Source organism: Xanthocytophaga flava (assembly GCF_030068545.1).
Lineage (GTDB): Bacteria > Bacteroidota > Bacteroidia > Cytophagales > 172606-1 > Xanthocytophaga > Xanthocytophaga flava.
Genome location: NZ_JASJOR010000004.1, coordinates 115,343 through 173,013, shown reverse-complemented (window position 1 = coordinate 173,013; position 57,671 = coordinate 115,343). Strand labels below are relative to the sequence as shown.

At 38.9% G+C, this 57,671-nt stretch carries 38 protein-coding genes (2 of these 38 running past the window's edge); 27 read left to right on the top strand and 11 right to left on the bottom strand.

The genetic code is table 11. From position 1 onward, the window contains the following. The 7 genes from QNI15_RS07920 to QNI15_RS07890 all read left to right on the top strand — a co-directional run. Positions 1 to 348: the 3' portion of an RNA polymerase sigma-70 factor gene (locus tag QNI15_RS07920; RefSeq protein WP_314031272.1), read on the top strand. The gene continues 225 nt to the left of window position 1, outside the view; 348 of the gene's 573 nt are visible here — the last part of the coding sequence; the start codon falls outside the window, past its left edge; it ends in the stop codon at positions 346 to 348. A 230-nt stretch (positions 349 to 578) separates the two neighbouring features. Continuing rightward, entirely contained in the window at positions 579 to 1,637 is a 1,059-nt protein-coding gene (locus QNI15_RS07915; RefSeq protein ID WP_314031271.1) for a FecR family protein, read from the top strand. Next, positions 1,597 to 3,210, top strand: a complete 1,614-nt coding sequence (locus tag QNI15_RS07910) for an STN domain-containing protein (RefSeq protein ID WP_314031270.1) — start codon at positions 1,597 to 1,599, stop codon at positions 3,208 to 3,210. The genes QNI15_RS07915 and QNI15_RS07910 overlap by 41 nt, the downstream gene beginning before the upstream one ends. A gap of 121 nt (positions 3,211 to 3,331) precedes the next feature. Beyond that, complete coding sequence (locus QNI15_RS07905; protein WP_314031268.1) at positions 3,332 to 4,222, top strand: hypothetical protein; 891 nt, start codon at positions 3,332 to 3,334, stop codon at positions 4,220 to 4,222. Between the two features lie 42 nt (positions 4,223 to 4,264). Beyond that, positions 4,265 to 4,462: a hypothetical protein gene (locus QNI15_RS07900; protein ID WP_313996489.1), complete on the top strand. Its 198-nt coding sequence runs from the start codon at positions 4,265 to 4,267 to the stop codon at positions 4,460 to 4,462. Positions 4,463 to 4,760: 298 nt separating this feature from the next. Further along, positions 4,761 to 6,233 (top strand): S41 family peptidase, encoded by a 1,473-nt coding sequence (locus tag QNI15_RS07895; RefSeq protein WP_314031267.1) that lies wholly within the window; start codon positions 4,761 to 4,763, stop codon positions 6,231 to 6,233. Positions 6,234 to 6,456: 223 nt separating this feature from the next. Beyond that, on the top strand, positions 6,457 to 8,514 hold the full coding sequence (locus QNI15_RS07890; protein WP_314031266.1) for a T9SS type B sorting domain-containing protein: 2,058 nt from the start codon (positions 6,457 to 6,459) through the stop codon (positions 8,512 to 8,514). Positions 8,515 to 8,563: 49 nt separating this feature from the next. Here QNI15_RS07890 and QNI15_RS07885 read toward each other — a convergent pair whose 3' ends face one another. The 7 genes from QNI15_RS07885 to QNI15_RS07855 form a co-directional block, all read right to left on the bottom strand. Next, complete coding sequence (locus QNI15_RS07885; RefSeq protein ID WP_313996483.1) at positions 8,564 to 9,046, bottom strand: lipocalin family protein; 483 nt, start codon at positions 9,044 to 9,046, stop codon at positions 8,564 to 8,566. A 243-nt stretch (positions 9,047 to 9,289) separates the two neighbouring features. Then, a complete protein-coding gene (locus tag QNI15_RS07880) occupies positions 9,290 to 10,276 on the bottom strand; it encodes an MlaD family protein (protein ID WP_313976199.1) in 987 nt (328 codons plus the stop codon). A 6-nt stretch (positions 10,277 to 10,282) separates the two neighbouring features. Continuing rightward, complete coding sequence (locus tag QNI15_RS07875; RefSeq protein WP_314031265.1) at positions 10,283 to 11,053, bottom strand: ABC transporter ATP-binding protein; 771 nt, start codon at positions 11,051 to 11,053, stop codon at positions 10,283 to 10,285. Between the two features lie 14 nt (positions 11,054 to 11,067). Then, on the bottom strand, positions 11,068 to 11,880 hold the full coding sequence (locus QNI15_RS07870) for an MlaE family ABC transporter permease (protein ID WP_313976203.1): 813 nt from the start codon (positions 11,878 to 11,880) through the stop codon (positions 11,068 to 11,070). Between the two features lie 358 nt (positions 11,881 to 12,238). Next, entirely contained in the window at positions 12,239 to 12,445 is a 207-nt protein-coding gene (locus QNI15_RS07865; protein ID WP_313976205.1) for a hypothetical protein, read from the bottom strand. Between the two features lie 56 nt (positions 12,446 to 12,501). Further along, positions 12,502 to 13,653 (bottom strand): FecR family protein, encoded by a 1,152-nt coding sequence (locus QNI15_RS07860; protein WP_314031263.1) that lies wholly within the window; start codon positions 13,651 to 13,653, stop codon positions 12,502 to 12,504. A 121-nt stretch (positions 13,654 to 13,774) separates the two neighbouring features. After that, the gene (locus tag QNI15_RS07855) at positions 13,775 to 14,344 is read right to left on the bottom strand and encodes an RNA polymerase sigma-70 factor (RefSeq protein ID WP_313996477.1); all 570 of its coding nucleotides are present in this window, start codon (positions 14,342 to 14,344) and stop codon (positions 13,775 to 13,777) included. A 449-nt stretch (positions 14,345 to 14,793) separates the two neighbouring features. Between QNI15_RS07855 and QNI15_RS07850 the strand changes: the two genes are divergently transcribed. Next, on the top strand, positions 14,794 to 17,184 hold the full coding sequence (locus tag QNI15_RS07850; protein WP_314031261.1) for an ATP-binding protein: 2,391 nt from the start codon (positions 14,794 to 14,796) through the stop codon (positions 17,182 to 17,184). A 44-nt stretch (positions 17,185 to 17,228) separates the two neighbouring features. Here QNI15_RS07850 and QNI15_RS07845 read toward each other — a convergent pair whose 3' ends face one another. After that, entirely contained in the window at positions 17,229 to 17,957 is a 729-nt protein-coding gene (locus tag QNI15_RS07845; protein ID WP_314031260.1) for a hypothetical protein, read from the bottom strand. 577 nt (positions 17,958 to 18,534) lie between these two features. Here QNI15_RS07845 and QNI15_RS07840 point away from each other — a divergent pair. Continuing rightward, positions 18,535 to 19,068 carry a hypothetical protein gene (locus QNI15_RS07840; protein ID WP_313976214.1) on the top strand — a complete coding sequence of 178 codons (534 nt, stop codon included), beginning with the start codon at positions 18,535 to 18,537 and terminating at the stop codon, positions 19,066 to 19,068. A gap of 102 nt (positions 19,069 to 19,170) precedes the next feature. Next, positions 19,171 to 20,115, top strand: a complete 945-nt coding sequence (locus QNI15_RS07835; RefSeq protein WP_314031258.1) for a hypothetical protein — start codon at positions 19,171 to 19,173, stop codon at positions 20,113 to 20,115. A 68-nt stretch (positions 20,116 to 20,183) separates the two neighbouring features. On the opposite strand, the gene QNI15_RS07830 is transcribed toward QNI15_RS07835, so the two are convergent. Both QNI15_RS07830 and QNI15_RS07825 read right to left on the bottom strand, forming a co-directional pair. Further along, a complete protein-coding gene (locus QNI15_RS07830) occupies positions 20,184 to 22,640 on the bottom strand; it encodes a PAS domain-containing protein (protein ID WP_314031257.1) in 2,457 nt (818 codons plus the stop codon). Between the two features lie 250 nt (positions 22,641 to 22,890). Continuing rightward, positions 22,891 to 24,894, bottom strand: a complete 2,004-nt coding sequence (locus QNI15_RS07825) for a GAF domain-containing protein (RefSeq protein ID WP_314031255.1) — start codon at positions 24,892 to 24,894, stop codon at positions 22,891 to 22,893. 508 nt (positions 24,895 to 25,402) lie between these two features. On the opposite strand from QNI15_RS07825, the gene QNI15_RS07820 reads away from it, so the two are divergent. Next, complete coding sequence (locus QNI15_RS07820) at positions 25,403 to 26,881, top strand: xylulokinase (protein ID WP_314031253.1); 1,479 nt, start codon at positions 25,403 to 25,405, stop codon at positions 26,879 to 26,881. 70 nt (positions 26,882 to 26,951) lie between these two features. Here QNI15_RS07820 and QNI15_RS07815 read toward each other — a convergent pair whose 3' ends face one another. Continuing rightward, the gene (locus QNI15_RS07815) at positions 26,952 to 29,915 is read right to left on the bottom strand and encodes a M16 family metallopeptidase (RefSeq protein WP_314031251.1); all 2,964 of its coding nucleotides are present in this window, start codon (positions 29,913 to 29,915) and stop codon (positions 26,952 to 26,954) included. Between the two features lie 793 nt (positions 29,916 to 30,708). Between QNI15_RS07815 and QNI15_RS07810 the strand changes: the two genes are divergently transcribed. From QNI15_RS07810 to QNI15_RS07735, 16 genes are all read left to right on the top strand, one after another. Continuing rightward, positions 30,709 to 31,641 (top strand): hypothetical protein, encoded by a 933-nt coding sequence (locus QNI15_RS07810; RefSeq protein WP_313996459.1) that lies wholly within the window; start codon positions 30,709 to 30,711, stop codon positions 31,639 to 31,641. 32 nt (positions 31,642 to 31,673) lie between these two features. Continuing rightward, entirely contained in the window at positions 31,674 to 34,718 is a 3,045-nt protein-coding gene (locus tag QNI15_RS07805) for a SusC/RagA family TonB-linked outer membrane protein (protein WP_314031249.1), read from the top strand. Positions 34,719 to 34,764: 46 nt separating this feature from the next. After that, complete coding sequence (locus QNI15_RS07800) at positions 34,765 to 36,333, top strand: RagB/SusD family nutrient uptake outer membrane protein (RefSeq protein WP_314031247.1); 1,569 nt, start codon at positions 34,765 to 34,767, stop codon at positions 36,331 to 36,333. Positions 36,334 to 36,525: 192 nt separating this feature from the next. Then, on the top strand, positions 36,526 to 38,856 hold the full coding sequence (locus QNI15_RS07795) for an arylsulfatase (RefSeq protein WP_314031245.1): 2,331 nt from the start codon (positions 36,526 to 36,528) through the stop codon (positions 38,854 to 38,856). 40 nt (positions 38,857 to 38,896) lie between these two features. Beyond that, complete coding sequence (locus tag QNI15_RS07790) at positions 38,897 to 41,197, top strand: arylsulfatase (protein WP_314031243.1); 2,301 nt, start codon at positions 38,897 to 38,899, stop codon at positions 41,195 to 41,197. A gap of 194 nt (positions 41,198 to 41,391) precedes the next feature. Then, entirely contained in the window at positions 41,392 to 42,486 is a 1,095-nt protein-coding gene (locus tag QNI15_RS07785) for a sterol desaturase family protein (RefSeq protein ID WP_314031242.1), read from the top strand. A 143-nt stretch (positions 42,487 to 42,629) separates the two neighbouring features. Further along, a complete protein-coding gene (locus QNI15_RS07780) occupies positions 42,630 to 43,121 on the top strand; it encodes a hypothetical protein (RefSeq protein WP_313976235.1) in 492 nt (163 codons plus the stop codon). Between the two features lie 20 nt (positions 43,122 to 43,141). Beyond that, positions 43,142 to 44,779, top strand: coding sequence for an arylsulfatase (locus QNI15_RS07775; RefSeq protein WP_314031241.1), 1,638 nt, complete (start codon positions 43,142 to 43,144; stop codon positions 44,777 to 44,779). An 80-nt stretch (positions 44,780 to 44,859) separates the two neighbouring features. Then, positions 44,860 to 46,428, top strand: coding sequence for a sulfatase-like hydrolase/transferase (locus tag QNI15_RS07770; RefSeq protein WP_314031240.1), 1,569 nt, complete (start codon positions 44,860 to 44,862; stop codon positions 46,426 to 46,428). Positions 46,429 to 46,455: 27 nt separating this feature from the next. Further along, on the top strand, positions 46,456 to 47,871 hold the full coding sequence (locus QNI15_RS07765; RefSeq protein ID WP_313996441.1) for a sulfatase: 1,416 nt from the start codon (positions 46,456 to 46,458) through the stop codon (positions 47,869 to 47,871). Between the two features lie 8 nt (positions 47,872 to 47,879). Further along, a complete protein-coding gene (locus QNI15_RS07760; RefSeq protein WP_314031238.1) occupies positions 47,880 to 49,322 on the top strand; it encodes a sulfatase in 1,443 nt (480 codons plus the stop codon). 7 nt (positions 49,323 to 49,329) lie between these two features. Next, a complete protein-coding gene (locus QNI15_RS07755; protein WP_314031236.1) occupies positions 49,330 to 50,616 on the top strand; it encodes a hypothetical protein in 1,287 nt (428 codons plus the stop codon). A gap of 1 nt (position 50,617) precedes the next feature. Further along, complete coding sequence (locus QNI15_RS07750; RefSeq protein WP_314031235.1) at positions 50,618 to 52,267, top strand: sulfatase-like hydrolase/transferase; 1,650 nt, start codon at positions 50,618 to 50,620, stop codon at positions 52,265 to 52,267. Between the two features lie 22 nt (positions 52,268 to 52,289). Next, positions 52,290 to 54,113, top strand: a complete 1,824-nt coding sequence (locus tag QNI15_RS07745) for a sulfatase-like hydrolase/transferase (RefSeq protein ID WP_313996433.1) — start codon at positions 52,290 to 52,292, stop codon at positions 54,111 to 54,113. Positions 54,114 to 54,487: 374 nt separating this feature from the next. Continuing rightward, positions 54,488 to 55,915: a sulfatase family protein gene (locus tag QNI15_RS07740; protein ID WP_314031234.1), complete on the top strand. Its 1,428-nt coding sequence runs from the start codon at positions 54,488 to 54,490 to the stop codon at positions 55,913 to 55,915. A 33-nt stretch (positions 55,916 to 55,948) separates the two neighbouring features. Further along, positions 55,949 to 57,671: the 5' portion of a TonB-dependent receptor domain-containing protein gene (locus tag QNI15_RS07735; RefSeq protein ID WP_314031233.1), read on the top strand. It continues 746 nt past the right edge of the window; the window shows 1,723 of its 2,469 coding nt (coding positions 1-1,723); its start codon is at positions 55,949 to 55,951; the stop codon falls past the right edge of the window.

Genomic DNA, 57,671 nt, shown 5'->3' with positions numbered 1-57,671 from the left:
ATTATTACACTTACATTAAAAGCCTATTTGTATAGAGCTGTCCACAACACATGCCTCAATCGTATCAAGCATGAATCTATTAAAACAAAATACATACGTCAAAGTATTGGTGATGGCCGTCAGGAAGTAAAACAACCAGAGGCATTTGCGAATGAGACAGAGAAAAAAGTGATGAAAGCCATTGATGACTTGCCTGAACAGTGCCGCATTATTTTTAAGCTAAGCCGCTTTGAGGAAATGAGTTATGCTGACATTGCACAAAAATTAAATATTTCTGTGCAAACAGTGGCTAATCAGGTCAGTAAAGCCTTGAAAGTGTTACGAACACAATTGACAGATACAGATTAATCTTTGTAGAAGCCATTCAAGCTTACTGTTCTACTAAACAAGATCAATTATAATCAAACAAGAGTATAAAATGAAGAATTTACAAGAGCATCAATCTATGTGTTGGATATATAACTAACGATTCTTATTTAAACATGGTATATACTCTCAAACAAACCTGTTGATATTTTTTATTTACCCATTTATAAGAGCCTATTGATTATACTTTACGCTTTAAAACGATAGTTGCAGTGGAAAATGAACCTAACATAGTTGTAACAGATGAGTTGATTGCCAGGTATTTAGCAGGAGAAGCAGATCCTATGGAAGCTATCGCAATTGATGACTGGCAAGAGAACTCACTTGAAAATCAGCTTTATTTTCAACAGATGAGGGCGGCATGGCAGGCTACCCGTCCTGAAAGAAATTTTGTAATGCCAGATATAGACCAAGACTGGAAGTTATTAGATACATTGCTGGATCAGCCTCATGATACTTCAGAAACAAGTAGTGAGAGAATACCTACACCTGGGGTACAAAAAACAGTAAACAGTAACTGGTTTTTAAGAGTTGCTGCTTCTATGCTTATTGTTTTGGGAATTGGGGCTATTTTTTATTGGATAGGAGGGAAACCTCGCACCAGAGAAATGGCTTCAGTATCTTCACACGATGCTAAGATACTGGAACAGCGATTACCTGACAACTCACACGTGGTTTTGAGTGCCCATAGTACTTTAACCTATGCCAAAAATTTTGAGGGAGATACACGAGAAGTTAAATTAACTGGCGAAGCGTATTTTCAGGTAACACCAAATAAACAAAAACCTTTTATTATTCATACAGATAAAGCAGAGGTCAAAGTAGTAGGTACGGCATTTAATGTAGATGCAACCGGCAATGCTGTTGTAATAAGTGTAACTTCCGGAAAAGTACAGTTTTCAGCTGCTGATACCAGTGTATACCTTGTTAAAGGGCAAACAGGTACATGGCAGAAAAATTCCCGGACCATTGAAGTGACATCTGTTGTGAACACAAATGCATTAGGATATGCTACCCATATGCTTGAGTTTAAAGAAACTCCTCTGAAAATGGTTATTTCTGATATTGAAAAAATGTATGCATGCAAAATCTCATTAAAAAATAATAATTTAGCGGACTGTAAGTTTTCCTCAATATTTGATAATAGTTCTCTTGATGAAGTACTTGGTACACTTAAAGAGTACTATAGCAATGATAATATTAATTTAGAAATTATTAAAGTTGGTCCGAATGAGTTTAGTCTGGAAGGAGGTAAGTGTCCTTATTATTAAAGCAGGGGTATTGGTATGTCTTATGGGATGTGTAAGCCTGTCTGCATATGCACAAAATCCTTCTTCTGGAAAGAGAATAACAATGACCTGTGAAAAAATTCCTGTAGAACAGGCTCTTCAACGCCTAGCCCAACAAGCTGGCGTTTTTTTTGTTTATAGTCTACACTTTGTAAACGCGAAACAGACTGTTTCTTTTTCAGTAAAAAATGAACCGGTAGATGATGTATTGACTCGGGTATGCGATCAGATAGGATTATTATATAAGAAGCAGGGGAAGCATGTCATTCTGAAGAAGAAAGCTGGTACTCCTATCACTGTCGCAAAAGCACAAACCAAAAAGACTGTAAGTTCACCTACTATTGCAAAGAAATCACCTACTGAGAAACTGAATCCTGATACTGCAAGGCCAGTCATAAAGGAGATTACACACATTGCTACAATACCTGTTGATACACAACTTATTTCAGTGTCAGATAGTATACTTTTATCAGATACTCTTCTTACTCTCTCTGATACTGTAACTACGGATACATTACTTGTATTGGAAATGCCAAATTCTTCCAGAGATTCTGGCCTGTCAACAGAAGATACAATCAAAGATGAGGCTGACTCTGTTCTGGCTCTCTTTCTTTTTAGAAATCATCAACCACTACGGCGTATCGTAACACCTTCCAGAATATATAACTATAAGCCACATACCTCTACTAAAAGATTTGCACATGGTGATGACATAGAGTTGTTCTTATTTGGAGGGCGCATGGGCATTGATTCTGTAACACAAGATTCTCTGCAAACAGATAGCCTGGCAAAATCTAATTCCATAAAAAGGAATGCAAATAAATCTACTACTGATAAAAAAGTATCTACTCGTGTTAAACGCTATAAAAGACCCTTTGAGTGGGGAATAGATGGTAGTGATTTTATAGTGGGTGTAGGGGTAACAGGACTCTATTTGAATGATGTAACCAACTTTGCTGCAGAACTACAGGTTGGTTTGCGTTCCATATTTGGGGTATTCAATGTGGGGTTTTTGAACAATGGGATGACACGTTATGGAATAGGCATAGGTGGATTATTTCCTTTAGGGAATACATCCAAATGGTCAGTAGGGGGAGAATGGACAAGTGCCAGATTACATAAAAGAGAAGAGTATGTAAAGATCAAAAATATTTATTCTTATACAAATCCCTATATCCCCCCTTACTACTATACAGATGTTGAGTTAACTAATTGGTATCACCGCTTGAACTTATCAGTTCGTAGACAAATAATACGAAATGCAGAGATAGAAGTAAGTACTGTATTTCATTGGTTAACAACACGATACAAAAAAGAAGGTCGTGAGGCTAGTAAGTATGCGGCTATAAATGAAATTGATCCCTTCTTTCCAAACGAACTTTCTCCCAATAGAGTGCTTTCAAAAAAAATAGGTGATGTACAATCGGTTTGGGTAGGAAATCCAAACGATTTTAGAGAAGGAGGAAGAGAAATGTTGCAAACCCGGAAGACAAAGCTGTGGCTTAGCCTTCAGATTAGTGCCTATTATACTTTTGACTTCTCCAGACGCAGATAATTCCATCTACATTTTTTTAGCTGTTACTGGTTTATTATACAAAGAAGAATAGTAGTTGATTTTTGATTGGATGTCTTATAGATGTTTAATGAAGTGAATGTATCATTAAGTGTCTAGAGATATGAAATCGGTTTGTGTTCGATTGTCGGCGATTTCAGGTTGTTTTGTATTAATCTGGATTCTGGCATGTAACAGACAACATACTATAACCTCACAGGAAATAGCAGATGCGCAAACAATTGCCATTGAAAATGTCCAGTTATTGGCTATTGTAAAAGATGTACTTGATATCACACAGAAAGGGTTGCTAACAGAGGGCTTGCTGAAATCGAATAACTCTACAAATCAACATACAACATATATAACAGAATGTAACCCTGTTATGACCAGCAACTATACCAATATTAGTCATAATGGTGATACACTTACCTATTCAGGAACTATCACAATGGACTATGGAGATGGTTCTGCCTGCGCAGATTCTCTAAAGACACCTAAAGGAAAGCTTATTGATACATTCTTTGTTACAATTATTGATAGTGACATAAACAAAAGATCTCCATCTGTTTCTTATTTAGCAACTATCTCATTCGAGAATTTTCAGAAGGACAATATAATTCTTAGCGGAACGATTACCTCTCAGTCTGTTGATCAAATAACTACTGTTACTTCAGAAGATGCCAGGCTAACTTACACAGATGGATCTTCGACTTTTTGGAATGGTGCATTGACTTATGTCTATCACCCCTCTGAGTATAAAGAAGATGATTGTTGGATAATCTCTGGCTCACTTACAGGTATTTCCCGTATAGGTACTGCTTTTATGACATCCATATCCAAAGATATTATCTATACAGGGCGCTGTCAGAATAGTGGCAGGCCTGTAAGTGGTAACATAGAAATAATCAGCAATGGTGTAACCTCTGTAACTGATTATGGCAATGGAATATGTGATACACTGTACACGGTAACAGTAAGGGAAGCCGCCAAAAAATACAAGTCTGACATATAGCAATTCTTACTCTAGCTATCCCATTTTCCAAATTTCTCTGATATGAAGCATACAGTACCCAAAAGTATAGGTGAAACTCTTCTTTTATTACTTTTTAGCCTGGTAAGCACAATGATTAGGTATGACCATTATGTATGTGATATGAAATTTGTACGAGAGCGTTCCAGTGTACCTCCACATCAGATAAAACCACTACATGAAACACTGGATAGCGTATTACGTAAAGAGAATTTTAAATAGAAAAGTAATTTTTGCTCGATTATTTTCAACAAAAATTTATTCATAGGTAGTAGTAATGCCAAGGTTCCTTGTCTCTAAGATAATACTATTGAATAAGTGTTCGATTTTGGAAGTGAGATAATTATAAAAACTTGTCAGTGACTCTTTGAGTAGTTTAGTTAAATACAAGCACCTGCAACAGTTCACCGGACTAAGGTTTCGCTTTTTTCGGTGATGCTGATTGTTGGGAATAAAAATTTTATGTGCCTCAGGATAAGTAAGTTTAATTAAAGACAGTACAGAACTCAATTTAAAATGTATGAAAAAACAATCTTTGAAAGTTCAATGTTTGTACACAATATTTTTTCTGTTACTTCTTTCCCTAGGATTTGTGTCTTGTAAGAAAGATAGTGAGGCAGTTACACCAGATACAGTTGATGTGAGAGATAGTGCTTATTATTATTCTCTGGTCTATTATTTATGGAATGAAAAGCTTCCTGACTATGCAAAATGGTCTGCTACCAACGGAGATTTGATCAGAAGTTCTGAGACTACATTCAAACCCCAATCTTTTGCGAATGTAGATAGTATCATGAGTGGTTCTGCTGGTATCCGTTCTTATAGTGATGTGGGAACCTCTGGTAAGCATCTTGATAGATATAGTTTTGCCTATACACAAACTGACTGGGAAAATACTTCTTCTGGAAGCAATGCTGGTTTTGGATTCAGAAGGGGATATCTTTCTTCTACTGATCAGAGAGTTGTATATGTGTATAAAAATTCTCCTATAGGATTGGCAGGTGTACAACGGGGTTGGCAGATTTTGAGTGTAAATGGAGTTGAAGCAACAGCAGCAAATAAAGAAGCATTTTATAACTCACTAAACAGCAATAGTACTTCCACATTTGTTTTTAAAACGAATGAGGGGATACAAAAAACACTAACATTAACCAAGGCATCATATAAAGCCAATTTTGTTCAAAAAGATACAGTAATTAGTGCTGGAGGATTGAAAATCGGATACATTGCTTTAAGTAGCTTTTTGGGAGACAATGATGGAGCAGATACAGAAGCTGAACTAGATGCTGCCATAACTGATCTGAAATCCACAGGAATTACAGATTTAGTTATTGATCTGAGATACAATGGTGGGGGATATACATCCGTATCTGAATACTTTGCTAATTTGGTAGCACCTGCTAGTGCGAAAGGAAAAGCTATGTATAGTTATAAATACAATGCATTACTGACTGCTGAGTTTAAAAAGGCTGGCTATACAACCGATATTAATTTTGATACAAAGTCTGCTAATTTTAATCTGACGCGTATTGTTTTCATTACATCAGAAGAAACGGCGTCTGCCAGCGAGTTGCTTATTAATAATTTGAAGCCTTATGTAAATGTAACATTAGTTGGTTCTACTACTTATGGTAAACCTGTAGGATTTCCTGGAATTCTGATAGAGATGAGTAAAACAGATGTAACACAGAATTACTATGTGTTCCCAATAGCTTTCAAAACAGTAAATGCAAACAATGAAAGTGATTATTTTGATGGGATGACTGTCAATATAAGTTCAACTGATGATTATTCTAAAGATTGGGGTAATCCGAATGAAGCATGTTTTAATGCAGCCATATCCTATCTCACTGGAGGCTCATCTACCCGGCAATCTGCCCGTATTTCTTCTGAAAAGTTGAAGCAATTGAATCTGAATACCAAAAATGAAAAGTTAGGTGGTATCAATGAAATGATTACCACTGATAAAATACCTGTGTTGCCTTTTAAATAACTCTAATTGCTTTGCTAACAGCACTTCATAGTGTATAAAGTGCTGTTAGCATTATTTGCCATTTTTTCATCTTTCTAAACTTTTTCTCATTCGCTGTTAGTCAATTCTGACAATTTCTGAGACAAAGCGCCACACCAATTTATAAACAGTACATATACGTTGCCTTTATCACCAGTAGATAAGGTAAGAGATCGCTTATCAACCTAAATACTAAGCATTGTATATGAGTAGTACTGTATGTGTGCGACCTGTTATGTCACAGGTAGTGCATTCTATAATCTTTAATCAATACCTAAGATGGTGTATTTTACTGTTTCTATGGGGATTTACTATTAGCCCCTCTTTTGCTTCTCATATTGTTGGAGGAGAGTTTTATCTGATTCATAAAACGGATACTAAATATGAACTCGGTCTGAATCTTTATTATGATGAGATTAGTGCTGCTAGTCCTGAATTAAAGCAGGATTATATTCGGGCTACTATATTTCGTAAAAGAGATAATCAGTTTATGCGGAATGTAGATCTGGGGTTATATAAAAGTCAGAGCCTTCTTACCTACAATAACCCTAGTTGTGAAAGGCGTGATAAGGTTAGGAATAGTCGCCTGTGGTATTACACAGAAATTACTCTTTCTGGTGATACATATAATGATTCTGAAGGGTATTATGTGGTTTGGGAACGTTGTTGCCGAAATGCCAATATAACCAATATTTATACTCCCAATGAGGTGGGAAATGCCTTCTATATGGAATTTCCTGCAGTGAGTCTGAATAAACAATCTTTTATCAATAACTCTCCTGAGTTTGGTGTGATTACGGGTGACTATGCCTGCATTAACTCTCCATTCTATTTTGACTTTAGTGCCACAGATGCAGATGGGGATTCACTGGTTTATACATTAGTTACTCCTTATAAAGGTTATTCAGATGCTTGTAGTGGTCGAAATTGTGTTTGCCCGGATAATTGTCCATACCCTGCTGACCCTGTACAACAAGATCAGTTTGGAAATCAATATATAGATCCTGATCCGCGCAATCATTCTGCACCATATCCACTCATCACCTGGGCACCAGGGTATAGTTTGACTAAAAGTACTCCGGGGCCTATACCTTTATCTGTTGGAAGCAGGACTGGTATTATAACCTTTACAGCCGATAAACAAGGCTTATATGCATTTGCCGTATTGTGTAAGGAGTATCGGAATGGACTTCAAATAGGTGCTGTTCAAAGAGACTTTCAAATTAGTGTAATAGAATGTCCTATAAATAATGCACCTATAGTAAGTTTAGAAGATAATAAATCAAATACATATGTTGCTAATCTGAGTACAGTAGAGGTGAGTACAACAGACAGCCTTTGTTTTAAAGTTGCTCTGACTGATAAAATATCAGGAACCCAATTTGGTAGTTCTACGCTGGCTTTAACGCTGGAGGCTGTTAACTTCTCTTCCAGTCTGGTTTCTTTATCTCCTACATCCGGAGTTATCTATCAGGATAGTGATACAGTATGGGTAAACCTGTGTTTTGAGAAATGCGCAGCAGCAGAAATAAATCAACCATTACAAGTGAAACTGGTAGTTAGAGATGATGGGTGTGGAGGAGGACTGTCTGATACTCTAATTGTAAATTTTAACTTTGAGCCTTTAGTACAAGACTCTCCTGTTATACTAACCACTTTGGCTGGTAATCAGGCAAGCATATTTGTACGCCAGTTGCTGCAATTTAATGTTATTGCTACCAATACAGGAGATGGTGCAATTACTGTTAATGCTGTTGGACGAGGATTTGATATGGGAGCAGTCGGGATGAAGTTTGAGAATGGGAAAACAGGTGTGGATAGTGTAACTGTGCCCTTTTCCTGGACGCCTGATTGTAGTGTGCTCGATGTAGTGAAAGACAATACATTCATTATTGATTTTTTTACACAGAATGAAAATTGTAAAAATAAGTATGATACCACAACCGTGACCATTGTTGTTCAGGATTCTGTAGTAGATCATTCTTACTTTCTACCTGCCAATGTATTTACTCCAAATGGTGACGAATGGAATCCTTACTTTGAGATGTCAAATAATGAAGATAGTACCAAGAATCTACCAAAAGACAACTGCAAAGAGAGATTTGATCGAATAGAGATGTACAACAGATGGGGACGATTGATATTTACCAGCCATGACCGGAATTTCAAATGGGAAGGTGCCCAATTTCCGACAGGCAGTTATTATTTCCTGATTTATTATACTACCCGAAGGTACAAAGGGTGGGTTTCTTTATTAAGATAAAGCAAATCTCCCTGAAAAGAAGTACTCTTCAGGGAGATTGTTTATTGTGTTATTGTGCCTTCCAAGTGAGTAATACCGTTATTTCCTGACCTTCATCCTCTGCTGTTGCTTTTACTGTCAATGTGCTTGATGATACTTCAACGACATCATATACGTCTACTTCAGAACCATCTTTAATAGTAAACTTTTTGGCATTTTGATCATACGTCCAGGTGCTGGTTGAGGAAGTAGGTTCTTCATCGGGACATACTTGACCTGCTTCACCACCTATAGTTCCATCTGATTTAAATATGGTAATATCATCTTTGGCGCATTCTGGCATAAATACTAGCCAATCAGGGTCTGCTGTGCCATCTCCATCGAGGTCAACCGCGGGACTTACAATCATAGATGACATTTTCCAGCGTTTCCCAACAAAAACAGGATCATTTTTTGAAGGATCTGGTTCAGAATCTTTCTTACAGGAGGCCAGGCTCCCTAATAGAGTCAAAACTAATAATGCCAGACGTACATTTGTTACTAATGTTTTCATAGTGCAGTTGTTTGTAGTTGAAAATGTTTGATTATTACTATGCTACAAAGGTATATTCTGGCAGAAGAACACTCAATTACAGACAGTATCAATTGGTGATTTTACGTATGGAGTGTCAGATTTGTACTACGTATTGTAAATACAGGTGTCTATTGCATAAAAAATATCCCCTGATAAGGCTGGAAAACAAGTCTTATCAGGGGATACACGTATTGATGATGTATTTTAAATCAGCCTAGAAGGCTATTGAGCTTGTTGCTTTGCGTCAGCTTTAGCTTTTTTCTTAAATGCTCCTTTCAAAAAGAAACTATACCGCAATGCATCCATGCTTTCATCTAGTTTCTTTGTACTGGTTTCTACGTTCTGAATAGTTCCTTTCAATTGTGTGGCAAACTGTTCGTCATTTAATAGCATCCCTAATGCATTGTTATTACGGTTAAGGTTATTGCTTGCCTTTTCAAGATTTCCACTTATTGCAGATGCTGAAGAGGCTGTAGTTTGAAGCTGGTTAACAGAACCTTTTAATTGATTAAAAACAACAGTATCTGTAAGAAGTTGGTTGACAAGGCCATCTTTGTTATTTAGTTTATGTGTAAACTGTGACAAAGAAGCAGATGCCTGACTGGTTGTAGCAGATACTTGTTGAAGGTTAGAAACAATGCTCTGAAATCGGTTAGCCAGGGTCGAATCTGATAACAATGCGCCTACAGTACCTTTACCGTTAGTAAGGTCATTACTTAATTTCTTAAAATCTGTGGTAATTGCCAACAGGTTTTTATTATTCTCCTGCAAGGTCTCCATTATGTCATCTGTACTGAGAGCTTGTTCAATCTGTAGTCTGTCTCCTTCTTCTACTACAGGAGCTTGCGGAGTTCCACCATAAACTTCAATAATTTTGTTTCCTATCAGACTTTCTGACCCAAGTCGTGCCTTTGAATCTTTATGGATGTACTTTTGTACATCTTCTTCTATTTTAAGTGTCACCTCAACCTGAGACGTACCATACAGTTGCAGTGATTTTACAGTACCAATTTTTACTCCTGAAAACCAGACGTTGTTTCCGGCTTTCAGCCCTGCAATATTATCGAATACTGCTTTTACTTCGAGGGTTTTTTCAAACCGTTTCTGTTTGCCTCCCAGAATAAAAATTCCTGCAACCAATATAATGATAGCCAAGAGTACGAACACTCCTACTACCACAGATCGTTTATTGTTTTCTGCTGTTCCCATAGTTAGTTAATCTGTAAAGTTATAGTCATAAAAAGCTTTCACTCGTTCATCTTCTGTTGTAAATACCTCATCAAATGTGCCTTGGCGCTGAAATTGCCCATCAAGCAGCATAACAATCCTGTCACCAGTGATTTTAGCACAGGTAAGATCATGTGTAATGATAATAGAAGATGAATGAAACTTTTGCTGAACCTCATTGATCAGGTTATTGATATCCATACTGGTAATGGGATCAAGGCCCGCTGTAGGTTCATCATATAGCATAATTTCAGGTTTCAAAATTAGTGTTCGCGCTATCCCTATGCGTTTACGCTGACCGCCTGATAGCTGGGATGGCATTTGATTGATTGTTTGAGATAGTCCTACATCTTCCAGGAGTTCTTCTACACGTTGGTTAATTTCGCTTTCACTCAACCCTTTTTCATGGCGTCTTAACGGAAATTCCAGGTTTTCACGAACCGTCATACTATCATACAAGGCACTATTCTGAAAGGAGAATCCGATCTTTAAGCGCAGTGCATCCATTTCTTTTTCTTTTATACCCGTAATTTCATGGTTCAACACATTTACAGAACCTTCATCAGGTTGTAGTAATCCTGCAATGATTTTAATTAAAACAGATTTTCCCGTTCCTGACCGTCCTAATACTACCAGATTTTCTCCCTGATATAAATCCATATCTACGCCTTTGAGAACGTCCAGTTCACCAAAGGATTTCTTCAAACCCTTGATCGTAATGACTTTATTCGTAGTATCTATTTTGATATTCTCTTTCATAGTTATTATATATCTTATCCACGTAAGGCATTCACTATCTGCAATATCAATAGTTCCTCAATGAACACCAGAAACATAGAGGTCACAACGGATGAATTGGCAGCTTTTCCTACACCTTCAGTTCCTTTTGAAGAATTGTATCCTTTGTAACAACCTACTATGCCTATTGTGAATCCGAATACAAATGCTTTTATGACTGATGAAAAAATGTCAAGAAATGTAATGGCATCAAATACCTGATTAATATAACTCTTAAAGCTGGTTAGTTCATTGGCATGTATGTTTACATATCCCCCCATGAGTGCTACAATCATAGTATACATGGTTAGAGTAGGAATCATGAATGTAGTAGCCAATACCCGTGATACAACCAGAAACTTAAAAGGATTGACGGCTGATACTTCCATAGCATCAATCTGTTCCGTTACCTTCATTGATCCAAGTTCCGCCCCAATATTTGAACCGACTCGTCCTGCTGCAATCAGGGCCGTAACCAGTGGTGCAAGTGCACGTACTATTGCTACTGCGATAAGAGCTGGAAGAAGCGCTGTTGCACCTAAGTCAGCAAGAGAAGGACGTGATTGATTGGTAAACACAATACCAATGATGAATCCGGTAAGAGAAATTAATGGCAGAGAACGGACTCCAACCTGGAAACATTGATTTATAACCTCTTGCCATTCATAAGGAGGAAGAAATACTTCTTGAAAAAAACGAACGACAAAACGATAAACTTCTGCCAGATTAACAAAGATCTGATCCAGTTTGCGGGAGAGTACATATTTGTTGGCTTTTTCCAAGCCTTCTTTAGGAGCATCTGTATGCATCTGTCTGGTTCTATAAGAATAAAAAAGTTACATATTACTAGTGTCCAATCATATTGACACTAGCATAGAAAAAATCGTACCTGTAGATTTTATAGATCAATTGTGGGTAAGAATGTACGGCCAATAATGCTTTCAGTTCTGTAAATATGCTTGTGATGATGCTATGCGGGGAAGAACTATTGACTTTATATCAGAGAACACAGCCAGAATCTTTTTACCACTAAAAAATTACTTATTTAGAGAAAAGATGGTAGCTAAAAAGAACTGACGGTGGACTATTAAAAAAAAATGCTGTTTGAATCAGAGAGTAGGTCTGAGTTCAAACAGCAGGAAATAAGTATATTTTTTGTCTTGGGAATTAGTGTTTTTTCTTTTGTTGGCCTGGAGCAAACGATTTTGCAGATTGGCTACCTGCGGCCTTCTTAGCTTGTCCCGGAGGCATTGGCTTGGCTGGAGCAGGTTTAGACTGTTGCACCACAGTAGTACGTTTTTCCACAACACAGGAAGTAAGTACAAGGGTTACAACTGTTAAAGTTAATAGGGTTCTGGTTAAATAAGTAAACATAGCTGGTTGTTTTTTCGTATTCAATCAATTATATATTTTTTCTTTATCAATGAGATTTAGTGTACAATCACTGCATTTTTAACATCTACTGTTACACGGGCAGTAGTACCAAACATATTACCGAGATTGTATTTATAATTAATGCTTTGACCTGGGATTAGGTGTTTAGGTATAGTAATAACTTTTGTTGGTTTTTCGGTTCCTTTCTTTGTATAAATTCTGTAGATAAGCTCTATGTCCTTGTAAGAAGCAATAGAAGCACGATTTGTTAAAGTTCCTTCTACAACTGTTTGGTTAAGACCATTTTTTTTCCAAGAGAATGTGTTTACAATAAACTGCTTTGGTGAACGGATCTCATGCAGATAAGTAGCATTGTTTGACTCTGTCCACTGTAAAAAGCTCATACTAGCTACCGTTGACTGATTTAGTATTCTTTCCTGTTTTTTGAAAGTGGCTTTCTGTTTAGGTAGCAAAATTGCCTTTTTTGAATTATTCTTTGTCTCACTGAATTCAACTTTACCCGTTACTACAGTAAGTTCGATAGTTTTATCATTCGTGTATGCTTTCAGATCAAAAGATGTTCCCAATACTTTCGTTTCGGTGCCTCCTGCCTGAATGATAAATGGTTTTGTCTTATCTTTTTCTATTACAAAGAACCCTTCACCAGATAATGTAACTCTTCGGTCACTTTTTCCAAAATCTGGCTTATAACTTATTGTGCTGTATTTATTTAACCATATTTGACTACCGTCAGGCAAACGAATCTCTTTGACAGAATCAGTAGATTGATACGTTTGAACATCAATCTGGTTAGCTGTCTGAACAGATTTATTTGTGTTAACATATCCTGTAGTTGATGAAATAGCAGTGCTTTTAGTTGACAAGCTATCTTTTAAACCATAACCAACAGCTAAAATAAGTACTATTGCCGCAGCTGTTTGCCAGTAATATTGTTTATACCAAGGCCTTAATTCAATAACTTTTGTTTCATTCTGTAGTTTTGATTGGAAAGTATTCCATTGATTATCTGTTTCCCAATCAATTTCTTCAGAGGAAGTTTCTGACAATTCCCATATAGTTTGAATGTCTTTTAACGTTTCCTGATGTTCAGGATTTCTCTCTCTTGTTTTATATGCTACCTTTTCCTGGTCTGTCAATGGCTCGTTGGTCAGGTACTTTGCGAGTATTTGCCAAATGGTATTTGCCATAGTCAGAATAAATGTTTTGCTGATTGTATGAGTAAAACAGTTGAGAAGAGATTTACCCCTAAAGAAAAGTGAAAAAAATATTTATTTTTTTTAGAAGGTTGATAGTCAATAGTATATGTCGTCATACTTTTTCTGTTATCCAACTGACAACTAAGAGAAGTATACTTATGAGAAATTCCTTGCTCAGATAAGGTTTGAGAGCAATTCGGAGTTTTTCCAGTGCTATACCCATTTGATTTTCAACGGTTTTGACTGAGAGGTCAAGTTGTTCGGCAATCTGCTGATACTTAAGACCTTCTTGTCGTGAGAGCAAATAAATGACTTTGCATTTAGGTGGAAGGTTATCTATTGCCTGCTGTACTTTTTCATGAAGTTCATTAAACAACACTCTGTCTGTAGTATCATTGCTCACAAAGTCGTTGCTTTGCTGGATATATTGATGAATAGTGCGTTTTTTTTGGATTCTTTCTAAATGATTTAAGGAAACATGTGTAGTTGATTTATAGAGATAACTTCTGAGTTGTTCTCCCCATTCCAACTCTTCACGGTTTTTCCATAACTTTAAGAACACTTCCTGTACAATATCCTGAGCCTGTTCTTTATCTCTTACAAATGTATAGGCCCAGCGACACAACTCCTTATGGTATTGTTTAAATAAAGTTTCTACGGCATCGGAATTTACTTTTTTCATCTCTGTCAACTTCAATATTCTACAAAGATGAAGAAAAAAAAGTATTGGAAATCTGCTGCTTATAATCCAGCTGTATTTACATAAATTAATCAGGTTATATTTTGAGTAGTATTGCAAACTTAGCCATATAATCTTTTAGTTTTTGGCTCATTCTATAAATGGTTAGCTTGTGGGGATTTATATCTACATATGGTGTTTGCAATGATAGACCTATAGATAGGATATAAAATATAATGAACCAATGTTCCAGGAAAAGCCGAGGAAGAATCTCTTGAAGTGGTATAGAATTTGTTCCGATTTTAAATTACACTTTTTACTTTTACAAGCTAACATTTTACACCCAGCCAGTACTCAATTTATTCATAGGGTGAGAATTTTCTTTATCAGTAATATAGTCTGAGATCTATTTTGTATTCTTCTGTCAAGGTAGAAGATTAACATTCATTATTATGAGCATCCCTTCAGATATAAATCCCTTAAATACTTCAGAGAAAAAGCCTATTGAGAAAACAAAGCCATTACTTACTGTTTCATCAGAGGTTGTAACCTCACTGACAAGCCAGACAGAGACATTATTTGGTTTCGGAAGCTGGCAGTGGATAGTAGAAACAGAGCAGATGGTTTGGTCTGACGGGTTGATGCATCTATTCGGATATGGACCAGAAACATTTGGCTCTAATTATAAAGATCTCTCATTTTTTACAGAACATTTGCACCCTCTGGATAAGGAAAGAGCAATTAGTTACTTGGTGGAAGTAAAACAATTATCTGCCTGGATACCGTTAGAGGTCAGAATTCTAACTTTTGACGGAAAGCAGAAATGGATTTCTATCAAAGGACAAATTAGTCATATATATAGTACTCCAACATGGATTTGTCTGATAGAAGATATCACCTCACAGGTGACAAGTAGACAACAGGAAGAAAAGGCAGTTAAAAGATTGCGTCAGCAAGAAAAGTTGTTTCAATGTGTAGAACATAATTTTCACTATGGAAGCCTGGAGTGGGATCTGGATACAAATGAGGTAGTTTGGTCTGAGGGGATGATGTCTTTGATGGGTTATACACCAGAAACATTCGGTAATAATCCTTGTACACCTGATTTGTATTTATCTCATTTGCCAGCAGAGGATGTTCAGAAAACGACAACAATGATAGAACATTATAAAACTACTCAAAACTTCAGTCCTTTTGAGCAACGGGTCATAACCAAAGATGGAAAAGAAAAAGTTCTGGCAGGAGAATGGAGCATTAGCTCTGAAGAAAGAAAAGTAATATGTCTGCTACATGACATTACTCAGGAAAAGCAGAAAGATATACAAATTGAGCAACAGGCTTGGGCACTGGAAAATATTTTTCGGAATACTCCCACCAGTATGTGTGTGCTGAAGGTAGTATATGATGAAGAAAAGCAGATATCCGATTTAGTATATGTGTATGTCAGTCAAACTTTACAGGAGCAAACCAGACTTGCTGAAAGTGAATTGATAGGAAAAAGCATGTTGCAGTTATTTCCTGAGGTCAAGAATTCACACTTCTGGCTGGCTTATCAGCGGGTGCTTATAACAAAGGAATCTGAACGTTTTGAAGATTTCTATGAATTTGACGGCTATCAAAACTGGCTGGAAGGACAGGTTGCTTATTTGGACGACCATCATTTGTTGTCATCTTTTACGATAATCAATGATTTGAAGCAGATCCAGCAAGCGTTGGAGCATCAATCTGCTTTGTTTGAAAGCGTAATTAATAATTCGCCAGTTTGTATCGTTTTATATAGAGCCATCCGAGATGCCTCTGGACAGATCATAGACTTTGTTCATGAATTATCAAATCCTGCCAATAGTCTGATAACTGGAAAAACAGAGGAAGAATTGATAGGTAAGTCATGGTTGACTCACTATCCGGAGAATAGGGTAAATGGCTTTTTTGATCTGTTTGTTTCTGTTGTAGAAACAGGCAGAACCGAACGAAAAACTTTTTTGTATGATGCACATAGCATAAAAGGTTGGTTTGATGGAAATATTGTTAAGCAGGGAGATGGTATACTGTTCACATACCAAGACATAACAGCTCTAACACAGCAGCAGCAACAAATCGAACAAACTAATCTGGAATTGACACGGTCAAATACTGAACTGGAAAACTTTGCCTATGTAGCTTCTCATGATTTACAGGAACCATTACGAAAGGTTAAATCGTTTAGTAGCCTCTTAGTAAAGGAATACAGTACATTATTGGAAGGAAATGGCCAACTGTATATACAACGTATGCAAATGGCTGTTGAACGCATGCAGACGCTGATCAATGATTTACTTGAATATTCCAGAGTTGGAAGATTGGAAGAGGGATACCAGCAAGTGAATCTGAATGAATTGATTACAAAAGTATGGATGCCTCTGAAGGAGGAAAAAGAGAATACTGGAAAGCTGATAGAGTTTACTATAGATGAACTGCCAGAAGTGCATGCTATTCCTTCCCAGATAAATCAGTTATTTGCTAATCTGTTGGGAAATGCTGTAAAATTTTCGAAGCCGGATGAACCGCTGACTATTCAAATTAGAAGGATGCCACTGACAGAGGAAGATAGAGGCAATCTACGGTTTGTCGAACAAACAGAGTATATCAAAATTGTTGTAGAAGATAATGGTATTGGGTTCGAACCTGAACACAAAGAGAGGATATTTGGTCTTTTTCAACGATTGCATGGCCGGAGTGAATATGAAGGTTCAGGCATTGGATTGGCTATCTGCAAAAGGATTGTAGAAAATCACAAAGGATTTATGTATGCAGACAGTGAACCTGGAAAAGGGGCACAATTTATTGTATTACTTCCGGCTTGAAACATCACTATATGCTTTAGAGAAAAGCGTATAGTGATGTCTTATTAGGCATACTGTCTTTGTATTTTTCTGCGGGCAGGTATTAATGTTTGTGCAATTGAAACCATATGCATAAATGCTGCAGAAGGAATAAATACAGAAAGTAAAAGTAAATAGGGCATTGTGCCAAACTGTGGTGCAAATGTATGCTCAAGGCCACAAAGCTCAGGACAAATTAATGTAGTCATGAAGACAAATGTCTCTACTGCCAGCAATCCTAAACCCAATATATTCCATCCAACCAATGTTTGGGTAGACATAGTCTTTGAAATATATGCCATACATCCAACAACAGGAGCAGTGATACCTATAAGAATGCTCAGATTATATCCTTCAAAAGTAGCGTGTGCAGGTATTACTCCCTGAACATAACTTCCATAAATTAATAATTCAACAGCAATTCGTAATGTCTGTCCATATACAGTCATTGGTTTGGGAAAATACATTACGAATACTTTAAATTTATTAGACAGGAAAAAGTAAGTAAGAAATCCTGTTATAGGCAACAGTATCAATACAGGAATGCGCAAAGGTGATTCCATGTCTGTCAAAATATTACTTGTAGACAACAAAGTAATATAACCTAACCAGCCAAGCACAGCCAGTATAGTATTGCGTTTCCATCTGCGAACTCTCTGGGAGTTTTCATTTCTTTTACGGAACGTAGCTTCCATCCCGTGTTGCCAGAATGCCAGCGTGGCAATCAATAAGGCAACAAATCCAACCGTAATCATAATTTTCAAAGTGTAGTTGTAGTATTAGAAAAATCTAGTATTCTATTAGTATCTATTTTCAACGTGAGGGAAATATCTACTATGCAAAAATACTTGCAATCTCCTTGCCATAATTTGCATTGTATTGATAATCAGTGCTGTGTATGTTTTTTGTGTTTTTTGTATGTCCGGTTCCGGACATATTTATACGATACTGAACGTATCTGACAAAAAATAGCATGGGAGAGTTTCTAAGAACAGTGCAAAAATACGAAAAAATTGGATTAGATGCTAACAGCAATGATAGGATTGATCAGAATTTGATCTTAAATGCACGAAAAAGGCTTTCAATTGACATTTACAAATAGTAGCAGAATCAGCCTTCATGTGTACCTCCTGTAGTATAAATGCCATAAATGCTATCATTGAGCCGGAGTATTACAATTGATGTGCATTTTTATTCAATTCATAAAGCTATCCAAACATTTGAAGATAGACAGGATTGAATACCTCTTGATGATCGTGTTGTTTTGTATCACTTATCGAAAACAACACGATTCAAACTAGTTACATTCTAATCTTTTATCTAAAAACAACTATGAAAACACGTTTCTTCTACCTGACTCTTTTCCTATTAGTAGCAGGAATTTTTACATCTAAAGTTCAGGCCCAAGAGGTCGCAGGTACCAAATATCTGAATGCTGGCGTTGGGATAGGCAGTTTTAATGCAGGCGGAATTCCTTTGGGCGTATCATTTGAATACGGCTTGAAAAATAATATTAGTGTAGGGGCATTTTTTGATTATGCCCGTTACGGAGAGAATTATGCCGGATATAAATGGCATTATACATTTTTATACTTTGGAGGGAGAGCATCTTATCATGCTAACGAATTGTTCGGAATTTCAAACGAAAAGTTAGATGTCTATGGAGGATTATCACTTGGATTCAGGAGTGTATCCTATAAAGACAATTCCGGATACTACAATGATTATTATAATCCATATACTAATAGCCTCATCTTAGGCCTTCATGCTGGTGCACGGTATATGTTATCTGAAAAAGTAGGAGGATTTGCAGAGGTTGGGTATGGAGTTGCTGCCTTACGTCTGGGTGTGACAGCTAAGTTTTAATCTATACTGAACAAAAATGATTCACATATCTGATATTTTATGACAGAGGTATCACGTATGTGAATTTTTTAAGTGCTAAAAAGTGGTTATAAAAATACAACTATGAAAACAATAATAGGAGTTTGTGGGCTTATCCTCTTAGCAGGATGGCTTACAGCTGCTCGTCCTGGAGATGCACTGAGTGACCTGGGCATGAAGATGTATGATGTTGAAACTGGTGTACTGGAAAATATAAAGAATGAAAGTGCCTGGTATTTTTCGTCGTCTTCAACCATGCGCAAGATAGCACGCCAAATACCGGAGAGTGCCAGAGCAGAAGCTGTAAAGGCTTTAGGAAAGGTTGTCAGATCCTATGTAGAGTCGCCAGAATTTAAGAAGCAATATGTAGAGTGGCTAAAGAACAAATATCCTGTTGATGCACCTACTGCTGCTGAAAGAGAACTTGAAAGCGGTGCAAGTTCAGAAGCAACAAAAGCTGCAATGAATGAGCAAGTGGCTACAGCTCAGCAGATGTTTGCACAAATGCCTGCCTCATCACTGGCTATGGGACTTCAGGCTCAGATCCAACAGGCAGAGGGTGAAATAGCCTCTCTGGAAGGAGAAGAAAAAACTGCCAGGACAAAAGAAGTAGCAGCACAGAAAAAGATGCTGGCTATATCTAAATCTAATCCGGAAGAGTTTAAAAAGCAGTATGTTGCTTATATGAACAAGTATATGGCAGGGGAAGTTACAAATAGGCTCACTGAAGATGAAGAACGAATGAAAGAAGCTCGTATCCATATGGAGAAACGGAAAAAGCAACAGGCCGTTTTGGACGCCCATTCTGATATAAAGCCTACACTTCGTAAACGCTTGCAAGACTTTATTGTATTATGCAACTCTGTAGACTTTACTGCCAAGCTGACCTCAATAGGGTATAAACAGGAGTTTGTCAATCCTGCCTATCAACGAAAGTCTTCCGAATGGAAAATGCTTTTCCGGATAGGTAAGACTGCTACACTATCTGCACGTAATTTTGCTCAGGAATGGCTGTCTCAATTAAAATAAATAATAAAAGGTACAGATATCTGTACCTTTTATTATTTCAGGATTATTACTGCCCTTAGCTGGAAAAGTTAATGATTTTTGTTTTCCAGTTCAGAAACCTTCCGGGTATATTTTTGAAGTTCCTCAAATACGGACTGAATCTTAGCTTCATAGAGTTCTACCTGCTGAGTACGGTGCTGCAATTCATCATAGGTAGACTTCATTTCTTCCTCGTAGCAGGCTATCATTTCTGTATGCTCCTGCATTTCCAGTTCCATAAGCGATTCTTTGGTAACATCTGTTGCCAGTTTGATGATTTTATAGAGGGTTCCTGTTGCATCTTTAAGTGGAATATAAGATGCTTGTAACCATACAGCTGAATGGGTTCTGGTATATCTTTTGAACCGGGCAGTATTAGGTTCTCCTGCTTTTAATTTGTCCCAAAAATTAGAATATTCCTCACTTTCCGCATAGACTGTATCTACAAACAAACGATGGTGTTTCCCTTTTATATCATTTGATTTATAATCCATCAAATGCAGAAAGTTCTCATTGGCATTGAGAATAGTTCCGCGTATATCAAATTCTATGATTGCAAAAGTAGTATCAATACCTGTGAACATATTATTTAACTCCATCTCTTTTCGTCTTAGTTCTTCCTGAACGACTACCAGTTGGTCCAGCATTTCCCGTGTACTGCTTTCTTGTGCATTCATCTGCTCTGCTTTAACACGGCTCTCTTCCAGTAAATACTGCATTTGTTCAGTAATTTGATAATCCCTTAGAGTTGCCGCAATATTTTCAGCAATAGCCTTTACAAATTCAATTTCATAGGGTAGAATGGCGGAGAAGGATGCTATTTCAAGTATTCCTTTGATTTCATTCTGTGTTTTTAAAGGAACAATAAGTAGAATACGAGGTGTAGATTCTCCCAATCCGGAAGTGATACGTACATAGTTTTCCGGTATTTCTGTGAGATAGATGATATTGCCTTCCAGAAACGCCTGCCCTGTTAACCCCTGACCTGGAAGGATAAATACTGGCTCTTCCGAATGTTTATTTCGATTGAATGCATGGCAAGCCATCAGTTCCAGTACTGCCTGTGAATCTTGTTGCTTTACTAAAAAGAGTGACCCCTGATTCGCTTTGAGATATCGGATAATAAAACTGAGGATATTCCCGCTTAATTCTTTTATATTTTGATTGTTGCGCAGAATGGAAGAGATAGTTGTCAGGCCTTCTGTTTTCCATAATTGGATAGTGTGATCTTCCTGCACCTTCTGCAACTGATTGCGCATATGAATAAGTGAATGTCCAAGACGATCTTCAGGGCAAAGATTCGTAAGTGTAACGCTTAGATTCCCTTTGGCTATCTCGTCAGAAAATAGGGTTTTTGTTTTCAGTGAGTCGACCATTTCACTTACTGAGCTACTAATTTGTCCTATCTCGTTGTTGCTTTTCAGATTTTCAGGAATAGAGACGATAATACCTCTGGCTACCTTTTCCAGAACATCTCTCAATGTATCAATGTATTGTACCTGCAATAAATTTTTGCGGATAAGAAGATAGGTAATGGCGACCATCGCACTGTTAGCAAACAATACAATCAATAATACCTGTAGGATCTCTCCTGACAGACACATTGCCAATGTAAACTTTGTTGGGGATACCAGCGTAACAGCTTTCCAATGATTCTTCGCATTAGAAAGAATTCCATTACTGGTTGCTTGCTGGGCAATCATATTTCTTTTATCAGAAGATGCCTGATGAATCAATGCATTTTCATCTGCCTGGTAAAGAAGCTCTGGCTGTTTTTTAAAGAAGAGATCACGATCTATGGCTGTTAACTTTTCATTGTGTGCACCATACAGGAGTATCTGAGCTTGAGGGTCTTTCTTCTGAAGTTCTGTTTCTGTGTCCTTACGAATCTTTTCTGCGGTTTTCTGCCAATTGGCAAATGTATACCATACACCAATCATCTCACCTTCCGGATTTCTAACAGGAAGAGCAAAGGCAATACCTTGTCCGGATGATTTATACAATTGTGCAACTGTTGGATCTACTATAAGGTCTGAATGCCAGACATCATCAGTAGTGGTACTTTTTAAAGCTCCTCTGAACCAGTCTGTGTTGTACATATTACTGCCAATAAGACTAGTTGAAGGCAATGGAGTGTTCTGGGAGTTTTTGGTATTGACGGCAATTACATTACCTTCCATATTACAAAGCAGCAATAGATCATAAATGGATTGGTACTGCATCATTTGATTCATGAATTCTTCCAGTCTACTATTTGCCTGAGGATTTACCACAGCTTCCGTTAGAAGCGAATTGTAGGCAAATGCCTTATTATTCATCTGACAAGCATACAGAGATTGGTCTATTTTATCCAGAACAGTCTGAGAGGTAACACGGGCAGTAACCTTCTTTGCCTGGTTTTCTGATTCAATGATTTTATGGGTAAAATAATAAAACAGAGTAATGAGCATACCAGCTATGATGGTGCACATACCCAGATACAGGCGTGTAAATAAACGTTGATTCATACAACATATCTATGTTGATTAATAAGATTTATTAGCTGGTTTAGCCCAGTCTATTTTAACAACAATCGTGGCGTCACATAGAAAGAGCTATGTGATAGATGAAACAAAATAATCTGTTGGTTACCAGTCAGATAATAGGTTAATCGGTTTGTTTCAAATCAAACTTTTAATGCTGCTCGTCAGTTGTACTTTATAAATCAATAGGTAAGCTTGTATGAATCAACCTATTCATAGAATGGATTGAAATATACTATGCGGTTGTCAGACCGTTTCTTAGTTTTTCATTTTCAGTTTCCAGTAATGTAATTTGTTCGAGATATCGTCTTTCTTTGTCAACCATTTCTTCGTGTTTAGCCGACATTTCTTCTAAGGTATTGCGCATTTCCTGCTCATATACTTCTATCATTTCCATGCGTTCTGTATTTTCCAGCTGAAGTCTATGTTCTGCCGTAATGTCTGTTGCCAGTTTGATCACCTTATATATTTGCTCCGATTTGTTTTTCAGTGGTACATAGGATGCATGAAGCCATACCTCAGATTGATTTTTGGCTATTCGTTTAAATTTACCGGATTGGATTTGACCTAGCCGTAGTTTATGCCAGAAAGATTCATAGTCCTGCTTCGCTGACGAGTCATCTGGCATAAATATCTGATGAGGTTTACCTTTGATATCTTCCAGTGAATAATCCATTAATTGCAGAAAGTTTTCATTGGCATTAATGATTGTTCCATTGGTGTCATACTCTATCATACCAAACGTAGAGTTAATGCCTTGCAAAAGATTATTGGTTTCTTGTTGGTTACGTTGTAGTTCTTCCTGAGTAGCTACCAGTTCTTCCATACTCTGACGCATTTCTTCTTCCTGGGCACGCATTTGTTCTGACAGTTCCTTACTTTCATCCAGCAATTTGGCTGTATTTTCTGTCGCTTTAGCTGCTGCAAAAGAGACTGCAATATTTTCGGTAATCCGCTCTACAAAATGAATCTCATGAGGTTGGAAGAGTTTAAATGAGGCCAATTCCAGAATACCATATACAATCTGTTCATGTTTTAAAGGTACAACAAGAATGTTGTTGGGATTGGCATCACCCAGACCTGATGTGATTCGAACATAATTTTGTGGGATCTCCTTTAAGTAAATAGTTTCTGCCTCCTGCCATGCTTGCCCTGCCAGTCCTTCTCCCTGGCGAATCTGTTTGGACAAATATTTTTTGCGATTAAACGCATAGGCAGCCTTTAAATCCAGATAAGGATTGTGTTCATCACTATCATTAACCATAAATAATACACCTTGATTGGCACCAATATATTTGATTAATTCTGCCAGAATGCGGTCAGATAAGATGAGTAAATCACTTTCTCTACGAAGAATAGTATTCAGATGATTTAATCCTTCATTAGTCCAGTTTCGTTTTTCATCGTTTTCTTTCACAGTTTTCATGTGCTGCTGCATTCTTAGCAATTCGCCAACCAGATTCTCTTCATTCAGATTCTTGTTTTCCTGTGTTAAGCCTTCCCACTCCACATTTCCTGAACCTTGTGTAACATTTTTAACAAAGCTAGTTGCCTTTCTCAGATTAGTGATTGTTGTTTCAATTAGTTCAACTGTATATTCATTTGTCTTTGTGCCAGGATCAAAAAGATATTTTCGGTTACTCTCACTCCAGTCTTTTAAAATCTTCTTACGTCTTATTTCTTCCTTTTTAAAGTAGTTAGCTATCCAGAGTAATGCAGGCAATCCCAAAAGAATAGAAAAGATCTGAATCCATGTATTCTCTAGTGTCGCTTTGTCGTATTCCTGTTGGGTTTCTTTGAGTATCGTATTTTCAAATGCTTTTAGGTGTACTTCCAGGCGTTTGCCAATATTCTCAGATTTAATGTTACTATTGGATTGAAGCATTGAAGTAACTTCCTGTATACTGTCAATCCGGGCTTGTTCAATAATCGTTTTGCTGAATTCCTGATAAGCTGTTACTGAATCACGAGTTATTTCTGCTAAAGCAAGCAAAGAGTCAATACTGGATGAATAATATGGAAGACTCTTCTGCTGTGTAGTAAGAGCATTTACCAGATTGGTATAGGCCGACTGACTAGTGGCAATATTGGTTTCTAATCGTTGTAGATGATAGTCTTCTTTGGTAAAGGCGAACGTAAGTATCTCTTTATCCAGATTATACAGGCCACTTGAAATAAATTCATTGAAAAATTCTGATGATTTATAGGATTGTTCTTGGAGAACAATATTTTTTGACATTATTTGGCGGTTGCGGAAAAACAATAGTGCTGAACATAGCAATAAAGTCGCCACAAAAGCGATGGATAAGATAACGCCATGTTTTCGTATAAAATGCAGTAGCATAACTCGGGAAGAAAAAATATGAATAGTTGCTCTTAAATTTCGTATAAGCAAATATAGAATGGCAGATGTGAATAAGATTTCGTTAAAAATAGATTATGGCACAGATGTAAGATTCTTGATTCTTGTCAGAAACCCTATTTTTTGACTGATTCTGATAGCTTTAAAAAATCTCGCAGCAACCTAATTAGAAAAGCCTCTGATACCCCTGTAAGGCTGTTATTTTTACACTATTATTTATGGATGTATAATTCTTTTTAATATGGACAGTAGAGAAGAGTGATGTATTGAAAAAGTGTCATATAGACAAGTTACAGTCCTATTGTAAGATTATCAGGAGTTTTACCACGATTATTACTAAAAAATTGACAACAGATAAATTTTAAACTTAAACTTTATTACACACATGTACCTGCTAGGTTACGATATTGGGAGTTCTTTTATTAAGGCGTCTATCATAGATATTGAAACAGGAAAGTTAGTTGCTGCTGCCTCTGCACCTTCCGCAGAGATGCCTATGATTGCTCATAAGCCCGGTTGGGCAGAACAAGAGCCTGCTATGTGGTGGGAGAATGCCAAAGATGCTACACGGCAACTGGCTCAGAAAGCTAATCTGAAAGAGGTAAAAGCCATTGGAATTTCTTATCAGATGCATGGACTGGTAGCAGTGGATAAAAACCATGAAGTACTCAGACCATCTATTATATGGTGTGATAGTCGTGCTGTTGAGATTGGTGATACTGCTTTTGCTCAATTAGGCAAAGAGAATGCATTAACCCATTTATTTAATTCTCCTGGTAACTTTACAGCTTCAAAGTTGCGGTGGGTACAGCAAAATGAACCACAAGTATACGAACGAATACATAAATTTATGCTTCCTGGGGATTATTTGGCTCTGTGTTTAACAGGTGAAACAACTACCACAGCTTCTGGTTTATCAGAAGGAATCTTATGGGATTTTCAGAACGAAAGACCTGCGGATCTGTTACTTGATCTATATGGTATTTCACCTAGTTTGATCCCTACAATTGTTCCAACTTTTGCTCCCCAAGGATATGTAACATCAAAAATAGCTGACGAGTTGGGCTTTACAGCTGGAATCCCTGTTTCCTACAGAGCAGGCGATCAGCCTAACAATGCTCTTTCATTGAACGTGCTGGAGCCAGGAGAGATAGCTGCCACAGCGGGTACGTCCGGTGTCGTATATGGAATTACCGATCAGAAAGAGTACGATTCTGCTTCTCGTGTAAATTCCTTCTTACACGTAAATCATACCTCCCAGCTTCCAAGATACGGTACCTTACTTTGTATCAATGGAACAGGTATCTTAAATAGCTGGTTGCGTAAAAATACTGTCAGTGGACTTACCTATGATCAGATCAATCAATTGGCAGCTTCCGTCCCCGTGGGTAGTGATGGATTAGTAACATTACCATTTGGAAATGGAGCTGAACGTGTACTGGAGAATAAACTGGTAGGAGCTTCTGTACAGAATCTGAACTTTAATAATCATACACAGGCTCATTTGCTGCGTTCTGCTCAGGAAGGAATTGTATTTGCCTTGAATTATGGTGTAGATGTAATGAAAACACTGGGCGTCAAACCGCGTATTGTTCGGGCTGGAGATGCGAATATGTTTTTAAGTCCTTTGTTTGGAGAAGCTTTTTCTACCATTACTGGTGCTGTTGTTGAATTGTACAATACAGATGGAGCCCAAGGAGCTGCACGGGCTGCAGGTGTAGGCGCTGGGATTTACAAGAGTTATAGAGAAGCTTGTCAAAGTTTGAAAACTACCCGTATTATAGAGCCCAATGTTGCTTTAAAAGATGCCTATGAACAAGCATATCTCCAATGGCTGAAAGCTTTGGAACGTATGTTGCACTAATACCAAAGAGAAAAAACAAAAAGACTCTCTGATATCAATATCAGAGAGTCTTTTTGTTTGTAGGAGCCTATTATTTATTGGTAGTCTTCTTGTCTTTTTTCTCTTTCTTCCCCTTAGGGGCAGGAGATTCTTTTTCCGGATTACCTGAAGTTTCAGAGGCAGCAGGTGCACTCAGTTGAGACTCTGCAGCAGGTTTTACTACTTCGCCTTTAGTATCCAGTTCAACTACTTCATATCCTAGTTTTTCCAGTCCGGTTTTAATACGTTCTTTATCGCCAACCACCAGTATATTCATTTTAGCAGGATTGACATACTGTTTTGCCAACGCATTGATATCTGATTGATTGATACCTGCCAATATTTTGCTTTGCTCTTCTACATACGATGGCTTTAAATTATATTGTACGATTCGATTCAGGAAACGTGCTTTCTGAATTCCTGTCTCATATTGTAATGCATCACGTTGTCCGATAGAGCTTTTTAAGAATATTAATTCACTTTCTGTGATTCCAGTATTTGAATAGTTGGTAATTTCTTTCATTACTTCGGCTACGGCACTGTCAGATGCCGCCGCTTTAACACCAGAGCTAAATGTAAATCTCCCCCCATTTTCATCAGAGTCGAAAGAGGTACGTGCTCCATATGTCCATCCTTTATCTTCACGCAGATTCAGATTGACACGGCTGTTAAATGCACCTCCTAAGGGATAGTTCATCAAAGTAGCTTTGTAAAAATCACCTGTTGGATTATAAGTAAGATCTGTTACATATCCAACACGGATTTCCGATTGTGCTGCTTTCGGAATATCTACCAGGAAAAGCTTTGTTTTTTCAATAGGCGCAGCTTTGGTCAGAGTCGGCAACTTCACCTCTTTGGCTTCCCACTGATTCAAAAATGCCAGTTTGGGCTCAACTTCTGCCTGGTTAATATCTCCAACTACTACCAGATTGGTAACTGATGGTGAGAAGTTAGCTTTATAGAAATCTTTTACATCCTCTAATGTGATGGTACCTACTGTTTCAGCAGTTCCATATACAGGAATTGCTTTGATGTGTTTTGATCCATATAAGGTTTTATTATACACATCATTTGCTACTGCCTGCGGTTGGGTTGATTGTACTTTGATACTCTCCAATTGTTGTTTTTTTAAGCGATCAAAGTCATCCTGGTTGAATTTAGGATGATAGAGTTTTTCCTGAAGTAAGGCTAATGTCTTATCAAGGTTTTTCTTTAATGTTTCAACATAGATAGTAGTACCTTCTTCGCCCGCTCCAAAAGAAATAAAACTTCCCAGTTTATCCAGTTCACTGGCAATTTCTTCTGATGTATACTTTTCAGTATCTTCATTGAGCATAGAAGCAGTAAGAGAAGCAACCCCGGCTTTGGAAAGATTATTGGCTGAAAGCTGATGTCCTCCTTTGATATTGAACAGTAATGTTACTGTTGGGATTTCGTCATTCTGCGTTCCAATAATCTTTAAACCATTGTTTAGTTGTTTTTGCCATACAGGGGGAACCTTTACAATAGGGTTAGCTCCTGAACCTGGCTTTTGGCCACGATCAAATGTGTCTTTGGCTTTTTTATAGGTAAGGCCTGTGTATCCATAATCAGGTGCTTTGTATCCTTCTTTTGAGATAGTGTAGTTATCGACAGATGCTACGATATCTGCTTTGCCTTTAGGATAAGCACTCAATATTACAGCCGCTTTACCTTTAATATATTTGTTATATGCCTGCATTACCGATTCTTTTGTCACAGACCGGTAGTTTTTTAATTCTACTCCAATGTAATTGGGATTGCCTTTAAAAGTTTGATAGGATGCCAGTTGTGATACTTTTCCTGCTACACTGTTAAGACCATTAATTGTTTGTGATTCATTTTTAGCAATAAAGCGGGCAATGTCATCATCTGTTACACCTCGCTTTTCAAATTCTGCCAATGACTCCCGTATGGTTTTTTCCATATCCTTTAATGTTTGGGTAGGATAGGGGATAACTGTAAGCGTAAACTCACCTGATAGCTCACTAGCCGAGTTTACAGCTGAGCTTTGAATTGCTTTCTGAGCTTTTTCAAAGTTTTTATAGAAAATAGAATTTTTACCCTGTCCCAAAATTTCAGCCAGACAATCCAATGACGCTTCTTCCGAGCTGTATCTTGCAGGAACTGGAAAAATCATTCGTAGCATTGGTAATTTGATATAGTTGTCTTCATAAGATGTATATCTATCCTGGGTCAATGCTGGAGCAGGTAGCTTGAGGTTTTTTACTTCTGGGCCATGGGGAATGGAGCCAAAGTACTTTTCAACCAGTTTAACAACATCTTTAGTAGTTACATCTCCTCCAACTGTGACAGTAGCATTGTTAGGACCATACCAACGTAGAAAGAAGTTTTTAAGGTCGTTTACATTCACACGATCCAAGTCTTCTACATATCCGATGGTAAGCCATGAATACGGGTGGCCGTAGGGATACAATGCTTTAGATGTATATTCATACGTAAGTCCGTAAGGACGATTATCATAATTTTGGCCTCTTTCATTTTTTACAGTAGCCCGCTGAATTTCGAATTTTTTCTGAGTGACAGCATCCAATAGAAAACCCATCCGATCTGCTTCCAGCCACAACGCTGTTTCGAGTTTATTGCTGGGAAGGGTTTCAAAATAGTTGGTGCGATCTCGGTTGGTTGTTCCATTCAATGTACCACCTGATTCTGTCACAACTTTAAAGTGTTCTTCATCTGCGACATGGTCAGATCCCTGAAACATCATGTGTTCGAAAAAGTGAGCAAAGCCTGACTTTCCAATCTCCTCACGTGCCGAACCTACATGGTATGTAACATCTACATGCACAATCGGATCTGAGTGATCTTCGTGTACAACAAGTGTTAAACCATTTGGTAATACATATTTTTCATATGGAATTACAATCTCACCTGGTTTTTTACTGACTTTCTCGATGAGTTTTGATTGGCCAAATATAGGCGGTGTAGTTACCAGTAAGCAGAATAATCCTGCCAGAATATGGCGTTTCTTCATAATAAAGTGGTTTTAAGTAAGAGATAAAGTATTGTTTTCAAATATATATAAGTGGAACTGTATTTTTAGAATTAAACCAATGTTTATACTATTAGTTTACTGTGTATTCCTAAAATATGCCTTTGAGATGCTCCAGAGAGCTATTTTGGCTTATGCAATACAAAAAAAAGTGAATTTTCTTCTTTACGGAAAAGAAAGTTGATGAAAGGTAGTCAGGTAAGCACAACTATATTTTTAGAGTACTTTTCTTGACTCTAAATAGTGTTATTCATTGGGTACCAGAGGCAAAAAACGACTAGTGATATATTTTTATTTAACAAAAGGAAGAAAGTATATGATTATAAAAGTTTTTTAACAAAAATGTATTTATAATTTGGAAATATAAAATCCAGATGTAATATTTGTCTATAGAATTACTAGACAAATCAATTCCCACCAAATTGATTTTATCAGAGTAGGTTCCCAAACCAGCCAATAATTAATTGGATGATAAAATTTTAATGTAAATGGTTATGAAAAAGGATTCACTTCACACGCAATTCTTATCCGGGAGTTTGATAGCATTTTTTCAAATGCCTTGTTGTTGTTGTACCTGCTTGTAATCTAATCAAAAGCATTATTCTTTTCCTGAGCATATAGTTTTGCCTTCTTCGTCTGGCCCTGTGTCAGAAAAGTTACCTGTTCCCATATACCGCTTATATGGCTAGAGGAAGCACTTTGTCTTCTAAATCGAGTTTTGGTGGAATTCTTTAGAAGATAGGTGCTTTCCATAGCCGCCAACTGATACAAAATTATGAAATCCTCTAAAGCTTTCTCTATCATTTTTGCCCTGTTTTTTTTAGGACAAATCGTCATCGCGCAGGACGTCGCTAAAAATAAAGTTGTGATCACAGGAGTTCGTTTTGCTTATCCGTTAGTTGAAAAATGGATAAAGCAATACCAGCAGACTAATCCCAATTCACAAATTACAATAGAGGCGAGAACAACTACAGATCCTTCCCAATATGATGTATTAATTGAGGCATATGAACCGGAAGCTTCTGTAAAAGAAAGTCGGGAATACGTTTATATTGCACGCTATGCATTACTGCCCTTTGCGAATGCGAGTTCTGCTTTTGCAAAAACATATTCAGACAAAGGCCTAACCACTGAATTAATCAAACAGTTTTACTTTAATGATATTTATGCAGACAAAAAAAATGAGAAAAAAATAGAGATACCTTATACTATCTATACTCGTCTGCAAAAAGCAGGAGCTCCTGTTACGTTTGCCCGCTACTTTGGGTTTGAACAAGCAAACATCAAAGGTAAAGCCATCGCTGGTGCAGATGAGCATCTGGTAAAGGCTTTATTAAAAGACTCAACAGGAGTTTCGTATAGTACGCCAGGTTTACTTTTCAATCTTCAGACCCGCAAACCAATTGATGGCTTAACTGTATTGCCAGTAGATATCGATGGTAACAAACGTGTGAGTGCTGATGAGAAATTCTATGACAATCTGGATATTGTGTTACAAAAACTGGAAGCAGCTGAATTAAAAAATGTTCCGATTGAGTATATCCACCTGTCTGTCCTGAAAAACAATACAAATCCTGAAGCTGTAAAATTCCTGAAATGGGTGTTTGAGCATGGACAGGATAACCTACATGAGTTTGGGTTTCTGAAACCAGATGCCAAACGTTTTCAGCAGGAAAAAGATCACCTTCAACAACTAGGTCTCAACTAACCCCTCTATTTAACATACCTAAATACGATTTCATGAAAAAACATCTACTAGTCGTAGCATTCCTTATGCTAGCGATAGGGACCGCTTTTGCCCAAAATATAAAAGGAGTCATCAAAGATGAAGCTGGTCAGCCGTTACCGGGTGCCAGTGTTGTAATTAAAGGAACTAAAGAATATGTGGTTTCAACGGCTGATGGTCAGTTCAATATAAAAGCGCAAAAAGAATTTCCTTTTACACTAACGGTAACATTAGTTGGTTTTAAAACGCAGGATGTTGAGGTATATGAACTTTCTGATGAAGCACTCGAAGTAAATTTGAAAACAGACAATATACTGGATGAGGTAGTTGTCATTGGCTATGGAGAGCAAAAACGAAAAGACATTACAGGTTCTATTTCGTCTGTGCCTATAGAAATTAAAACACAGCCTGTAGTATCTGTGGAGCGACTTTTACAAGGATCTGTAGCTGGTGCCATAGTAACGCAGACTTCAGGACAACCAGGTGGTGGTGTGAGTGTACAAATTCGGGGAAATAACTCTATCACGGCGGGGAGTGATCCATTGTATGTAATTGATGGTTTTCCAATCAATAATGATTACTCTCTTACAGACGCAGGCGTTACGGATGGATCAAAAATCAATCCGCTTTCTTCTATTAACACAACAGATATTGAATCTATTGATGTATTGAAAGATGCTTCTGCAACAGCTATTTATGGTTCGCGTGGTGCCAATGGAGTTGTGATTATTACCACAAAAACAGGCTCGAAAGATAAATCATCTATTAATTATGATGGATACTATGGTGTACAGGAAGTCATCCGGACTATTCCTTTATTAAATGCAGGACAATGGTGGTCATTGCGAAAGGATGCAGCTGCTAATTCTGGAAAAACAGTTTCATTACCTTCAACAATTGGATATTCGTTAGATACTACGGGTGATGGAACAGATTGGCAGGCAGCAGCTTTTCGGAAAGCTATCATTCAGAGCCATAGCTTATCTATTTTATCTGGCTCAGAGAAAACTCGTCTGGCAGTTTCTGGTAATTATCTAAAGCAGGATGGAATTTTACAGAATACAGATTTTACACGATTATCAGCAAGAATCAACCTGGATCATGAATATAGCAAGAAATTTAGAATCTTTGGTAGCGTTACAGCTTCTAATACAAAGGCTCAGGTGGCACCTGCTGCTATTGTGGGTAATCTGTTGTTAACTCCGCCTTCCTTACCTGTTTATAAAGATGATGGAACATTTGTAATAAATAGTCCATTTGAGTCTGCATTGCAAAACCCGATTAACTCACTATATAATCAGTTGAATGAAACACGTACCAATCGGTTTTTAGGGAGCTTATCTGGTGAGTATACTATTCTCGAAGGACTAAAAGCGAAAGTATTGGTTGGTGCTGATGTGGTTGATAATAAACAAAACAGATACCTGCCTAGTACCACTGCAGAAGGCCAGAGTTTTCAGGGATTGGCTACAGTGGGAACAATGTTTACTTCAAGCTGGCTGAATGAGAATACATTAAGTTACGATAAACAAATAGGCACCCGTAACAGAATTAGTGCTATCGTAGGTTTTACGGCACAACAATCTGAGTCCAAAGGCGCAGTAGCCGAAGCAGCGGGGTTTGCAACGGATGCATTTGAGTATAATAATCTGGGTACTGGAATTACCAATCGTACACCTCGTTCGTCTGCTAATAAGTGGTCACTGGCTTCATATCTGGGTCGTATCAATTATGTATTGGATGAAAAATATCTGGCTACATTTACCTTACGTGCTGATGGATCATCTCGTTTTGGCGAAGGAAACAAATGGGGATACTTCCCATCTGCTGCTTTGGGATGGAATGTGAGTAGTGAAAGCTTTATGCGTCAGTTCCCAAAAGTTAGTCTTTTAAAAGTAAGAGGTAGCGCAGGGATAACAGGTAATCAAAGTATTCCGCCTTACCAGTCACTTTCTCAACTTAGCTACTTCCGCTATAATTTCTCAAATACTACTGTTTCCGGGTATGCTCCTAACACAGTTCCAAATCCTGACTTAGGATGGGAGAAAACATTTCAGGTAGATTTTGGTGTTGACTTAGGTTTATTCAATAACCGGATCAATATCACTGCTGATTATTACTACAAAAAGACAACGGATTTATTATTGAGTCGTACGGTTCCGGGTACTTCTGGGCTATCAGATTTCTATAACGGACAGGCTTCCACTATTTATCAAAATATTGGTGCTGTATCTAATAAGGGCTTTGAGTTGTATATCAATTCTCAGAACCTGACAGGCGATCTGAAATGGAATACAATATTCATATACTCTAAAAACAGCAACAAAATTCTAAGTCTGGGTGATGGAGTAGATCAGATTATTCCGGTTATTTCTTCTCCTTCTATTGCCAAAGTAGGATATCCTTTAGGTTCATTCATTGTATATAAGACAGATGGTATTATTCAGGAAGGAGATGTTGCTCTAACTCCTCAGGCAAACAAAAATCCAGGAGGTCAGAAATACAAAGATATTAACGGAGATGGATCCATTACACAAGCTGGAGATCGTGTGATTATTTCCAACCAACCAGCTTTTACAGCAGGTTTGACCAATACTTTTTCTTACAAAGGGTTTGATCTGGCTGTATTCTTTCAGGCTTCTATCGGAGGTAAGCTGTATAATGCCAACCGTGCCAATCTGGAGTTAGGAACAGGATACGTTAACGGTTCAACTGTATTGCTGGATCGCTGGACACCAACAAATACCAATACGGATGTGAAAGCTGCCTATCAAGACCCAGCAATTACTATCTCTGATCGGTTCATCGAGGATGCTACCTATTATCGTCTGAAAAATATCTCATTTGGATACACTCTGCCTAAGACTTTATTGTCTAAAGCAAAAATTCAGAATCTTAGAATTTATGTGTCCGCACAGAATGCCTTTACATGGACGAATTATACTGGTTTTGATCCGGAGGTTAGTTTGAATGGACAAAGCCTGATTAACAAAGGGGTAGATTCTGGAGTATATCCTAATAACAAATCCTATCAGATCGGGCTATCCTTATCACTTTGATCTGGCTGAATAATCTTATTCATGTAAAATAAAATTGAATTGACTCATGAGACTCATTATATATTCTACCCTTACACTATTATTATTGATTACAGGAGCCTGCAAGGATTTTTTGTCAGAAGACCCTGAATCCTTGATTTCTGAGGATCAATACTACAAAACCCAGGCAGATGCGATTAATGGAATTAATGCTGTATACTTTCTTCTTAACTCAGGTGGAAGTAGCGTTCAAACTCCCTACAATACATTATTTAACACTGGAATGAACATGGCAGGTGATGATGAAGATCCAGGTCCGGGTGCTACCAATCCGGATGTTCGTTCACTGGCGGTATTGGCTCATTCCTCTACTAACCTGAGGATTTATGAAATCTGGCAACAACATTATGCTGCTATAAAGAAAGCAAACGTTGCACTGGATAAAATTCCTGCTATTGATTTTGATGCCAGTTTAAAAAGTCGTTTGTTGGGAGAAGCGAAGTTTTTAAGAGCTTTGTATTACTTCAATCTGGTTCGGTTATATGGTGATGTACCATTGATTACTGAATACCAAAAGTATGTAAATGCTGCTGATTATGCCATTGCCAAGTCACCCTCTACAGAAGTATATGCACAGATTGAAAAGGATTTGCAAGAAGCCGCTGAGGTGCTACCTGCTTCTTATGCTGCTCCAGATGTAGGAAGAGCTACACAAGGAGCTGCTAAAGCGTTGCTGGCTAAAGTATATCTCACTAAAGCATCACTACCCCTTAATATAACCGCACATTATGCAGATGCTGTAGCTAAAGCTGAAGAGGTGTTATCTGCTACAGATGGAGGAACAGGAAATTACGGCTATGACTTGTTTGCAAACTATGCAGATGTCTTTTTGCCTGCTACTAAAAATGGAAAAGAACATATTTTCTCAGCTCAATTTAAGTCTAATGCTCAGGGACAAGGAAACAACGAAAATCCGCGTACAATCCTGAGCGGGGTGCCAGGATTGTCGGGCAACTATGCCCATATGGTTCGTTATTATACCAATGGCGATGATAAGTATTTCAGTATTTATAAGTTGTATAAACCCAATGATAAACGCCGAAATGCAACGTTTGTAACCTACTTTACAAGCCCTTCCAATGGAAAAAAATATGCTTTACCTCTTGCAAATACAGCGGTACCCAATGACTCAACTCCATTTTATCATAAGATGTGGGATCCTAATTCAACATCAGTAACCAGTGAGTCTGCAGCCAATGTTGCTATCATTCGTTATGCAGAACTTTTGCTGATCCATGCGGAAGCGGAGAATGAAGCCAATGGCCCTACTGCAAAAGCCTACAAATCTCTGAACAGAGTACGAAACCGGGCTGGTCTTGCTAATCTGACAGAAGGCTTAACTAAGGATCAGTTTCGTGATTCCTTGTATCTGGATCGCCGGTTGGAAGTAGTGTTTGAATATCAGCGTTGGTTCGATCTAATTCGTCAGAAAGATGGGGCTGGAAACAGCACTTTTGTATCCAATCTGCACAAAGTAGGAAAGACAAATGCAGCAGATAAACATCGGCTGTATCCAATTCCGCAATCAGAAATAGACAATAATGCGTTGCTGGAACAAAATGAACTGTGGAAATAGAATAAGATAACTATATACAGAACAAGAAGCTCTAATTCATAACCGGGAAAACTACATAGTAAGAAATGTCACTTTCCCGGTTATCAAAACGCTCTACCAGTCTATTATAAACTGGTTGATAGAGGTTAACCCGTACGCATATCAAAGGAGGTGCCACCAGCTTCCGTTTAAACCCTTAAACCGGAAATTCCTATGATCGCTTCTCTACCTGCTTCCAGGTATGTTATAGTACTCTTGTTTGGTATTATAACAGCCTCTTTTAGTACCAATAGCTTTGCCCAATATGATCCTGTACAGCCTTATAAAGGCAAAACGGGGAGGAACCTTGTTGAGACACAACAATGGTGGCCTGACAAAAAGAAAGCACCCGAAGGTGCTCCTAATGTGGTTTGGATACTTCTGGATGATGTGGGTTTTGGAGCTGTCAGCACATTTGGAGGATTGATCCGCACGCCAAACCTGGATTCGCTGGCAAATAATGGCCTTCGATATACTAACTTTCACACTACAGCCATTTGTTCCCCGACTCGTGCAGCCCTGTTAACAGGGCGTAATTCCCACTCTGTACATATGGGTCTATTCCCTAATACTGCTATTGGGACTCCAGGGTATGATGGGTATATGCCTTTTGAAAAAGCTACTATTGCTGAGATTTTACGTGAAAACGGCTACAATACCTATGCAGTGGGCAAGTGGCATCTTACACCAATATCAGATGCAACAGTGGCAGGACCATTTAACCGCTGGCCAACAGGAAGAGGCTTTGATCATTATTACGGATTTTTAGGTGGCTCTACTGATCAGTGGCATCCTGTCTTATGGGAAGATACTCGCAAAGTAGAGCCTGAAACAGATGGCAAACATTTTACAACCCGTATAGCTGACAAAGCCATTCAATATATTGCAGAACAAAAATCTGTTAAAGCCGACAAACCATTTTTCCTCTACTTCGCTCCAGGTGCCGGGCATGCACCACATCATGTTGCCAAAGAATGGAGTGACCAGTATAAAGGTAAATTTGATCAGGGATGGGATAAATATCGAGAAGAGGTTCTTGCCCGACAGATCAAACTGGGAGTGGTACCAAAAGGTACACAGCTACCACCTCGTAATGCAAGTATTAAAGACTGGAATACACTTTCTGCTGATGAGAAGAAATTATATGCACGCTTTATGGAAGTATATGCCGGATTTTTATCCCACACAGATTATGAAATTGGTCGTGTTGTTCAGTATTTGAAAGAAATCGGACAGTTGGACAATACACTGGTCATTGTATCTATAGGAGATAATGGAGCCAGCAAGGAAGGAACTTTTGTGGGGGTTGTGAATACAAATGACCCTTCACAAACAGAAGAACAACGGTTACAGGACAATATTAGAAATATAGACCTGATTGGTACAGAAGCTTCACGCCCTAACTATCCACTGGGTTGGGCACAGGCAACCAATACTCCTTTCAAACATTGGAAACAGGATGCCAACTCTGAAGGTGGTACACGCAATCCTCTTATTGTTTTCTATCCGAAAGGCATTAAAGAAAAAGGAGGGTTCCGCGATCAGTATACGCATCTGATTGATATTCTACCTACTACGATAGAACTGACAGGTACACAAATTCCTACTATCATTAATGGCTATCGTCAGGAACCTATTGAAGGGACAAGCCTTGCCTATAGTATCAACAATGTACAAGCTCCTTCCCGACATTTGGTGCAACATTATGAGATTATGGGTTCACGTGCTATTTACAGAGATGGCTGGAAAGCAGGCACCCTTCATAAGAAAGGAGAAGACTTTGCTAATGACAAATGGGAGCTGTATCACATTAGTGAAGATTATAATGAACTGAATAATCTGGCTGAAAAGAATCCTGAAAAGCTAAAAGAACTACAAGATCTGTTTGATAGCGAAGCTGCTAAATACAATATCTATCCCTTGAAAGATGGTACAGAAAAACAACTGGACTATTCTGCTTTGTATGTAGGAAACGGTGCGTCAAAGGTGGTCTATTACCCGGAAGCTTCCCAGTTGTTTGGTGTTACCAGTCCAATAGCCCCAAACAAATCCTACAGTATTACAGCAGATGCCGAGATATCGAAAAATACACAGGGTGTATTGTTTGCATTAGGAGGAAGGTTTGGTGGGGTAAGTCTCTTTGTGAAACAAGGCAAGGTTCAGGTAGCCAACAATACAGGAACTCAACTGACTCATTTGGTTTCCAGCAAATCATTGCCAACTGGTAAGGTAACACTGAAGTATGTACTTATTTACAAAGAGGCAAAAGATCCTAATGACCCTGCCGGAACACAGCAACTCTACATCAATGATGTGAAAGTAGCAGAATCTCCTATTGTAAAAGCACAGGCTGGTATCCGAAACTATGATGAGATCAATATTGGCAAAGATCTGATTACCCCTGTCTCCAATCAATATACAGTACCTTATACATTTACCGGAAAGGTAACAAAAGTGACTGTTGAAAGTGGTATTACTACAGCTGCATCATTGGGAAACAAATAAACTACCAAAGCTACTAATCATTGGAAAACAGAAAAATGCTATGAGAAATCTGTTGTTTGTTTTGAGTCGGCAATGGGTAATGCTTAGTGGAATACTGGGAATATATAGTTTACCCTTAGTGGCTCAGCATGATCCTGTACAACCTTATCAGGGGAAAATCGGAAAGACATTACGTGAAACCACTCTTTGGGTGCCTGAAAAAGAAAAGGCACCCAAAGATGCACCCAATGTAATCTGGATATTACTGGACGATGTAGGGTTTGGGGCATCATCTGCTTTTGGTGGATTAATTGAAACACCTACGATTAATGCATTAGCCAATAATGGATTACGTTATACAAATTTTCATACTACAGGATTATGTACTCCTACACGTGCAGCCTTATTGACTGGGCGAAATGCACATAGTGTAGGTATGGGACACCATGCAGATTTTAGTATTGGAGCACCTGGTTATTCTGGTGAAATACCTTTTGAAGCAGGAACCGTAGCTGAAATATTCCGGGAGAATGGCTATAACACGTATGCATTAGGCAAATGGCATTCCACACATCCTGATATTGCTACGGCTGTAGGTCCATACAACAGATGGCCAACAGGAAGGGGATTTGATCATTTTTATGGATTTGTAGGTGGGTCGACTGATCAATGGCATCCTCAGCTTGTGGAAGAGAATAACCCAATTAATATTGAGCCCAACACCCACCACCTTAATGAGTTGCTAACTGATAAGGCCATTTCATATATCGCCAATCAAAAGTCTGCTGATGCAGAAAAACCATTCTTTCTCTATTTTGCTCCAGGTGCAACTCATGCACCACACCAGGTTGCCAAAGAATGGAGTGATCGGTATAAAGGCAAATTTGATCAGGGATGGGATAGTTATCGTGAAGCTGTATTTAAACAGCAGCAATCACTGGGATTATTACCTAAGAATGCAGTCCTTCCTCCACGTCAGACGGGGGTAAAAGCATGGGAAACCCTGACTGCAGATGAGAAGAAAGTATTTGCTCGTTTTATGGAGGTGTATGCTGGATTTTTATCCTACACTGATTATGAGATTGGGCGTATTGTATCTTATCTCAAACAAAACGACCTGTTGAACAACACCTTAATCGTGTTAATGATTGGAGATAATGGTGGCAGCAAGGAAGGAACTTATACAGGAACAATCGGCTTTGCAGACAAATCCCAGGGAGAAGATATTAGTTTTCTGCTAAGCCAGTACGATAAGATTGGGACTGAGTATACGGCTCCTAATTATCCTTTGGGATGGTCTCAGGCAACCAATACACCGTTTCGTTACTGGAAAAGTGATGTGAATGCAGAAGGGGCTAGTCATAATCCGTTAATTCTGTATTATCCCAATCGTATAAAAGAAAAAGGGCTTCGTACGCAGTATAGCCACGTAGTAGATATACTTCCTACTACAATAGAACTGACAGGAGTAAAAAATCCTGATTTTATTAACGGCTACCAGCAAAGGCCTATTCAGGGTGTCAGTTTAGTTTATTCCATTGCTGATGCCAAAGCTGTCACCAGACATACCATTCAGTATTATGAACTACATGGAGGGCGATCTATCTACAAGGATGGCTGGAAAGCTTCTGTGTATCATCCCCGCAATATGTTTGGCGAAGCAAAGGTCACAGACATAAACTTTAATCCTCCTGATTTCAGTCAGGATCGTTGGGAACTCTATAATCTGAATGAAGACTGGACAGAAACCAACGATCTGGCAGCCAGTAATCCACAGAAGCTGGAAGAACTGAAAGCTTTGTTTGACAGGGAGGCAGAAGTAAATAAAGTATATCCTCTCCGAAATTTTAAGGAAGGTGTTGTTGCCCCAGAGATTCATGCCAAAACTGTCATCTATCAGGGTACTACCACAAAAACACGGGTACCAGTTGGGAAAGGTAGTGTCAGCATCATATCTGCAATTGAACTGCCAAAACAAAATGCAGAAGGAGTCATTTTTGCCAATGGAGGGCTGCAGGGAGGAACAAGTTTATACATTCTGAATGGAAAGCTCCACTACACACTTACTGATGGGATCAAAGAAGTTACACTGACTTCTACAACGCCATTGGTAGCTGGCAAAAATACAATCAGGATAGACTTTACAAATACGTCTGCTGTTGTATTGTCTGTGAATAATCAGCATGCTGCCGAACAATCAATAGCTTCTAAAACGAAATACCTCGCTTCTATAGCTTCTGAAGGTATTAGTGTAGGAAAAGACCTCAATGCACCTGTCAGCAAAGTGTATCCGGGACCTTATCCTTTTACCGGAATAGTATCAAAGATTGTCATTGAGCAAAAAGTAGAACCTACAAACTAAAGAGAGAGTCATAAAAAAAATATTTACTACCAATCATTTATTATCAGTTACCTGACACATGATAACATCAAAAGACATTCAAATTCTTCTTAAAAAGATTGGGGTTAGTATCCTGGTCTTTGCTGTTCCTCTAACTATAATCGGGGGAGGCATTTTTCTTCTTACTCTATTTTTAAACCATTAAACACATAGTCATGTCTCTAGATCACTCCTTAGCTAAAAAGATTACACGTGATGCACTGATTAGCCTCTGCTTATATGCATTGCCTGTCTTTGCACTGATTTTTTATTATGCGTTTACAGGCGAAAGACCCTGGGAAAATCCGGTAAAAGATTATGCACAGGTAAGTGCTCCTGCTTTTCTAAAGTTTCTGGAACCTGTTTTTCGCAACCTGAAATCATGGGGATTGATAGCTATTGCTTTGGGATTAGGTGTGTTGGAGTTTGTTGCAGGTTTATATGATAATAAATGGACTCCAACCGAGCGGAAAATTGACATTGTGTGTTTTCTGGTACCAAAACTTTTGCTTCCTTCCATAACCGGGTTTTTTAGTCTGAAACTGCTTCCATTAGTGTTGCCAGATGCTGCTAACACATTCTCATGGGTTCCGTTTTGGGGTGGTTTTTTTGTGATAGCTGTAGCTGATGACCTGACTCAGTATTGGTATCACAGACTGCATCATCAGCTTCCGTTTTTATGGCGTTTTCATCGTACACACCATTCAGCTCCCTATATGGGAATGGCAATGAATAGCCGTCAGAATTTTATTTATACTGTGTTTTTCTCACAGATTTATTTGACTGCAACATTGGTATATCTGGGACTAGGCTATCAGGCATTGTTTGTAACTGTCCTTAAATCATTGATTACCTTGTCCGCTCATTCCAGTATCCCGTGGGATAAGCCTTTCTACAAATACAGAATCCTGCATCCTGTAGCATGGGTATTGGAAAGACTGATTTCTACGCCTGCTACTCATCATGCACACCATGCCGATACAGCAGATGACGGAGTTGGATACTACAAAGGGAATTTTGGTAATATGTTTTTCTTGTGGGATGTGATTTTTAAGACAGGCATCATCACCCGTCAGTATCCTACTTCCTATGGGATCAAGTTTTATAAAGAAGAAGAGTGGTATGCCCAGTTCCTATGGCCTATTTTTAAATCCAAAAAAGAAGGAAGTGAACTTTCTGCCAATGGACCTGAAGTAGGAGATGACCCTGCCCTGATAGATGAAACTAAGTTAAAGCCAGAATTAGCAACAGCCAAGTTAACAACCGCATAATTGAGCCGCTGGCTACCGACAACATTCTTTACCAGAATGAGGTCGGTAGCTTTTCTTGTTTTCCTAACCTTCAGAAACCGCCATTTACTTAAATCTCATATATAAATAGGATGATAATGGCACTCAATAGATTTAAAAGTCGAATGAAACGAGATTTGTACGCCGGCTCACTGCTAATGGGCTCTCTGCTGGGTTTATGTTTTGTCATAACGGCATTTGCTATTTTTCAGGATACGCAAGGATCGCATCAAATCGATCCAAAAACCAAAACAGAGGTTTTGAAAGTATTGGATCAGTACCTGGAAACTTTTAATGCAAAGGATCTGAAAGCATGGGAGAGTACATATCAGTTTCCTCACTATCGTCTGGCTAGTGGAAAAATGTCTGTATTGGAAAATGCGGGACTTCGCGATTCTATACAGGTGTTTGGTACACTCCAGAAGCAGGGATGGCATCACAGTATCTGGAATCACCGGAATATTGTACATGCCTCAGAAGACAAAGTCCATGTAGACACACAGTTTACCCGCTATCGGGCGGATGGGAGCAAGATAGGAAGTTATGAGTCGCTCTATGTTCTGACAAAAGAAAACGGTCGTTGGGGGGTAAAGCTCCGATCCAGTTATGCCGAATAGATATGTAAAAACAAACCACAATGAAACATCTCTATACCTATATTACATTCAGTATACTCCTTGTATTGTATGTATCCGCCTATGGAACAGGAGTAAGTAAGCCTAAGCCTGCAAAACCCAATATTGTGTTGATCCTGGTTGATGATATGGGGTTTTCAGATATTGGAGCGTATGGTTCGGAAATTCCTACACCAAACCTGGATAAGCTGGCCAACAATGGAGTACGCTTTACACAGTTTTACAATACATCCCGTTGCTGTCCAACACGAGCTGCTTTGCAATCGGGTGTGTATCCGCATCAGGCAGGAGTGGGTAGTATGAATGGTAATCTGGGTATACCTGCTTATCAAGGATATTTGAATAAAAATATCATCACCATTGCCGAAGGATTAAAGACGCAAGGATATACAACTCTCATGTCTGGAAAATGGCACATAGGAAATACTCTAGAACAGTGGCCGGGAGCTCGCGGATATGATAAGTATTTTGCCTTGATAGGAGGAACTAGTCATCAGTTTTATCCTCATCCCTACAAGCTGGCTGAAATAAACTTTTTTGTAAAGAATGGTCAGAAGCTGGAATCATATACTACAGATAAGAAACCAGACTCCTATTACCTGACAGATGAATTTACAGATCAGGCTTTGGGATTTTTGGACGAAACAAAAAATACCAACAAACCTTTTTTCCTTTTCACAGCTTACAATGCGCCGCACTTTCCTATACAGGCACGCAAGGAAGATATTGAGAAGTATAAAGGCAAATACATGCAGGGGTGGGATGTAGTCCGCACAGAACGTTATAAACGTTTAGTGAATATGGGAGTTATTCGTCCGGAATGGAAATTGTCTCCCAGAGACACCCTGATTCCCGGATGGGACCAACTCCGCCAGACAGAAAAAGAAGCATGGGATCTGAAAATGGCTGTATATGCCGCTATGATAGATCGGCTGGACTATAACATCGGTCGTATTCTGGCTAAGTTAACTGAGCTTGGAGTAGACAAGAATACTTATATATTCTTTCTTTCTGACAATGGTGCCAGTCATGAATATGCTTTCTCAGCAAAGTCACAGACTCCGGAGGCGGCTTCGCTGGTAAAACCTCTGACAGCAGATAATCCGCAATCATATGTTTCCTATGAATATAACTGGGCGAATGTAAGCAATACACCTTTCCGTTCTTTCAAACACTGGGAGCATGAAGGTGGTATCAGTACACCTTTTATTGCCTATGCTCCAGGAAAAATTCAGGCGGGAGGATTGGTACCTGCACCAGCTCATGTGATAGATATTCAGCCTACCATCTTTGATCTGGCTGGAGTAAAGTATCCGCAGACTTATAAAGGTAACACGCTTATCAGTCAGGAAGGAATATCTTTCAAATCAGCCCTAGATGGCAAGGAGTGGAAAGGAAATGATATCATATTCTGGGAGCATCAAGGCAATCGGGCCGTGCGTCAGGGTGACTGGAAGATTGTTTCGTTTTACCCTGAGAATAAGTGGGAGCTATACAATATAAAGGAAGACAGAACAGAATTACACAATCTTGCATCTTCTAATCCCGCTAAACTACAGGAGCTGATAAACTTATACAATGCATGGGCAAGGCGTGCAGGAGTAGTAGAATGGGAAACGCTGGTGAAGAAGACGCCATAAGCCAGTGCTGTCTTACATACAATCCATAGTATACAAAACAAACCACGATGAAACCTTTTCTTATAAATTATCCTCTTTCTATGAAAGAGGTATACTTGTTTCTGATCATCAGTCTTGTTCTCTCTGCTTGTACAAGTGGTAAACGGAGTAACTATTCTGATGAAAAGCAACCCAATATTGTCTTTCTTTTTGCAGATGACTTTGGAAATAATGTTCCTTCTGTTAATGGCAATAAATGGGTAAGCACTCCGCATATTGATGCCATTGCCAAAGGAGGCGTCCGCTTCAGACAAAACTATGTAACGGCTCCAATCTGCTGTGCTTCCCGTGCCGGATTGCTTACAGGACGTTATCAACAACGTTTTGGCTCCGAAAATCACCTGCATTATCCTTATAACTCTGCTTATGCAGGAGATGGTGGACTGGAGTATCTGAAAAAGTTGGGTATTGATTCGCTGGATGTAAAGACACAGGGTATCCCGGAAAGTGAATTAAATATAGCCCAGATCCTGAAACAGAACGGTTATACTACAGGTATTATTGGAAAATGGCATGCCGGCTTTTATGATGGCTATCGTCCCCATCAACGAGGATTTGATTATAGCTGGGGTTGGTATGGAGGCTCTTCTTTGTACTATACTGATTCATCAGATGTGAACTTTGTGACATTTAAGGATGAAAACGGACTATATCATCATTATCCTTCTTCAACAGGAAAATATCAGTGGCAACGAGACCCTATTGCTACAGGAATATTCCGTAATGGCAAACTGGTTGATGAAAAAGAATACCAGACCTATGCCATTGCCCGTGAAGCTGAAGCTTTTCTGGAAAAGAACAAAGACACCCCCTTTTTTCTGTATGTACCTTTTGGGGCTATTCATACACCGCTACAGGCTGTAACAAAAGATTATAAACAGTTAGATAAAATCCGTGATCCACAACAGAAAGTACTGCTGGCAATGGTACTTGGACTGGATGAGGCTGTAGGACGTATCACACAGAAACTCAAAGAACTTGGTCTGGAAGAAAATACCATTGTAGTATTCTCCGGTGACAATGGTTCTACGTATCACAGTCTCAAACCCGGAGAAAAGGGTGAAGGAAAAACAGTGTATGATGGAACATATGAAAATCTGAATCTGCCCTTCAAAGGAGGGAAGCTCACACATTATGAAGGTGGTATTCGTACTCCTCTTTTTATTAAATGGCCTGGCAAGATCGAACCGGGTAGTGTATACGAACATCCGGTTTCTACCCTGGATCTGCTACCTACCTTTGTTGCAGCAACAAAGACAAAGTTACCTGCTGACCGGAAATATGATGGAGTAGACTTATGGCCATTTATTTCAGGAGATAATCCTGAAAGTCCGCATCCTGTCTTATTCTGGCGCAATGGATTTGTAAAGACCATTCGTAAGGGGGACTATAAGCTATTGGAAAATGACAGAGACAAAACTGTTTTTCTATATGATCTGAAAAAAGATCCTTGTGAACAAACCGATCTGGCTACACAGCTTCCTGCTGTGGTCAATGAATTGCGTCATGATTTTGCCCAATGGGAAAAAGAACTTTCCCCTCCTCGGTGGAAAAGTCCGAAGGTTACAGAAATACTCGTAGATGGTAAGTTAGTTTCCTTTCAACCTTAACCTATTGTATATCCTTACATTCCTGACATGAAAACATCCTTTTTTCGAAAGTTTTATTTCCTGGCATTCATTGTCTTTGCTGGGAACCTATCGCTGACATATGCTCAGTCTAAACCTAAATACAATGTTTTGTTTATAGCAGTTGATGATCTGAATAATGAGTTGGGCTGCTATGGAAGTAAAGAAGTAAAATCACCTAACATCGACCGACTGGCAAAACAAGGAGTCCGATTTGATCGTGCCTATACACAGTTTCCCCTATGTAGTCCCAGCCGATCTTCTCTACTGACAGGGCAGAGACCAGACGTGACAGGAATTTATGAACTGCAAACGCACTTTCGTAAAAATCTTCCGGATGTAGTAACACTGCCACAGCTTTTTATGAATAACCATTATTATAGTGCTCGTGTAGGAAAGATATATCATTATGGCGTTCCTGGTCAAATAGGTACCAATGGATTGGATGACTCCTTGTCCTGGCACCACCGCGTCAATCCGAAAGGTCGGGATAAAGTAGCAGAATCGACAATCAAAAATCTTACGCCTGACCGAAACCTGGGAAGTGCTTTATCGTGGCGGGCAGATGAAGGTTCAGATGAGGAACAGACAGATGGCCTGATTGCTGCAGAAGCGATTAAACTGCTGGAAGAAAAGAAAAACGAACCTTTCTTTCTGGCAGTAGGATTCTTCAGACCTCATACACCTTATGTAGCACCTAAGAAATATTTTGATCTGTACTCTCCTGAGAAAGTTACCTTGGCTAAAGAAAAGGAAAATGATTTAGAGGACATACCTGAGCCGGCACTTTTTACAAAACCTTCACACTGGGGCCTGAATGAAGCAGACAGACGTGAAGCTCAACGGGCTTATTATGCCGTTATTTCCTTTATGGATGCACAAGTAGGTAAAGTATTGGATGCATTGGATCGGTTGAAACTCAGAGATAATACAATTGTAGTTCTCTGGAGTGATCATGGATACAATTTGGGGCAGCATGGACAGTGGATGAAACAGAGTTTGTTTGAAAATTCGGCACGAGTGCCTTTGATTATCTCTGTTCCTGGTGGTGTAAAAGGAAAAGCTTCTCTCCGTACGGTAGAATTAGTAGATCTGTATCCTACACTGGCACAACTCTGTGAATTGACTCCTCCAGCAGACTTACAAGGTAAAAGTTTAGTGCCGTTGTTGAAAAATCCCAACGCTACCTGGGACAAACCTGCCTATACACAGGTGAGACGTGGAGACATAATGGGGCGCAGTGTGCGTACAGAACGATATCGATATACGGAATGGGATGAAGGCAGACAAGGAATTGAATTATACGACCATCAGACTGATCCGGATGAATTTAATAATCTGGCAAAACAAAGTTCCCAGGCTGCTACAGTAAAAGAACTGGCTGAGTTACTTCACAAAGGTTACGCTCTCAAAAACAAATCCTGATAAGAGTTATGAAGATGTTATATTTTGTTAGCAGAGTACTAGTATTGGTTGCTCTGCTGATCTCCTGTAATGTATCTGCACAACAGGGAAAGAAATCCGGAAAGCTTAATGTATTGCTGATTTACGCAGATGATTATAATACCAAGTCAGGATACAATGGACATCCCATTGTACAGACCCCTAATCTGGATAAACTGGCTGCCCGATCTGTTAACTTTAAAAATGCGTACTGTCAGTATCCTTTGTGTAGCCCGTCGAGGACGTCATTGTTGAGTGGTAAGAGACCTGCTACCACTGGAATAAGGGATAATAATACTCCTCCTCGAACGCATCTACAATCTACTGTTTTTCTGCCGCAGTTATTTAAACAGAACGGCTACTATACTGCACAGATTGGTAAGATTTTCCATTCTCAACGATTTGTAAAAGATGGGATACCACAAGGTGACTTCAATATAGACACTGCCAGTTGGTCATTTCAGTACAATGAACTGGTTGATGTAAAAGATCCCGAAGTAATCCGTCTGGCACATGATCCAAAGACATCGCCTGCCCGTAGTGCCAATCAGGAATGGGCTATTCTGAATGTAGCAGATGAGCAAACCGGAGATGGATTAGTGGCTACCAAAGCTCTGGCTATTCTGGAACAACGGGTAAAATCCAATACACCGTTTTTTATTGCAACAGGCTTTCGCCGACCTCATGCGCCATATGATGTGCCAAAGAAGTATTTTGATCTGTACAAAAATTCTTCAATAAAAGTACCGACTTCTCCGGCCAATGATCTGGATGATATTCCACCTATTGCGCTGACGAAAATTGACCCACTGACGGATCCGGAAACCATAGATAAAATTAAAGGCTACTATGCCAGTATCTCCTTTATGGACGCACAGGTAGGTAAACTGCTGCAAAAGCTGGATGAATACAAACTATGGGACAATACTATTGTGATTTTTCTGGGAGATCATGGCTATCATAATGGAGAACACAGAGGACTATGGCATAAACAAACCCAGTTTGAAGAAGCCACACATGGAAACTTACTTTTGTATACACCACAAGCAGTGAAAGGAAAGGAAGCTAAAGGGTTTATTGAATATGTAGATGTTTATCCGACCATTGCCGAACTGGCTGGTTTGAAAGCTCCTTCGGATCTGGAAGGGAAAAGTTTTGTACCCTTGCTGAATGCTCCTGAAAAAAAGTGGAAACAGGCTGTATTTTCAGAGGTTGTGCATGAAGGGGTACTGGGCAAGAGTGTACGTACAGAACAGTATCGATATACAGAGTGGGGTACAGATAAAGTGGAGTTATATGATTTGAAGAAAGATCCCAATGAATTTACCAATCTGGCTGGAAAATCTGCTTATAGCACCATTCAGCAGCAGCTTAAACAGACGCTGGAAAAAGGATGGAAAACTGTAAAGCTGATTTCTGCCAATACGCGATGAATTATCTATGAGAAATACTACACTCAAACAACGTTTGTTATATCTATGGATTTGTATGATTGGAGCATATACACAAGTTGTGCATGCCCAATCTACAGATCCTTTTCAGGGAGAGAAACTATATGCAGATGTAAAGAAATATGTTTCATTTGGTATTCATCGTACAGCTTCAGAGGGTGATATTGAAACCTCTACCTGGATACAAAAGAGGCTTGAGATAAATGGTTTTCTGACTTCTTTTACCTATTTTCCTGTAAAGCAATTTTTTCTGGAGAAGGCGGCAGTGGATATCAAAGGTCATTCTGTAGAGGCTTTTCCTCTCTGGTATGTGAAAGATCCGGCGGTAAAGGTGAAAAGCGAGGTTGTCGATTTGAGTGGCAATGCAAAGACAGACATCCGGCATAAAATTGCATTGGTCCGGTTGCCTCCGGGTGGACAAATCACAAAATCCATTATTCAAGCACTGGACTCTGTAGTCAATGCAGGTGCACAGGCAATCATTGCTATCTCTACTAATAAAGTAGGAGAGATCGTAGCTTATAATACCACCAGGGATCTGCAACCCTGGAAAGTGCCTGTGGTGATAATAGCTCCTAAAGATTCAGCACATATACTAAAGGTGGTTGCTCAGAAAACACCTGTTACCTTGTCAATAAAAGGTACAATCAAAGCTGTACAGGCGCGAAGTGTACTAGGTAAGATTGGTTCGGGAGAAAAATATGTGATTATCTCTACACCGATTAGCGGATGGTTTACCTGTGGTGGTGAACGAGGTCCTGGAGTAGCTGTTTTTAATGCATTGGCAGAATGGATTAGTAAACAGAATTTGCCTTATACCTTTCTTTTTACAGCCAATTCAGGGCATGAACTGGATAATACAGGAGCTCATGTATTTATTGGCCAATACGCTCCCAAGCCAGAAGATGTGCACCTATGGCTACACTTGGGGGCTGGTATCGCTACCCGTGAGTGGAAATCCTCTCCCTCGGGAGGAACCAAACTGAATACGGTAGATCCATTGAGAAATATCATGTATAGTGAAAATATGGAGGCCAGTATTCTGTCTGGATTTGAAGGGCAGCCAGGAAAAAGATGGAAAGTCGAAGAGCAGGCCTTAGGAGAATTAAGTGTGGTTTCGGCACATGGATACAAACGTTTCTTTGGTATTGCCTATGGGCATACCTTTCATCATATGCCTTCCGATGATGAAACGACAACTTCACCGCAGCTTCTGGAAGAGATTGCACATGCCATTCAAAAAACACTCGAATTAGAACTTCAGCTTTCCAAATAACATGACCTCACCTGTAATACAACCTCGCTCAAAACGATCAAAAACCATTCGACGAATTGGGATCATAGGTATAGGACTAGCCATACTACTGGGCTATTTGTTATATCCATTGGCTTCTCATGACTATGATCTACCTGTTGATGAAAAAGCTATTCAGGAAAAGAATACCTTTCTGACTGCTCCTATTGCTTCCAGACCTGTGGCACGTCAACCTAATATTGTGGTATTGGTAGCCGATGATCTCGGCAAGACGGATATTTCCTTATATGGAAATAAAATTGTGAGGACATCAGCTATTGATAGCCTGGCTGCTCAAGGCGTAACCTTTACAGAAGGATATGTTACAGCTGCGATCTGTAGTCCTTCCCGTGCAGGATTGCTTACAGGTCGTTATCAGCAACGCTTTGGACATGAATTACAACCTGTGAATCGCTACCCGAAAAATCGGATGCAGCAACTGCTTGCGGGGTTATTTATTGATAAGCAACAATTAGAGTTTGCCAATAATACAGGTATCCCTACACCTGAAAACGTAGCTCGGCAGGGATTACCGCTGGGCGAGATTACAATAGCCGATTTGCTTAGGAAAAACGGATATGCGACAGGTATCATTGGAAAATGGCATCTGGGTAGCAATGAGGATTTTCTGCCACTAAAGCGAGGTTTTGATTACCATTATGGTTTTTATGAAGCATTTGCCTGGTATACAGATACGACAAGTCCTGGCTTGGTGAATGTTCATCACAAAGGTGTGATGGATTCACATATCTGGGATTTAGGTGGACAAGGCAATTCTCTTGTTCGAAGAGGAAATGAAATTATACACACCAAAGACTATTTGACTAACCAGCTAGCAGAAGAAGCTGTACAGTTTATTGATCAACATCGTGAGAAACCATTTTTTCTGTATGTTCCATTCAATGCTCCACATACTCCCTTTCAAGCCTACAAAAAGGATATAGAAAAATACGAAGCACAAGGAGTCGATCGGAATAAAGCTGTGTATTATGCCATGATTGAGTACTTGGATCGGGCTATTGGAAAGATACACCAAAAGATCAGAGATGCGGGTCTGGAAGACAATACTCTAATTGTGTTTTTGAGTGACAATGGTGGGGCTACCTATACTGATGTTACCAGCAATGCACCTTTGAAAGGAGGCAAATTGTCACTGTATGATGGTGGAATCAATGTGCCTTACGTTGTTAAATGGAAAGGACATATTCCGGAAGGAATTACAGATAACAGACCTGTTAGTTCACTGGACATTTTTGCTACAGCTTCTGCTGTTTCAGGTTCTGCATTGCCATCCGGACGAAAATACGATGGTGTCAATTTGATTCCTTTTCTTGCTAAACCAGATTCTGCAACTCCACATGAGACTTTATTCTGGCGTGCTGGCTCAAACAAAGCAGTTCGTAAAGGTGAATGGAAGCTTGTAATGAATGAAAAAGATAATATTACTGCCTTGTATAATCTAATCAAGGACAAAGAAGAAAAACACAATCTGGCGGCTTCCTATCCTGAGAAGGTAAAAGACCTGCAAAAGACATTGAATGAGTGGGAGAAAGGACTGGTAAAGCCATTATGGCCTAGCACTGGTTATTATCGGAACGAATTTGATGGAGTGGAAGATCGATATAATTTATAACTATTTTATATTTAGTTAAGACATGCATAACCTGAAAAATATCCTATGTGTGTTGCTTGCTGTAGTAACACTGACTGTACAGGCACAAAAACAAACCGACCGACCGAACATTCTCTGGATTGTAAGTGAAGACAATACAACTCTACTGCATTGTTATGGAGATAACTTTGCGACAACTCCTAACCTGGATAAACTAGCTAAAGAGGGTGTTCGATATACTAATGCTTTTTCTACTGCACCTGTATGTGCCCCCTCCCGATTTACGCTCATTACAGGTATGTATCCGCCTGCTATGGGGACAGAACATATGCGTAGTACGTATCCAGTACCTGACTTTGTGAAGTTTTTTCCAAGATATCTGCGTGAAGCAGGGTATTATACCACTAACAATGCAAAAAAGGATTACAATACAGTAGACCAGCTGGAGACATGGGATGAATCCAGTGATAAGGCTTCATATAAAAACAGGAAAGCCGGACAGCCTTTTTTTGCTGTGTTTAATCTGAATGTCTCCCATGAAAGTTCCATTCATCGGTATAAAGATTCTCTGCATCATGATCCAAATAAAGTTCCTCTTCCACCTTACCATCCGCCTACCACTGAATTTAAACACGACTGGGCTCAATACTATGACCAGATTGAGACAATGGATGCACAAGCTGGTAAGTTACTCCAACAACTGAAAGAGGAAGGTTTAGATGAAAATACCATTGTATTTTATTACAGTGACAATGGAGGTGTATTAGGTCGCAGCAAACGCTTTATGTATGAATCGGGGCTACATATTCCTTTGATTATTCGTTTTCCAAAGAAGTATGCTCATCTGGCATCAGGTAAGGCTGGTACTTCAACGGATCGCCTGGTTACATTTCTGGATTTTGCACCTACCATTCTTAGCCTATTGAATATTCCAGTACCGGAATATCTGCAAGGACAAGCTTTTTTAGGAGGACAGCAAAAAGCTCCCCGGCAATATGCTTTTGCTTTTAGGGGACGGATGGATGAATGCATTGATATGGTTAGATCCGTTCGGGATAAGAAATACCGCTACATCCGTAACTATTTGCCGCATAAAATCTATGGTCAGCATCTGGATTATTTGTGGAAAGCCCCTTCAATGCAATCCTGGGAAAGGGAATACAAGGCAGGTCGTTTAAATGAAGTACAATCCCGTTTCTGGCTGCCCAAGCCTGCTGAGGAACTCTATGACATAGAAGACGATCCTCATAATATCACTAATCTGGCTTCTCAGCCCCAGTATGAAAAAGTATTGCTTCGCTTTCGGGAAGCCAATCAGAAATACATAAAGGAGAGTAAGGATGTTGGATTTATACCTGAAGCGATTCTATCACGAAAAGCAGCACAGGGACCATTGTATACCTATGCTCGCACCGATGATTTTTCACTGGATAAGATTCAGGAAACAGCAGATTGGGCATCCTCACGTAATCTTAAATACAAAGATGGACTTATTAAGCGTCTCGCAGATGCTGATCCGGTTGTGAAATATTGGGCTGCTACAGGATGTGTTGTACTGAAAGAAGCTGGTGCAGCAGCAAAGGTGCAGTTAACTGCATTATTAAATGATGCAGAACCTGCAGTACAGATTGCAGCTGCTGAAGCCTTGTTTCATACAGGTGAAAAGGATAGTGCTATCAAGACCCTGATTAAAAGCCTGGAAGACCCGAATGAATTTGTGCGATTACAAGCGTTAAATGTTTTGCAAACATTTGGACAAGATGCTATACCTGCTATTCCTGTTGCCAAAAAACTGATTCCTGAAAAGCCTGCAGATACTTATGATGTCCGTGCTGCCAGGAATTTTACAGAGGCATTTGTTCACTGAAAAAATGGATTGATAAGCTTCTATCTGTAATCGTTCTTTCTTGTGGTTTTTATTTCCAATTAACTCAAATAAAATTCTTTTGGGATGATTGGAAATAAAAATCATACTATTACATTTGTCTATGGATTTAATAGGGTTTTGTCGCCACCAAACAAAATCTTTAGTAATTAGGGATTTACACTGCAGGATATTATTTATCTATCTCTCTGCCATACTTATTTATGTATCCAAACATACACTAAGTCTTTTCTGATAGTACTTTTTATCAAACTGTTGCAACATTTGGAGGATACGTATTGGTAGTAACCAATAAACCTCTATTCAAGCAATAGACAGAAGATATATTTAAACCAATCTATACCACTCACATCCTGATGAAACAATATTTACTGATCTTTTTCGGTAGTACAATCATAGTATTAGGACTAGGTCTGTTGTCTTTTACAAATAAAGAAAAAAGACCTGAAAAAGCCCTTCAACCTAATATTGTTCTGATCTTGGCTGATGATCTTGGCTATGGAGATCTTTCTTCTTATGGTCAAACACAGTGGCAGACCCCTAATATTGACAAACTGGCTGCACAAGGGGCTAAGCTTACCGATTTTTATACACCAACACCGTATTGTGCACCAACACGTGCTTCATTGCTAACAGGTCGGTATCCTATACGTCATGGAATGACTGCCAATCCGAATCCGGAAAAAGTGAGAGCTAGTTTTCAGACATACAGAGGAGGAGATGATGTAGGGATTGCGGATAATGAACTACTTCTGAGTGAAGTTCTTAAATCAGCTGGATATGCCACAAAGATCATTGGAAAGTGGCATCTGGGGCATAAACCACAGTTTTTTCCCAGCCGTCATGGATTTGATGAATATTATGGAATTCCGTATTCCAATGATATGCGTCCGGTTGTGTTAATGGAAAACGATAAAGTAGTAGAATATCCGGTATTACAAACTACCATTACAAAACGCTATACACAAAAAGCACTGGAGTTTATTGACAAAAATAAGGATAAGCCTTTTTTTCTTTATCTGCCTCATGCAATGCCCCACAAGCCAATGGCAGTATCAGAAGAATTTTATACACCTGATACCAAAGGTGATCTGTATGCTGATGCTGTTCGGGAACTGGATTGGTCTGTAGGAGAGGTAATGAAAAAGTTGCATGAACACCATCTAGAAGAAAATACAATTGTGATCTTTCTATCAGACAATGGTCCCTGGTTTGGAGGAAGTTCAGGAGGATTACGTGGTATGAAAACTCAGAATTGGGAGGGAGGGATACGAGTACCTTTTGTTGTGCAATGGAAGGGACATATAAAGTCTGGACATGTATCCAAAGAGCCAGCTGGAGTAATAGATGTATTTCCTACTCTGACAAAGCTGGCAGGTATACCATTATCCAAAGATCATGTACTGGATGGAAAAGACATTTTTCCTTTGTTCGTATCCAATACGAAAACACCGCACGATGCACTGTTTTCCTTTTATACGGATAAATTGTATACTGTACGTAGTGGCAAATGGAAGTTACATATACATTCTCCTGAGTCAGCACAGTTACCCTCAGATTCAACTTGGATAGATCCTCGTAGCCCTGATGGCGTAACTATCATTGCTCCTTTTGAACAGGCAAAAGCCAATCAGTTTCCTGGCGTGAAAACAGGAGATCCGGCAGGAGAGGGACTCTTATTTGATCTGGAAAAAGATCCATCTGAACAGAAGAATGTAGCAGCCTCCTATCCGGATGTTGTAGAGAAGCTGCGTAAAAAAGCATCTGTTTATTCCTTTCAATGAATAGAATACCTGGTATAACTAATCTGTCAGAATATGATACCTTATATATACAAAAAAGTATTTTATATAGGATTTTTACTTGTACTCCTTTTACAGGAAACAGTAGCACAGACGTCTATTCAGGGTAGTGTAGTAGACAAAAACAAATTACATCCTCTGGAGTTCTCAACTGTTACATTGCATCGTTTACAAGACAGTTCACTGGTGGCAGGAACAGCTGCTGATGCAAAAGGAACATTTACTCTTACAGACATAAAAGCTGGAAGATATTATATGATTGTACAATTTTTAGGCTATAAACCTTTTAAGGTACCTCCTATAACTATATCAGGAGATAAAGTCTATACTATAGGCCAGATTGCCCTGGAAGCTAGTCCTGCTTTACTGAATGAGATCATTATTAAAGGAGAAAAAGCAGCTACTTATCATCATATTGATAAACAAGTGTACAATGCTGCACAGTTTCAGTCTGCTCAGGGAGGAACAGCCACAGATGTACTGAAAAATCTTCCGTCTATATCTGTTAATAGTGAAGGTGATATCACGATGAGGGGTTCTTCCAGTTTCATTGTATTACTGGATGGAAAACCAGTTCAGTCTGATCCTGGCATTATTCTGAATCAACTTCCTGCCAATACCGTAGAAAATGTGGAAGTTATTACTACTCCTTCATCCAAATACGATCCGGATGGAAAATCAGGTATCATCAATATTACCACTAAAAAAGGGGCAACAGATGGTTATTACATTCTGACAAATGCTCAGATAGGTTTGCCTAGTGTACAGGACTATGGCAATGAAAACAGGCCTGTCCGTTTTGGAGGAGATGTAACTGCCAACTACAAAAAGGCTAAGTGGAATGTGTCGTTGGGTGCCAATTACAAACGTGATGATATTGCCGGGTACCGGGATGGAGAAGCTAAAACATATTTGAATACTATCTATACAACATTCCCTTCTTTGGGAGAAAGAAGTTATTATTCCTATTCTTATTCTGTAAAAGGAGTGGTTTCGTATCAGATCAGTCCTTCCAATACACTTGAAGCTGGTTTCTATGCAGGCAAAAAAAGTCAGTTTCGGAAGGCTGACATCCTTTATAAACAGCAACGAAGCAACGAAGCAACAGGAGAGCTGCTAAATTCATTTGATTACTTCAATCAGAATCTGCGTGAACGCAGAGGAGATTTTGTTGTTTCGAATCTGGACTATTCTCATCTGTTTTCCGATAAATCTGTATTGACAGTATCTGCTCTGTATGAGAAAACCATTCTGGGTGGACCTACAAACAACAAAGATGTAAATCCAGAGTTGCATTCTCAATTATATAACCAGGCGGTTATGGATGAAAGCAATCCGTTGGATGGATTTCGATTTAAAACAGATTATAGTAAGTCAATTGGGAAAAAAGGAAAATTTGAAGGCGGATATCAGTATCGGTATTTATTGCATAAAGGAGATTTTACATACAGAGAATACAACCCCTCCTCCAAAACCTGGTCGGTACGGGAGGATTTGAGCAATGAGGTGAAACTGATCCGACATATTCATTCTCTCTATGGACAGTATTCTGCTGAGATAGGCAAACTCAGCTATACAGCTGGATTACGAACGGAGTTTATTGATCGTACATTAGAAGATAAGAGTACCTCTACACCCTATACTTTTAATCGGGTTAATCTGTTTCCTTCTGCCAATTTGCTCTATACTATCACGAAGGACTTTAAATTGAAAGCAGGATATAGTCGCCGGATTGTAC

What these genes read in the sequence shown, in the direction of transcription:
- QNI15_RS07785 (WP_314031242.1), top strand. Translation starts at nt 41,392, where the DNA reads ATGTCTCTAGATCACTCCTTAGCTAAAAAGATTACACGTGATGCACTG.
- QNI15_RS07810 (WP_313996459.1), top strand. Translation starts at nt 30,709, where the DNA reads ATGAAATCCTCTAAAGCTTTCTCTATCATTTTTGCCCTGTTTTTTTTA.
- QNI15_RS07760 (WP_314031238.1), top strand. Translation starts at nt 47,880, where the DNA reads ATGAAGATGTTATATTTTGTTAGCAGAGTACTAGTATTGGTTGCTCTG.
- QNI15_RS07845 (WP_314031260.1), bottom strand. Translation starts at nt 17,957, where the DNA reads ATGATTACGGTTGGATTTGTTGCCTTATTGATTGCCACGCTGGCATTC.
- QNI15_RS07745 (WP_313996433.1), top strand. Translation starts at nt 52,290, where the DNA reads ATGCATAACCTGAAAAATATCCTATGTGTGTTGCTTGCTGTAGTAACA.
- QNI15_RS07905 (WP_314031268.1), top strand. Translation starts at nt 3,332, where the DNA reads ATGAAATCGGTTTGTGTTCGATTGTCGGCGATTTCAGGTTGTTTTGTA.
- QNI15_RS07895 (WP_314031267.1), top strand. Translation starts at nt 4,761, where the DNA reads ATGAAAAAACAATCTTTGAAAGTTCAATGTTTGTACACAATATTTTTT.
- QNI15_RS07830 (WP_314031257.1), bottom strand. Translation starts at nt 22,640, where the DNA reads ATGAATCAACGTTTATTTACACGCCTGTATCTGGGTATGTGCACCATC.
- QNI15_RS07775 (WP_314031241.1), top strand. Translation starts at nt 43,142, where the DNA reads ATGAAACATCTCTATACCTATATTACATTCAGTATACTCCTTGTATTG.
- QNI15_RS07860 (WP_314031263.1), bottom strand. Translation starts at nt 13,653, where the DNA reads ATGGCAAATACCATTTGGCAAATACTCGCAAAGTACCTGACCAACGAG.
- QNI15_RS07910 (WP_314031270.1), top strand. Translation starts at nt 1,597, where the DNA reads ATGAGTTTAGTCTGGAAGGAGGTAAGTGTCCTTATTATTAAAGCAGGG.
- QNI15_RS07900 (WP_313996489.1), top strand. Translation starts at nt 4,265, where the DNA reads ATGAAGCATACAGTACCCAAAAGTATAGGTGAAACTCTTCTTTTATTA.
- QNI15_RS07855 (WP_313996477.1), bottom strand. Translation starts at nt 14,344, where the DNA reads ATGAAAAAAGTAAATTCCGATGCCGTAGAAACTTTATTTAAACAATAC.
- QNI15_RS07820 (WP_314031253.1), top strand. Translation starts at nt 25,403, where the DNA reads ATGTACCTGCTAGGTTACGATATTGGGAGTTCTTTTATTAAGGCGTCT.
- QNI15_RS07780 (WP_313976235.1), top strand. Translation starts at nt 42,630, where the DNA reads ATGAAACGAGATTTGTACGCCGGCTCACTGCTAATGGGCTCTCTGCTG.
- QNI15_RS07795 (WP_314031245.1), top strand. Translation starts at nt 36,526, where the DNA reads ATGATCGCTTCTCTACCTGCTTCCAGGTATGTTATAGTACTCTTGTTT.
- QNI15_RS07870 (WP_313976203.1), bottom strand. Translation starts at nt 11,880, where the DNA reads ATGCATACAGATGCTCCTAAAGAAGGCTTGGAAAAAGCCAACAAATAT.
- QNI15_RS07765 (WP_313996441.1), top strand. Translation starts at nt 46,456, where the DNA reads ATGAAAACATCCTTTTTTCGAAAGTTTTATTTCCTGGCATTCATTGTC.
- QNI15_RS07890 (WP_314031266.1), top strand. Translation starts at nt 6,457, where the DNA reads ATGAGTAGTACTGTATGTGTGCGACCTGTTATGTCACAGGTAGTGCAT.
- QNI15_RS07835 (WP_314031258.1), top strand. Translation starts at nt 19,171, where the DNA reads ATGAAAACAATAATAGGAGTTTGTGGGCTTATCCTCTTAGCAGGATGG.
- QNI15_RS07770 (WP_314031240.1), top strand. Translation starts at nt 44,860, where the DNA reads ATGAAAGAGGTATACTTGTTTCTGATCATCAGTCTTGTTCTCTCTGCT.
- QNI15_RS07790 (WP_314031243.1), top strand. Translation starts at nt 38,897, where the DNA reads ATGAGAAATCTGTTGTTTGTTTTGAGTCGGCAATGGGTAATGCTTAGT.
- QNI15_RS07750 (WP_314031235.1), top strand. Translation starts at nt 50,618, where the DNA reads ATGACCTCACCTGTAATACAACCTCGCTCAAAACGATCAAAAACCATT.
- QNI15_RS07880 (WP_313976199.1), bottom strand. Translation starts at nt 10,276, where the DNA reads ATGGGAACAGCAGAAAACAATAAACGATCTGTGGTAGTAGGAGTGTTC.
- QNI15_RS07825 (WP_314031255.1), bottom strand. Translation starts at nt 24,894, where the DNA reads ATGTCAAAAAATATTGTTCTCCAAGAACAATCCTATAAATCATCAGAA.
- QNI15_RS07865 (WP_313976205.1), bottom strand. Translation starts at nt 12,445, where the DNA reads ATGTTTACTTATTTAACCAGAACCCTATTAACTTTAACAGTTGTAACC.
- QNI15_RS07805 (WP_314031249.1), top strand. Translation starts at nt 31,674, where the DNA reads ATGAAAAAACATCTACTAGTCGTAGCATTCCTTATGCTAGCGATAGGG.
- QNI15_RS07800 (WP_314031247.1), top strand. Translation starts at nt 34,765, where the DNA reads ATGAGACTCATTATATATTCTACCCTTACACTATTATTATTGATTACA.
- QNI15_RS07875 (WP_314031265.1), bottom strand. Translation starts at nt 11,053, where the DNA reads ATGAAAGAGAATATCAAAATAGATACTACGAATAAAGTCATTACGATC.
- QNI15_RS07740 (WP_314031234.1), top strand. Translation starts at nt 54,488, where the DNA reads ATGAAACAATATTTACTGATCTTTTTCGGTAGTACAATCATAGTATTA.
- QNI15_RS07885 (WP_313996483.1), bottom strand. Translation starts at nt 9,046, where the DNA reads ATGAAAACATTAGTAACAAATGTACGTCTGGCATTATTAGTTTTGACT.
- QNI15_RS07815 (WP_314031251.1), bottom strand. Translation starts at nt 29,915, where the DNA reads ATGAAGAAACGCCATATTCTGGCAGGATTATTCTGCTTACTGGTAACT.
- QNI15_RS07840 (WP_313976214.1), top strand. Translation starts at nt 18,535, where the DNA reads ATGAAAACACGTTTCTTCTACCTGACTCTTTTCCTATTAGTAGCAGGA.
- QNI15_RS07755 (WP_314031236.1), top strand. Translation starts at nt 49,330, where the DNA reads ATGAGAAATACTACACTCAAACAACGTTTGTTATATCTATGGATTTGT.
- QNI15_RS07850 (WP_314031261.1), top strand. Translation starts at nt 14,794, where the DNA reads ATGAGCATCCCTTCAGATATAAATCCCTTAAATACTTCAGAGAAAAAG.